Genomic DNA, 57671 nt, shown 5'->3' with positions numbered 1-57671 from the left:
AGCACCGGGGAGATGTAGCGGGTGCCCTGGAAGCGGATGCCGTCGCGCTGGACGATGCGGGTGGTCGCGGCGGTGAGCAACAACAGGTCGAGGTCCTCGCCCCGGGCCGGGGCCCGGGGAATCCACCCGGCCCCGATCCAGCGGGCGGCCGGGGCCTGGCCGGTCTCGGAGTGCACCCGACAGTGGTAGTCCTCGATGAGGTAGCGCCCCAGCACCGCGTCGAGCTGCTCCAGGCTCAGGGCGGGTGGTGAGGTGGGCCTGCCGCCGGTGCCGTGCGGGATGTACCCGGGCAGGTGCGGGAGCACCTCGGTGGTGATCGTACCGTAGAAGCGTTCGATCTTCCCCCGACCCTGCGGGACCCCGACACGGGAGTGGATCAGCCGGATGTGGGTGTCCAGGCAGACCCGCTCCAGCCGGGTGCTGGTGAAGTCGGCCCCGTGGTCGCTGTAGAGCACCTCGGGCAGCCCCTGCACCGGCCACCGCGGGTCAGGCTTGGCCCGCACCGCCTGGTGCAAGGCCAGGGCGGTCTGCTCGGCATTCGGGGCGCCGAGGAAAACGGTGTAGCCCGCGACCGCGCGGGAGTAGTCATCGAGGATCACGGTCAGCCACGGCCGCACCGGGCGTCCCCGGTGCTCGAGGATCTCGACGTCGAGCAGAGTGTGGTCGGCCTGCCACTGCTCATTGGGCCTCACCGCCGACCGCCGGTGCACCAGCTCGAACCGGTCCCGGTAGGCGGTGTCTCCTTCCAGGGCCAGGGTGCGCAGCCCGGGGTCGATGGCGGCGATCACACTGCGCACGCTCGAGTAGCTCGGGGGCGCCCAGCCGCGCTCCGGGGCCAGATCGCACACCCGGCGGTGGATGAACGTGGTCGTCGGTGCCGGCCTGCGCAGTGCCAGGGCCTCGATCACCGCGATCAGCTCCTGAGGCAGCCGGCGGTGACCGCGGTCGCTGCGGGCCTTGCGCTGCAGACCGGCTGCGGACGAGTCCGTCCGGTACTCGGCGGCCCAGCGCTGCAGGGTGCGGACCGAGACCTGGGCGTGGGCGGCGAGCCGGGTCAGCGGCACCCCCTCATCGAGGTGCTGGCACAGCAGTGCCGCCTTCTCCTGCGGACTCAGCTGCACTACCACCATCACCCCACGGGGGTCAGTCCGCCGGACCGGGCTCGAGCTCGGCGGCGGTGACCGACCCGGCCGTCACCGGCTCCGACGGACGCGGCGGGAGATGACGGTAGAGACTGGTGCGGGTGATCCCGGTCTTGGCCACGATCTCCGCCATCGTGTGCCCGCTCTCGCGCAGATGCGCCGCGTAGGCCAGCTTGTCCGGGTCCACCACCGACGGCCGCCCGATCCGCCGGCCCTTCGCCGCGGCCACCGACCGGGCATGAGCAGCGCGCTCGAGCGTGTACGTGCGTTCCATCTGCCCGAACAACGCCAGCAGCACCACCGCCAGCTGCGCCATCGGATCATTCGGGTTGGTGGAGTCCACCTTGATCGGATCCGCCAGGTTGCGCACCCCCACTCCCCGCTCGGCGAGGTCATGGATCAGGTTCAGGGTGTCGCGCACGGTGCGCCCGAGCCGGTCCAGGGTGTGCACCACGATCACGTCGCCCTCCCGGGCGTAGGCCACGGCCGCGGTCAGCCCGGGACGCTCCGTGGTGGCCCCGGACTTCTTGTCCACATAAATCCGCTCCGGCGCGATCCCGACCTGCCGGAGGGCATCGATCTGTCGATCGAGGTCCTGTTTGGCCGTCGAGACCCGCGCATAGCCCAATTCCATGCAGCCAGCGTACCGGAAGTCGACTCCGTACGGCTTAAACGAGACAACATTATGGGTCTAGCTTTTGGGACTTCAATCGCTATCCATAGTCCACAAGGAGGGATCTCGTCGCCGAGTGTCCCAGTACCTAGGAAGTGGGACGGCCAACGGGGGCCGGTCAAACCAGTGCTCACCTTGATCCGGACCCGTGGATGTCTGTCTCCTCATGGGGACGCCGAGGCGGCCATGTTGTGCGTAGCCGAGCTGATGGCGCTCAGGTGGTGGTGGGTGCCTCCGGGCTGGGTGGATCCGGCAGCACAGCACCTGGGCGCGCATTTTTTCCGGATAGAGCGTCCGGGGCTCTGGATGCCGGGAACCAGATCTGGATCAAGGCCCACCCCACGGCGGTCAACGGCACGGCCAGCACAGCGCCCACGACGCCGGAGAGAATCGCTCCGCCAGCCAGGGCGAGCAGCACTACCAGTGGGTGCAGGCTCAGTGCTCGACCCAGCACCATGGGTTGGAGCACCCTTCCGTCGAGCTGGTTGATGGCCACCACCACCGCCACGACGACCAGTGCGACCACGGGGCCGTTGGCGACCAGGGCCACCAGGACCGCGACGGCACCGATCAGAGCCGCTCCGACGATCGGGATGAATCCGCCCAAGAAGATCAGCACGGCCAAGGGCAACGCCAGCGGCACCCGCAGCACCACGAGGGTCACTCCGATGACTACCGCCTCAAGCAGGGCCACCAGGGCGGTGCCGCGCACATAGCCGCCCAGCACGTGCAGGGTCGTGGTACCCGAGGTCAGTAGCTTCTCCAGGTTCTCACCGTGGAAGCGGCACAGGAAGAACGCCCAGATCTTGGCCCCGTCCTGGAGGAAGAAGTAGAGGATGACGGCCACCAGCACCGCTCCGGTGATCACCTGGGTGGCCGCGAAGATGCCCAGCAGCGCCCCGGCGCCGAACTGGGGGCTGGACGTGAAGTCCACGACGGCGGTGATGGCCTCGTCCAGGGCCTTCTGGCCGATCGGGATCGGGCCCGCGACGATGAACTGACGCAACCGTTCCAGCCCACCCACCGCGGAGAGCACCAGTTCGTCCCATTCGCTGCGCACGGCGAAGACGATGCCGGTGACCACTCCGCCCAGCACCACGATCGCGGCCAGGAAGGTGATCCAGGTGGCCAGCGCCCCGGGCACGCCCCGCCGGCGCAGGAACCCCACAACAGGGTGCAGCGCCGCGGCGAGGATCAAGGCAATCAACAGTGGGATGACGACCAACTTGAGCTGGATCAACCCGTAGACCACCACGACGGTCGCAGTCAGCAGCACCAGTCCCTGCAGCGCACGTATGGTCGCCCGCCCCAACGCATCGGCCCACAGATCACGGGCGTGCGAGACGCTGCGGTGGCGAGGGCTCGTCATGGGAATCCGCCTCCCAGAGATCCTTCGACGACCTGGCTTCAGGATGCGCCCGAGGACAGCGATTGCCAAGCACCGGAAGTCACCGAGGCCATCCGAAGACTCTCGGGACGGCGCCGGGACGGGCCCTCGATCATTGTCCCGTGACTGTTTCGTGGAGGCTCGGTAGTGCCGAAGCCGCCATTTATTTCCGTCAGAAGGCCGCCATTAACCTCCAACAGCCACAAGGAACGACGGCACGCGTAGCGGGCTGTCCCGTAAGACCCGTCCGGTGAACCGTCCGGTGAAGGGAGGCTATGTGACACACTGGGGAGCATGTCCCCGTTGAAGGTCGGCTATGCCCGAGTCTCCACCGACGAGCAGGACCTGACCGCGCAGCGTGACGGACTCGCGGCGTTCGGCGTCGATCCCAAGCGCATCTACGTCGATCACGGGCTCACGGGCCGCAACGCCGACCGTGAGGGCCTGCGGCAGGCGCTGGCTGCCTGTCAGGACGGCGATACGTTCGTGGTCACCAAGCTCGATCGGCTGGCGCGTTCGGTCCGTGATGCCCACCAGATCGCCGACGACCTCGCGGCGCGGGAAGTGAAGCTGAGCATTGCCGGATCGGTGTATGACCCGACCGACCCGATGGGGAAGCTGTTGTTCAACGTGCTGGCGATGGTCGCCGAGTTCGAAGCCGACCTCATCCGTGCCCGCACCCGCGAGGGGATGAAGGTCGCCAAGGCCAAGGGCCGGTTGCGCGGGAAGTCACCGAAACTCACCCCCCGGCAGGAGGCTCACCTCGTCCAGCTACATGCCGCCGACGAGCACACCGTGGGCGAGCTGGCCGAGCTGTTCAGCGTGAGCCGCTCCACGGTCTACCGCGCCCTTCAGCGCGCCGAGCGCGGGCGCGAGAACGTCGTGCAGTAGGTGCATCGTGGACGCTCAAGCGCGGTGGCGAATCCTCAGGCTCCACGTCGAGGACCAGGTGCCCCTTGCGCGCTTAGCTCGCGAGACCGAAGTTGGGCTGCGGACCCTGGAGCGCTGGCACGCCCGCTACCGCGCTGACGGCTACGCCGGACTGGAGACAGCCTCACGGGCGGACGCCGGGACCCGCCGCCTTCCATCCGACCTCGTCGACTTGATCGAGGGCCTGGCACTGAGCAAGCCGCGGCCGGCCATCGCCACGATCCATCGCAAAGTCACCGGCATCTGCGCCGCCCGGAGGTGGCCGGTCCCCTCCTACTCGGTGGTGTGGGACATCGTGCGGACCCTGGATCCCGGCATGGTCACCCTCGCCCTAGAGGGCGCAGCGTCCTACCGCGACAAGCACGAGCTGGTGCTGCGCCGGCAAGCAGAGCTGCCCAACGCGATGTGGCAATCCGATCACACCATGCTCGACATCCTGGTGGTGGGCACCGACGGCAAGCCCGCACGGCCATGGCTGACAACGATCCTGGACGACTGCTCCCGGGCGGTCTGCGGCTACACAGTCTTCCTGGGCGCACCGTCAGCGATGAACACCGCCCTGGCGCTGCGCCAAGCGATCTGGCACAAGACCGACCCGGCCTGGCCGATGTGCGGCCTGCCCGACATGCTCTACGTCGACCACGGCAGCGACTTCACCAGTGACCAGCTCGCCCACACCGCCGTCGACCTCCATATCCGACTGATCCACTCCACCGTCGCCCGACCCCAGGGACGGGGCAAGATCGAGCGGTTCTTCGGCACCATCAACACCGAGCTACTCGCCACCCTGCCCGGACACATCACCGAAGGGGACCCCTGGCCGACATCGAAACTGTCCCTGGCCGACCTCGATAGAGCCCTGGAGGCGTTCTTGGCCACCTACAACGACCGCACGCACAGCGAGCTCGGAACCTCCCCGCGCAGCGCGTGGATCGCCGATGGCTGGCTGCCCCGAATGCCCGACAGCCTGGAAGACCTCGACGGATTGCTGTTGACCGTCGCCAAGACCCGCGTCGTGCGCCGCGATGGCATCCGCTTCCAGGGCCTGCGCTACGTCTCGCCGACTCTGGCCGGCTACGTCGGACGTTCGGTCGTGATCCGCTACGACCCCCGCGACATCACCGAGATCCGCGTCTTCGATCACGACGAATTCGTCTGCAAGGCCGTCAACCAAGAGCACCACGACCAGAAGGTCAGCCTCAAGGAGATCCAGGCCGCGCGCAACGCCCGCCGCCGAGCGCTGCGAGCCGGCATCAACGAACGCATCGCCCTCGTGGCCGCACCTACCGAGACACCACGGATCACCGAAGCACCGACTCCGGCGCCGAGGTCGGCGTTGAAGATCTACAAGGAGGACCTCAGGTGAGTCAGCGCTTCATCGTCACCAAGGAGCACCGCCGCTTCACCGAGTTCGCCGACGCCGTGCGCCGCGGGCACACCATCGGTTTGTGCTTCGGATCAGCCGGCGTAGGAAAGACGCTCTCCGCGCGCCGCTACGCACACTACGAGAAGGCTCATGACCTGCTGACCTACTGGGGGCCGCGCTCCGACAACGACGCCAAGATCTACGCCGCCTTGAACCGGAGCCGCACCGTGCTCTACACCCCCAGCGTGCTGACCACCCCGCGGACCCTGAAGGACGAGCTGACCCAAGCCATCACCCGCACCAACATGTGCATCGAGCAGCACCTCGTACCTCCCGGCACGGCCACTCCCGAGGCCTGGGGATGGCGAGACGGCAGGAACTACGTAGAGCTGATCATCGTCGACGAGGCCGAACGTCTGCGCCCCGCCGCGCTGGAACTGCTGCGCGATCGCTACGACCGCGACGACATCGCCCTGATCCTGATCGGCATGCCCGGCCTGGAGAAGCAGTTCAGCCACTACCCCCAGTTCTACAGCCGAGTCGGCTTCGCCCACCAGTACCGGCCCCTGGGACAAGACGAACTGCTGTTCATCCTCGAGCGACACTGGCGATCCCTCGGCAAGACCCTCGACCCCGACGACTTCACCGACGCCCAAGCCATCGCAGCCATCGCACGGATCACCCGCGGCAACTTCCGGCTCCTCGAACGCCTCTTCCCCCAGATCCAGCGGGTCCTGAAGATCAACGAACTCGACACCATCACCAACGACGTCATCGAAGCCGCACAGAGCACCCTGGTCATCGGTGTCACCTGACCCCGCCACGAAGCGACCGAAGAACTCCGCCATTCAGCAGACGAAGTCACACCCGGCGGACCGTGGCGAGAGGGCTCGAGGTCCCCGCGCCGAGGCCCCGCGGCGCCGACCACGGGAGCGTCCCACCGTCACCCAACAGTGACCCGGCGGTGCTTGCTTGTCCCCCTGCCCGGGGATACTTTCATGTGTAAAGCAAGTGCGGTGGGTTGCCACAGGGCCTTGCCGCGGTGCCAACAGGAAGACAGTGCCACCATGGAGCATCTCTGGCTCGCCCGCACGCCCGGGCACGTCGTGTGCCGCCCAGAGGAGTTTGGCTACCGCACGGACCTCCCGGCGCGCGAGGCACCCGCCAGCCGTAGCCTGCGCGTGGACAAGAACACCGAGGTGGAGCTGCGGGTTGGCCCCGGGCACCACCAGTGCGTGGTCGGCCACCACGGGGACACGTGGATCGAGACCGTGGACGTCTTCGAGGACGCCGCTGCCGGCCTGCCGGTTCTGCGCTACGAGGCCCACCCCACACCCTTCGCCTCGCGCGTGGAGACCGGCTGCATCGTCACCGAGCACTCGCCCCGTGGGCTGCGCAAGGAGCTGCGGCGGCTGTGGGAGACGCTCGAGGCCGCTCCCCTGGCCCTGGCGGTCCAGGATCCCCAGGAACCCGCAGCGGTCACCGCTGCCACGTGCCACGCGGACCTGGTCTCCCGCGCACTGATGTGGTGGACGTGGCGCGTGCTGCCAGAGAGCGGCCACATCCTGCGCACCCGCGCGGAACTGCGGCTGGCGAGGTCGACGGTGCGAGCGGCCGCCTGAGCCCGCGGCACCACTTCTTCACCGTCTTCACCGCGACGTTCCGCGGCCCTGCCCCGCTACCCTGGGCCCAGGGCCGGCGCTCCCGCTCATGCAGGCCGAGCCGGCACCGCCCGGGGCTCAGCTGTCCCGCGGGCGCGCCGGCCTCAGAACGGCGAGGGCGCCGTGTACGGCTCCAGGAGTTCCCGCTGCTCGCGGGTGATCCGCAGCACGGTGCGCGTGGCCGGGACAAACAGCGCGAGCTGGGTCTGGGCGCGGACCACCGGGGCGCCGTCGTCGGAGTCGAGGATCTCGAAACCCAGCACAAGTGTGGCCGCCCTGGCCGAGACCACCCACACGCGCACGTCCACGGGCACGTTGCGGTACTCCAGCGGGCGCAGGTACTTGACCCGGTGCTCCGCGATCAGGGCCTGGGTGCCCTCCGGGAGGACCGAGAACAGCGGGATCCGGGCCGGCAGCACCTGCTCGCCCGTGCCCACGGGAACGCCGAACGCCGCGATCCGCGCCTCCTCCAGCACCCGGATGACCTCCACGTTGTTGACGTGGCCGTAGGGGTCCATGTCTCCCCAGCGCAGGGGAACCTGGCAGGTCACGGCGCGGTCGAGGTGCTCATTCGAACGCATGGGCTGTCTCCTTGCTGGGCGTTCGCCCGGTCGTCACGCGGAACCGGTGTCCGCGCTGCCACTGGGTGAGATGATATCGGCGGCAGATTCGCCGAACAGCCCACGCGGAAGGAACACCTTGGCAGAAACGGCGCCCGGAGAGGGCCCCGCGACGAGACGACGGTGGCCCCTGGTGGTGGTGATCGCCGTGGTGCTGCTGATCGTGCTGTGGCTCGCGGTGTGCCACGCGGTGCTGGACGACCCCCGCGTGGAGCGCCCCGGCGCCTCGGACGCCGTGCTGGTGCTCGGTCCCCCGGACCCCACGCGGGTGGAGTATGCGCAGGACCTCGTCTACAACCAGCACATCGCCAAGACCCTGGTGATCTCCGTGCCGGACGCGGAGGCCTACGACTCCCCCGAGACCGTGGCCTACTACGAGGCACGCTCGTTCTGCAACGAGCACGACGGTGTGGAGGTGATCTGCTTCAAGCCGGACCCCTCCACCACCCAGGGCGAGGCCATCGAGCTGCGCTCCCTCGCGCAGGAGCGCGGCTGGGACACCGTCACCGCGGTGACGTTCACGCAGCACGTCAGCCGATCCCGGTTGATCCTCTCCCGCTGCTACACCGGCGAGCTGCGGATGGCCTCCGTGGACTTCCACCTGACCGGCACGAGCCTGCTCATGCAGTACGTGCACCAGAGCGCCGGGTTCGTGAAGGCCTGGCTCACCCCCGGGTGCGACCAGCAGCTGCCCGGAAACCCCAAGTCCTCCTCCTGAGCCGGCGGTCGCTTATGCGGGTCTGAGCCCCTTCCTAGCCTGGGGTCCTCTCCTTCCCCGAGGTCTTGAGAGGACCACTCCATGCCCAGGTCAGCCCCATGATGGGTCCCAGTCACGCCGCCTGCGGTGCCGCCGCGTGGGTGGCGCTCACCGGCACCTACACCGTGCAGCTCGCAGACGTCTCCATCCCCGTGGGCCTCGGCCTCATGCCCGTGGGCAACGCCGGGGTGATCACCGGCTCGCTGATCTGCGCCGGTGCGGCCCTGCTGCCGGACCTCGACCACCCCGGCGGCACCGTGGCCCGCTCGCTGCCACCGCTGTCCGGGTGGATCGCGAAGGCCACGAGCACGCTGTCCGGGGGTCACCGACGGGCCACCCACTCGCTCGTGGGCCTGGTGTTCGTGATTTTGCTCGCGGTGCTCTCCCAGCGCGCGTCCATCCCCGTGGGGGACGCGCTGCGCTGGCACTCCTTCTCCTGGCCCGGCACCGGCGGCGAGGCGGGTGCGGCCCCGGACGCCGCCGCGTCGCTGCCCGGGCAGGTGTGGCCACTGGCAGCGGTGCTGTCCGTGCTGCTGATCGCGTGCGCCGTGAAGGTGCTGGCGTTCGTGCCGGACCGGCTGGCCCACGCCAACTGGGTGGTGGGCATCCTGCTGGGCGCGTTCGTGGCCACGCACCCGCCCGAGGACCCGCGCTGGTTCGTGGTCGCGGTGGGGCTCGGGTGCGCCGTGCACCTGCTCGGGGACCTGCTCACCACGCAGGGCATCCACCTGCTGTGGCCCCTGCGGATCCCCCTGCCCCTGCCGATCACGTTCTACCGCCGCAGCGCGTTCGTGCGCCTGGCGGTGCTGGGAAACGCCGGTTCCGCACGCGAGATCGCGGTCATCGTGCCCGTCACGCTCTACGCCCTGGCCGGGCTGTGCTGCGCGGCGATCTCCTGGGCGGGGCTGACGGTGAGCGTGTGACGACGGCGCCAGGGTCTGTTGGCGGTTCAGCCGGCCGCGCCGCACGAGGGGACTGACGCGCGGTGGTGGCGGCGCCTCGTCGTCGTGCCCTCGTGCTCTCCCGCGCGGGGTGCCGATTCGCCAAGGTGGCGGGCATCGGGTATTGTTTTCGACGTTGCTCGCAGCCGAAGGCTGAGCGGGCAATGAGCGCGAGTGGCGGAATAGGCAGACGCGCACGGTTCAGGTCCGTGTGCCCGAAAGGGCGTGGGGGTTCAACTCCCCCCTCGCGCACCGCGGGAGGTTCACTTAAGTGTGTGCCTCCAGTTCACAGAACTCCCGATCAGATGCCTCTGATCGGGAGTTCTGTGATTCCGAGCCCGCCTGACACCCGCCCGCACGCCAGTCGCGGTTGCCGAGGCCCGCCAGATCTTCACTCGCACGTGATTTTGGCCATGAGAATGCCCCTGCCCGGGGTTTCCGGGCAGGGGCTATTGCCAGGTGGTCTCAGCACTTGTGGGCCTTGGTGGCTGGCAACCAGTCCGTCGTGTCAGTCGGCGTCCGAGGCGGTGGGTCCTTCGCCCGGTGTGGCCCGGTGCCGCGTTTGGGGGTCCGGGGTCGGCGTGGTGTTCGACCGGCACGACCAGCAGCTTGGGGCTGTGGGTCTGTTGTGTTGGGTGGAGCGGGGGCGCTGATGTCACGGCCGTAGGCCTCGGTGAGGATCCTGACGTTGGTGGCCGCCAGGACCAGTGCTGCCAGTAGCCCAGTCCGCTGAAGGGTTTGCACCCGGATTCCGCCCCGTCGCAGGCCGCCATGGTGAGTTTTGAGGCTGGCGTTGAGGGATTCGACGTGATTGCGTCGACCGTAATCCTTGGCCCATTTCGTGGTGCCATAGAGATGGTCCTGTCGTTCCCGCAGAAAATCATCGGGACCAAGAGTGATGGTGCGCGAGCAGTAGCATTCCCGACCCGCGCAGTTCGTCGTGGGTCTCGACGCGGGATCCAGTCGCATTGAGGCCGGATTGTTCGGGCATCGCACTTTCCCCGTCACGGCCGGGCCGCGGTACCGCTGAGTCCCTCGTTCCCGATCGGGACGACCCAGCCTTGAGAACGCGTAAGGAATTCGATTGTCGTATTCGGCGATGCGCTTCAGTCGATCCTCGACGGTCTGCATCTGCGGAAAGCCCCCTGGATCGCGCATGGATCGGGGAAGGGAATCGATGAAAAGGTGCCCGTCAACGAAGATCGTGCCTGGGACTGGGCCGGGATGGGTGGTCCGTTGGGTGCGATGCAAGTCGATGGTCTGGTCAATACCCCGACGCTGCAGTTCCCTTGCCCAACCCATTGCCAGGCGATATGAGTACCCACGGTCTACGCAAATCCGGTTCACGGCAGCACCTTGTCGTGTGAGGGCATCAATGACCTGGAGTCCGGCCCGGTCGCTGTCGGCACCTGCCGGGCAGATCACCAGCCCCTGGGCCAAAGCTGCCTGGGCGCGTTCCCCTTCTGGCGGGACACCGACGGCGATATGCAGGTTGTATCCGAAGAACGTTTCCTTCGGCTTCAGGTTCTTGCCCGCCCGGTAGCCTTCCCTGGCATCAGGGTCGACGGTGTGCTGCGTTCTTCCATCAGCCCCAAGGATGGGCAGGTCTCCGCCCTTACGTCGCCTCGGGGGCTTCGACGACGGATCTTTCGCGGTTGCTCTCCCTTGCGGCTTGGGGACGCCCCTTTTGGTGTTATTGCGTCCGTGGGGGCTGTAGTGCGACTCCAAATCGGTGGCGTCGATTGCGACGTTTCTGCTACCGAGGAGGTCGTCAGGGATCGGCGCTCGGACGAGGCTCGTGAGCAGATCACTCAGGGGCACACTCGAGCGCAGTTCACCTGTAACAGGGTCAGCCGTTTCGGTTGCGGCGCGGCCGAGTGATTCCACCGCGCCGGTGAGTTGCCGGTATGTCAGCCGCTGGCTGAGCCCGACCCTGGCCCGCTGACTAGGGCTGAGGCGATGGGCGACGTCGCAGGCCCGAGTGCAGTGCAGCTCCCCTGGCCGCTCGAGGGCGTCGATGAGCATCACGGTCAACAGCGTGCGCCAGGAGTGTGTACGACGGCGGCCTGTTGAGGCCGTCATCCGCTGCTGGAGCTCTTCCACGAGCGGCGCTTGCATCGTGGTCACCGCGCGGTTGACGACCTCGTTGGCCACACTGTCCGCCAGCTGCCGCTGTTTACGAGGCACGCGGGCCACCCCGTGGGGACAGGCCGGCTCCTGCCAGCAGGTACCGGTCTTGATCGTCACGGTCCGCGACGTAGGGCAACAACTTCTCGAGCACCGAACCGCTGGACAGCCCCGCGATCGTCATGAACTCCGTGATCCTCACATCCATGGACAGCAGCTGCACCATCCACGTGGTCCGCAGCTGGGCCTGCCGCAACGGAGGCAGGTAAGACGGGATCTCCAGGCTCGAACGCAGCTTGCCCACAGGGTCCCGGGCGTGCGTGTTGTGCGGACCGATCAGCGGGCCCTCCGGGTACTTCTCCGTCAGACGTGCCAGTGCCGGCACGTACTCGATCAATACCGGCACCGTCCGATCACTGAGCACGACGACCCAGAGGCGGGAGTCCTGGGGGTGGACCAGGACATCTGCAGCCGTGACGTGCAGGAGCTCCCCGGCTTTCACCCCAGCCCCGAGTCCGAGGGTCAACATCGCGGTGAAGACCCGGGTCCGCGCCTCGGTCGCCTGGACCTCGGCTGCGGCCCAGTAGCTGGCGATCTCTCGGGCTGTATACGGCGGGGCGATCGGACGCGCCCGCCCCGCCGGGGTGGGCAGCCCGTGCCAGGGCGCCTTGGTCGTGGCATGCCAGGCCAGCCGATGCAAGTAGGACGCCGCCGTAGCGCGGCCGGCCTCCGACCAGCCCGCACCCTCGGCGGTGAGGAACGACTTCACATTGTCCTGGGTGAACACGGCCTCAGGGTCCAGCGGCTGGCCGAGGCGATAGGCCCACACGAGCATGCGCGCGGCGTACCGCAGCGCCTGCCGGGCCGACGACGGCGCCTCATACCCGGCCGCCCTGGTCGCAGCGATCGCGATACCCCGTACATGAGCCCACTCGCCCGAGGAGATCAGCTCAGGATCCGGCGCATACGCCTCAAGGACTTCCTCGGCAGTGCCCGCGACGCCGCCGGCGACTCGGATCGGCCTCACCACCCCCACCACCCGCGCAGATCTGCATGGGGTTGAGGACTCATGGCGACCGGTCGCGAGGAAACTCTGCGACGGTCTATGGGAAGAATTTGGGTACGCGCAGACCACGCGCCCCCTTGCCACCACCGAGAACGAGCATTATGGCGGATTCAAGCGGTCAGTGCAACGAGTCCTGTGAGATGAGGCAGTCACTGATCACAGGAGGATCCGGATGCAGGGCAGGCACGGTCATCTCCGCCGGGAGCAGAAGCAGCTCGCGCTCAGGCTGCACGGGAAGGGCTGGCGGCTGGTCGACATCGCGAAGGAGATCAGCTGCAGCGCGCCGCTGGTCGGCATCATGGCCCGCACCGGCAGGCACCTTGACGCCAGGCCGTTTGGGTGGGAGCCACGTCAGGGCTGTCTGACGATCGACGAGCGCGAGCAGATCCTGCTCGGGATCAATCGCGGCGATACCTTCACCGCGATCGCAGAGCAGCTGGGGCGTGCGGTGTCGACCGTCAGCCGTGAGGTGAAGCGCGGTGGGGGTCGCTGCGGCTACTCGGCGTGGCGTGGTCATGAACGTGCCCGCGATCAGGCGCGTCGACCGAAGCCGTTCAAGCTTGCGTCGGGCCGGCTGCTCGAGGAGGTCGCCAGCCGGCTGGAGCAACTGTGGTCACCTGAGGAGATCGCAGCGCGCCTGCGGTTGGATCACGCCGACGACCCGGAGATGCGCGTGAGCCACGAGACGATCTACCAGTCGCTGTTCGTGCAGGGCCGAGGCGAACTGCGCCGTGAGCTGGCGCGGTGCCTGCGGTCCGGAAGAGCGGCCCGCAAGCCCCGCGGAACCACGGACGGTCGCGGCCGCATCCCCGGCATGATCATGCTCAGCGAGCGCCCCGCAGAAGCCGACGACCGCGCCGTGCCAGGCCACTGGGAAGGAGATCTCATCCTCGGCGAGGGCAGCCGCAGCGCCATCGGCACGCTCGTTGAGCGCTCGACGCGAATGACACTGCTGCTGCACCTGCCCGACGGCAAGAGCGCCGAGCAGGTCGAGGCCGCGATGCGCGCCGCAATCAGCAAGCTGCCGTCCTCGTTGATTCGAACGATCACCTGGGACCAAGGCGCGGAGATGTCCAAGCACGCCGCGTTCACCATCGCCACAGGAATCCCGATCTACTTCTGCGATCCCTACTCGCCCTGGCAGCGGGGGAGCAACGAGAACACCAACGGCCTGCTGCGCCAGTACCTGCCCAAAGGCACCGACCTGAGCGTCGTCAGCCGCGAGGAGTTGGACGCGATCCAGGACAGCCTCAACGGACGCCCCCGCAAGACGCTGGGCTATCTGACACCATCAGAGAAGCTCGCAGAGTTCCTTGCGCCCACCGCTTGAATGCGCCATCTCATTGGCGCGGCGGGCTTCGGCGAGTTCTCGACGCAGCCTGCGATTCTCTTCGCCCAGGCTCTCGTCAGTGGCGGGTGCCGGTGTCGCCTTGCTTGCTGTGATGGCTTGGTTGCACCAGGCGCGCAGGGTCTCTGGGCCGCAGCCCAGCGACTCGGCCACGACTCGGATGGAGGCCGCGCGTGGTCCGCCCTCGGTGGCTTGGCGGTCGAAGACCATCCGCACGGCGCGTTCGCGGAACTCGGGGGTGAACTTCTTGGGCATGATCCGATTCTCCTTCAGGAAGCTCGGAACCAAACCCAGGGCGCTTCACAGGCTAGCGCCCCACTGAGGGTTCCGGCAGGTGAGTCCGCCATGGGGATCTCGAGCGCGGACAAGCTCTCACAGGGTCGCTGGGGGCAGTGAATTAGTTGTTACCCCTCTGTAACCGGCCGGGTCGGCTGGGTGAAACAGCCTGCCCGTAGGTTTCTTCGTAATGGTGACGACCGAAGGAGCCACGCATGTCACTGGATACGCGGCAACAAGGTCTGCTGGATGACCTTGACACACTCGCTGTCGATGAACCGTTACGGCACCGGCCCAACCGGTGGATCGACGGATACAACCCCGAGAACGAGACACAGTGGAATCGTGAGGGCCGGGGCATTGCCCGCCGGAACCTGAACTGGTCCATTTATGTCGAGTTCTTGGGTTTCGTGGTGTGGCAGCTTTGGTCCGTGGCCGTGGTGGCCATGCCCGCGGCCGGTTTCTCGCTGAGCACCTCGCAGCAGTTCTGGCTGATCTCGGTGCCCAGCCTCGTGGGCGCCACCATGCGTTTCCCGTACACGTTCATGGTTCCGATTTTCGGTGGCCGCATGTGGACGGTCATCTCCGCCCTGCTGCTCCTGCTGCCGGTCGTAGGCATGGGGATGTGCCTGGGCAACCCGGACACCCCGTTCGGTGTGCTGCTGGCGGTGGCCGCGCTCGCCGGTTTCGGTGGCGGCAACTTTGCCTCGTCGATGACCAACATCACCTACTACTTCCCGGCCAAGGAGAAGGGCTGGGCGCTGGGTCTGAACGCGGCCGGCGGAAACCTGGGCTCGGCCGTCGCGCAGTTCACCGTGCCGATTGTCATCACCGCCGGTGGTGTGCTGTTGACCGGTGGCCCTATGGTCAGCCTGGCCGGCTGGTTCTGGGTTCCGTTCATCCTGCTGGGTGCGGTTGGCGCGTACTACTGCATGAACAGTCTCTCCCACGCCACCGCGGACGTCAGCTCGTATCTGGCCGCCCTCAAACATGGGCAGTTGTGGGTCATCGCGGTGCTCTACATCGGTACTTTCGGGTCGTTCATGGGCTTCGCCAGTGTGTTCCCCAAGCTCATCGCGGACACGTTTCCGCAGTTCTCCGCCTTCACCATCGGCGCGGCCACACTGTCCCTGGCGTTCCTCGGCGCGCTGGTCGGTTCCCTGGCTCGTCCCTACGGTGGGAAGCTGGCCGACAAATTCGGCGGTGCCCGCCCGACGATCGCAGCGTTCGCTGTCATGGCCATCATGGCGCTGGCGATCATCGGGCTGCTGCGGCTGGGTAACTTCTGGCTGTTCCTGTTGGGCTTCCTGGTCCTCTTTATCGCCTCCGGCATGGGTAACGGTTCGACCTACCGGATGATCCCCACCGCGTTCTCGCTGGCCTACGGCGACGACCAGAAAGCCACGCGCGCCGCGGCGTCGTCGTTGGGCATCATTTCCGCGATCGGTGCCTACGGCGGGTTCCTGATCCCGCAGGTACTTCGCATCGTCCACGAGAACACGGGCGGGTACGACGGCGCATTTATCGGTTTTGCCGCCGGGTACCTGGTGCTGCTGGCCATCACGTGGGGCGTCTACGCCCGCAAGGGCACCACGTTCGGAGACGGTCGTGTCTGAATCCCTCATCACCCAAGAACCGCCCGCGAGCCACGGGGTGGCCAGCCATTGCCCGTACTGCGCCCTGCAGTGCGCCATGACACTGACCCCCAACTCGGACGCGAGCGAACCCGTGACGGTGACCGGGCGCGAGTTCCCGACCAACCGCGGCGGACTGTGCCGCAAGGGCAGCTCCGCGGCCAAGGTCCTGGGCCTGGGGGATCGGATCACCCAGCCGATGATCCGCACGGCCCACGGACTGGAACCCACCACGTGGGACCACGCGCTGACAGCGATCACCGAGGCGATCCGGGGCACCCAGCGTGAGCACGGCCGCGACGCGGTGGGGATCTTCGGAGCCGGTGGGCTCACCAACGAGAAGGCCTACGCACTGGGCAAGTTCGCCCGCGCGGTGCTGCGAACCAGTCGGATCGACTACAACGGCCGGTTCTGCATGTCTTCGGCGGCGGCCGCCGGTAACCGGGCCTTCGGTTTGGACCGCGGCCTACCGTTCCCACTGACCGATCTGGACCGCGCGCACGCCGTGCTACTGATCGGCTCCAATGTGGCGGACACCATGCCCCCGTTCGTCCAGCACCTGGCCTCCGCGCGGGAGCACGGCGGGCTGTTCGTGATCGACCCGCGCGAGTCCGCCACCGCGGACCTGACCCGCTCGGAGGAACGCGAGTGCGGGATCCACCTGGCACCGACCCCCGGAACCGACCAGGAACTACTGCTGGGCCTGATCCACGTGGTCATTGCCGAGGGCCTCTACGACGCCGCCTACGTGGCCTCCCGCACCAATGGTTTCGCCCGGCTCAAGCGCACCGCCCAGCGCTACTGGCCTGAACACGTCCAGAGCCTCACCGGTGTCCCCGCCGCCAAGATCCGGGCGGTCGCCCGCGGGCTGGCCACGGCCAAGGACAGAGGCGCGTTCGTCCTGACCGGGCGCGGCGTGGAACAGCACACCAATGGCTCGGACACCACCAGCCTCGCCATCAACCTGGCCTTGCTGCTGGGGCTGCCGGGCCGCGAACCCGGCGGGTACGGCACCGTGACCGGGCAGGGCAACGGCCAGGGCGGGCGCGAACACGGTCAGAAGTGCGATCAGCTGCCCGGCTACCGTTCCATCAACGACCCGCAGGCCCGAGCGCACGTGGCCTCGGTGTGGGGCATCGATGAGCAAGACATCCCCGGTCCGGGGATTGACGCCACCCAACTGTTGCTCTCGTGCGGCACCGACCACGGGGTGCGCACACTGATGATTCACGGCTCCAACCCCGTGGTCTCCGCCCCGAATGCCACACGGGTGACCCGTGCACTGGCCGACCTGGATTTCCTGGTGGTCAGTGACTTCGTGCTGTCGGAGACCGCTCAGCTGGCGCACGTGATCCTGCCGGTGGCGCAGTGGGCGGAGGAAGAAGGCACCATGACCAACCTGGAGGGCCGGGTCATCCGCCGTCGTAGGGCGCTGCCGTTGCCCGGCGCCGCGCGCGACGAGCTGGCCGTGCTGGCCGAGCTGAGCACCCGGTTGGGTTCCACCATGTTCTTCGGAACGGCGGAGCAGATGTTCGAGGAGCTCACCCGAGCCTCGGCCGGTGGCCGCGCGGACTACTCGGGTCTCAGCTACGACCTGCTCGACCAGGAGAGGGCGTGCTATTGGCCCTACCCGGCGGGCAGCGCGGGCACACCGCGCCTGTTCCGGGACTCGTTCCCCACCGCGGACGGCCGTGCCACCCTGGCGGACGTGTCCCCCCGGGCGATTGCCGAGCGGATCTTCGACGGGGCCGAGCTGACCCTGATCACAGGCCGCCTGCTGGGCCACTACCAGTCGGGTGCCCAAACTCGACGGGTCCCGGAACTGCTCGCCTCGGATCCTGACGGGCGAGTCGAGATCAACCCGGAGACCGCCCACCTCTACGGGGTGGTCGAGGGGCAGCTGCTCACTTTGCACAACGAGCGGGGAACCGTGCAGGCCCGGGCTCGGCTGTCCCGACAGATCCGCCGCGACACCCTGTTCATGCCCTTCCACTTCGCAGGGTCCAACAGTGTGAACCGTTTGGTCTCCTCGGCCACGGACCCGCTGTCCAAGATGCCGGAATTCAAAGCCACCCGCGTGTGGGTGTCCCAGGAGGAACAGTGCGTCGCATAGTCATCATCGGTTTCGGCCCGGTGGCCGCCCGCCTGATCGAAGAACTCGAGGAACCCCTTGCCCAGAGCCGGGTGCACGTGTGCGTGATCGGGAGCGAGCCGGAAGGTGCCTACAACCGCATCCTGCTGGCCAACCTGGTCACCGGGCATAGCACCCCGCAAGACCTGGACCTCGCGTGCGATGAGACCAACTTCCCGGAGGGGGTAACGTTCCTCACGGGTACCACGCTCAGCGACATTTCCTTGGACGGGCAGTACCTTCACACCACTGATGACCGGTTGATCTCCTTTGACGATCTGATCTTCGCCACCGGAGCGCGCGCCGTTCTGCCGCGGGTCCCCGGATTGGACGTTCTGGACACGGATCCGTGCCACCTGGATTCCATCCCCCTACCCGGAGTGCACCCCTTGCGGGACATGTCCGACGCTCGGCGGTTACGCGAGGTGGTCGAGACGGGCCAGGATGTCCTGGTCCTCGGCGGTGGGATTCTGGGGATCGAGCTTGCGCTCAACCTTGTCGAGCACGGAGTGCAGGTGAGCTTGATCCACCGTGGGCAGGACCTGATGCCGCGGCAGCTGGATCCTGACGCCAGCCGAATGCTGGCCCACGTGCTGAGGCAGGCCGGTATCCAGGTGATCCCCGGGGGCATCAACGGCGTGCGCAGTGAGGGTGGTCGCTTCACGGGGGTCGTCTTGGACGATGGAACCGTGCGAGAAGCCGGCGCGTTGATTCCGGCCATCGGAGCGCAGCCCCGTACCGAGTGGGCCAAGAAGGTGCGGCTACCGACCCATCGTGGGATTTTGGTCGATCATCAGTTGCGGGTCCACGGCACCTCGAACATCTACGCGATCGGTGACTGCGCGGAGGTGCTGTGCAGCAATCCCGTGTGCCCAGAATGTATGGCTATCGACTACCAGGATTCCGCCCCGAGCGGGCTGATCGGCCCGGGGTGGCAGCAGGCGCAAGCCCTGGCGGACATTCTGGACGGCACCCACAACCGCGTTCCTTCACAGGTGTCGCAACTGATCACCATGAAGTCGCAGGCCGTGAGCCTCACCGCTGCGGGCTCGGTGCACGCTCGAGCCTTCGAGCAGCCGAGAGTCGACGTGGCCACCTGGGAGGACCCACGCACCGGGCGTTACCTCAAGGTGGTCTCGCGCGATCGGAACATCCTCGGATTCGTGGCTCTGGGGGCGCCGGAGGCCGGTGCCGAACTGGCCATGCTGTTCGAACGATCCGGTGCCGCCCCGGGTGACCCTTCCGTGTTGCTTGCCGCGGACACCCCGAGCGGCGCGGATACCGCACCGGAACTGACCCCGGAGTCCATCATCTGCCGGTGTGCGGGGGTGGCCCTGGCACCCATTCAGCAGGCCGTGTCCGCCGGAGCCACCACCGTGGCCGAAGTCTCCAAATGTTCCCGCGCCGGCACCGGTTGCGGCGGGTGCAAGGACAAACTCGAATCCGTGGTCTCCCAAGCCATGGCAGCCTGAGCCGCCACACCGACCACTTGTATGCACCACAGTCGCCAAGGAGAACCGCCATGACCGTTCTGACTCGCAAGACCCACTCCACCGCCGTCGAAACCCTCACCTGGACCCCCGTGGTCGAAGAACACCGTCTGGAACGTGACGTCGGCGCGGCCGCCCTGCTCAAGGGCCGCCACATCGCCCTGTACCGGACCTGGAACGACCGGCTGTACGCGAGCTCCAACGTGGACCCGGACACCGGTGCCTCCGTGCTCTCCCGCGGGATTGTCGGCGAATCCGGTGGCGTCCCCACCATTGCCTCGCCCCTGCTCAAGGCGGTCTTCAACCTGGAGACCGGTGAGTGCCTGACCAATGACGAGCTGTCCGTGGAGACCTACCCCGTTCGAGTGGTCGACGGAATCATCCAGGTCGGCCTGGATTTCTAGGTCCGACGCAGGCGCAATTTACACGGCCGTAAGAAAGTGACAACGGCCGGGTGACATTCGATTTCTACCGTGGAGACACGTTCCAACTCCTAGGAGAACCCCATGCCCGAACTCATCAACATCCGCGACCTCCCGACCTCCGTGTCTGAACGCAGGGTCGTGGTGGTCGGCGCGGGGCCCGCAGCACACCGCTTCGTCACGGCCCTGCGCGGGCGCGGCGACCGCAGCGACGTCGTCGTCCTGGGAGAAGAAAGCGTGGCTCCCTACGACCGCGTCAACTTGGCCAAGCACTGGGACCCGGATCACGATCTGAGCCTCACCAACGTGGGTATGTGGAACGAACGGACCCACCTGGTCACCAATGCGTGGGTCAACAGCATCGACCCGGAGCGCAAGAGCGTGCACGTCAACGGTGAGACGGAACTAGCCTACGACGAATTAGTGCTCGCGACCGGTTCGGCCGCCACCATGCCTCCGTTGCCCGGCAATGACCTGGCCGGAGTCTACGTCTACCGCACCGTGAACGATGTCGATCGGATGCGGGCCAACGTTGAGGCCCTCAGTAGCGCCCGCGGCCCCGAGAAGCCGCCCCAGGCCGTGGTGATCGGCGGCGGACTGCTGGGTCTCGAGGCCGCCGGCGGGTTGGTCAAGTACGGGTTCGAAACCCATCTGGTGCATTCGCGGGACTGGCTGATGTCCTCGCAACTGGACGAGGGCGGCGGGCGGACCCTGAACCGGGCCATCGAGCAGCGCGGGATCGAATTACACCTGGGACAGCGCCCCAGCGCGGTGCTGCCCGCCGCCGCGGACCCGTCCACCGTGGGCGGGGTGGCGGTGGGCGAGGATCTGATCGAGGCAGACCTCGTGGTGTGGGCCATTGGCATCACGCCCCGTGACGAGCTGGCCCGCGACGCCGGTTTGGAGACCGCGCCCAACGGTGGCGTGCCCATCGACACCGCGTGCCGCACCGCGACCCCCGGGATCTGGGCGATCGGTGAGGTAGCCAGCTTCGACGGAACGTGCGTGGGCCTCGTGGCACCGGCCAACGCCATGGCCGAGGTGGTGGCCGCGCAGTTGACCGGCGGTGACGACGAATTCACCGAGATCGACGACGCCACCAAGCTCAAGCTCCACGGCCTGGACGTGGCCTCCTTCGGCGACTCGCTGTCCCGGAAGAGCGGGACCCTGGACGTGGTCATGTCCGACCCGGTCGAGGGCGTCTACCAGAAACTCGTCCTTTCCGACGACGCCAGGACCCTGCTGGGCGGGGTGTTCGTGGGGGACGCGGAACCGTACGCGAGCCTGCGCGCGCTGCTGGGCCGCCAACTGCCCGGAGCGCCCAAGGCCTATCTTTCCGGCGGTGGCGACGTTCCCGACGCGGAAATGCCCGACGATCTGGTGGCGTGTTCGTGCAACAACGTGACCGTGCACGAGATCAAGCAGGCCGTGGGTCAGGGCTGCCACGACCTGGCCTCGGTCAAGAAGTGTTCCAAGGCCGGGACGCAGTGCGGATCGTGTGTGGGACTGGTCGGCAAGATCATGACCAAGGAAATGGAAGGCGCCGGTCTCGAAATTTCCAAAAGACTGTGCGAGCACTTCGAACTGTCCCGTCCCGAGCTGTTCGAGGCCATCAGGTTGTCCCGCCTGACGAGCTTCACCCAAGTCATCGAGAAAATCGGGACAGGCCGCGGTTGCGACATCTGCAAGCCGGTTGTCGCCAACATTCTGGCCACCGCCTTCCACGAGCACGTGTTGGACGGCGGCCGCGACGGACTGCAGGACACCAACGACCGTGCTCTGGCCAACATGCAGAAAGACGGCACGTATTCAGTGGTCCCGCGCATCCCCGGGGGCGAAATCACCCCCGAGAAGCTCGCGGTGATCGCCCAGGTGGCCAAGGAGTTCAACCTCTACACCAAGATCACCGGTGCTCAGCGTATCGACCTGTTGGGCGCGCGCTTGGAGCAGTTACCGCAAATCTGGCAGCGGCTGATCGACGCGGGCATGGAATCCGGTCAGGCCTACGGAAAGTCGCTGCGCGCGGTCAAGTCCTGCGTGGGTTCGGCGTGGTGCCGCTACGGCGTGCAGGATTCCGTGGGCATGGCCGTGCATTTGGAGAACCGATACCGCGGACTGCGTAGCCCGCACAAGCTCAAGATCGGCGTCTCCGGGTGCGCCCGTGAGTGCGCCGAGGCGCGCGGCAAGGACGTGGGGGTGATCGCCACGGACAAGGGCTGGAACGTCTACGTGGGCGGTAACGGCGGGTTCACCCCCCGGCATGCGGAACTGCTCGTGAGCGACGTCGATGACAGGATGCTGGTCAAGGTCATCGACCGGTTCTTCATGTATTACATCCGCTCCGCCGAGCGGCTGCAGCGCACCGCACCGTGGGTCGAGTCCTTGGAGGGCGGCATGGACCATCTCCGCGAGGTAATCCTGGAGGACTCGCTGGGGATCTGCGACGAACTGGAATCGGCCATGGGCGATCTAGTGGCCGACTACCGCGATGAGTGGGCCGAAACCCTCAACGACCCGGTGAAGCTGGCGCGTTTCACGCCGTTCATCAATGACCCGCAGGCAACGGACGAGACCATCGTGCAGGTGCCCGAGCGCGGGCAGGTGCGTCCGGCGACCGCCGGTGAGCGCGTGATGATCTCCGTGCCGACCATCGGGATCGGTGCATGAGTGATTTCGACTGGAACGGTTGTCCGGTCCTGCTCGTGGGAACCGGCCCGGCCGCGCCGCTGGAGGTCGCCCGGCTGATCCGCGCCGGTGCCAGGGTGAGCGTTGCGGGCACCGCGGAGCAACTGTGTGCCCGCGGGGATGCGCTGGCTAGGGTGGCCCGGCGGCTGGGTGTGAAAGCGGACCCGGCCCGGGAATCGGTGCGCACCGCGTTGGAAGCCTGCACCTTCGTGGGCGCGGAGGCCGCGGACTTCGACGCCGACGCTGCAGCGTCCGGTGCCGCGGCCGTGGTGTGCGCCGCCGACGACGCCGCGGAGACCAAGCGGTGGCGTGCCTTGAGCAGGAGGCACGGCAAACCGTTCTCGACCCTGCGCTCGGGCAGGCCCGGTGTGGCCCTGGTGGGTGGTGGTCCCGGTGACCCGCAGTTGATGACGGAGGCGGCCCGGCAGCACCTGATGCGGGCGGACGTGGTGCTCTACGACAAACTGGCACCCACCGCGGTGCTCGAGCAACTGTGCCCGGGAGCCCTGCTGGTGAACGTGGGTAAGGACCCCGGCCATCACAAGATGCCCCAATACTTGATTGAACGGGCCCTGGTGGAGTTCGCCCGCGCCGGGGCGTGTGTGGTGCGTTTCAAGGGCGGGGACCCGTTCGTGTTCGGACGCGGCGCCGAGGAACGGCGGACCCTGCAGGGGGAGGGCATCGAGGTCACTGTGGTCTCCGGGATCAGTTCGAGTATCGCGGTGCCCGCGGCTGCCGGTATCCCGGTCACGTGCCGCGGCATCAACCGCTCCTTCACCGTGATCTCCGGTCATGAGGTGCCCGCTCCCGACGAGCTGGAAGGCCTGGTCAAGGTGGGCGGCACCCTGGTGGTGCTCATGGGGTTGGCGCACCTGCCCGAGCTCATGGCCGGTCTGGTGAAGCACGGCCTGGATCCGGAATTGCCCGCCGCGGTGGTCGAAAAGGGTTCCACACAGCGGCAGCGGGTCTTTGCATCCGCAGCGCGCTCCATTGCGCGTGTGGTATCCGACGAGGGAGTGAGCTCCCCTGCGATCGTCGTGCTGGGGCACGTGGTCGAACTGGGCGATGACCTCGCGCGGTTGATCGAGAGAGTTTCAAACGAGCGCTCAGAAGAGTCTGAGCCACTGAAGTCTCCGCTCACACGCGGGCCCACCGCGGAACCCGCAGCCGAAATTCGGGACGGCGGGATCCCGGGCCGGGGGATTCGCGATGGTCGGATTCAGGAGGAACCTGGGACGGCGTCGTCGACGGTCAAGGCGAGCGAGAAGGTGCTCGTGGCTCCGTCGGATTCCCTGACCGGCTTCGTGATCGCTGTGACCGCCTCACGCCGGGCCGAGGACCAGGCGGAGGCTTTCGAACGGCGCGGCGCCACCGTGCTCAAGGCGCCTACCATGCGCATCGTGCCCACCGAGAACGACGAGACGCTGCACCAGGCCTCCGCCCAGGTGATCGAGGACAAACCGGGGGTGCTGCTGGTCACCACGGGGCACGGTGTGCGCGGATGGTTCGAGGCTGCGGAGGCCGGTGGAACACGATCCCAACTGTGTGCGGCGCTCGAGGGCGCTGACATCCTCGTGCGCGGAGCCAAGGCCCGTGGGGCCATCAAGAGCCTCGGGCTCGTGGAGCAGGGGGTTGCATCGCAGGATTCTACGAGCTCCCTGGTGGACCTGGCACTGAGCCGCGGCGTGGCCGACAAACACGTGGTGTTCCAACAACACGGGGCCGTGGACCACGCACACGTGGAACGCCTCGAACGCGCCGGCGCGCGCCTGACCGTAGTCCAGCCCTATCGATGGGAACAGCCCCGTGATGTGGCCGCAGTCTCCCAGCTGATGCTGGCAATCATCAAGGAACACGTCAACGCCGTGACCTTCACCTCCGCCCCCGCGGTGGAAGCACTATTCGAACGCGCCCAGAAGGAAGGGACCATGGAGCCATTGCTCGAAGCACTGCGTCACCGTGCGCTCAGCGTGGCCGTGGGGCACGTAACCGCGGAGCCGTTGCAGCGGGCGGGAATCACACCGCTGATCCCGGACCGCCCCCGCATGGGGTCCCTGGTGCGGGCACTGACCACCCACCTGGAAAGACAGACCGTGGACCTGCCGCACACGCCGTTCGGACAGGTCACCCTGCGCGGCGCGCATCTGCTGTGCGGGGAACGCCGCGTGGAACTGCCCTCCCACCTGGCCAACATCACACGCGTGGTGATGCAGGCCGCAGGGGACTTGGTGACTCGCCAGTCCATCCGCCGTGAAGTGCCCGCGGCGCCCAGCGACCACGCCATCGACATGGCCATATCCCGGATCCGAAAACTCACCGGGGAACCCAAACTGATCCTTACGGTCCCCAAGATGGGATTCCGGGCCAACGTGAGCCTGTGACACAGCGGGGGCCGTGGCCGTGGTTGCGTCCTTGGCGCCCGCTTCCACGCTTGCGGTCCTTTCGTTGGGAGGTCCCGGTGTGAGGTCTGGGCGCTCACAAGGTGGCGGCGACGGCGGCGGCCAGCCGCGCATCAGAGGTGTACAACGCGGTCGTGTCGAAGGTCGAGGCGGTGCTCATGATCTCGTCCGCGCCGGTACGCACGAGCAATTCACTGATTGCGCTCAAAACCTGGTCCTCGGTCCCCGCGATCACGGGGGCCAATGCCTTGGCCACGTTGCGTTGCTGCCGTTGCGTCAGGGAATCCGGTAGCGACGTCGTCGGCTCGAGCGGCGGAAAAGCTCCCGTGAGGCGCGATTCGGACATGGCCCACGCTTCGGGCAGAGAGAGTTTGAAGCGCCCTGGGTTTGGTTCCGAGCTTCCTGAAGGAGAATCGGATCATGCCCAAGAAGTTCACCCCCGAGTTCCGCGAACGCGCCGTGCGGATGGTCTTCGACCGCCAAGCCACCGAGGGCGGACCACGCGCGGCCTCCATCCGAGTCGTGGCCGAGTCGCTGGGCTGTGGCCCCGAGACCCTGCGCGCCTGGTGCAACCAAGCCATCACAGCAAGCAAGGCGACACCGGCACCCGCCACTGACGAGAGCCTGGGCGAAGAGAATCGCAGGCTGCGTCGAGAACTCGCCGAAGCCCGCCGCGCCAATGAGATCCTGAAAAAGGCCTCGGCTTTTTTCGCAGCGGAACTCGACCGCCCCACGACGAGATGATCCGGTTCATCGACATGAACCGCGACGATTTCGGGGTCGAGGCCATCTGCCGCGTGATGCGCGAAACAGAATGTGGGTTCATCACCTCTCGTGCCTACCGGGCTGCGAAGACTCGACCGTCCTCAGCTCGTGCTCTGCGTGATCAATCATTGATCCCGGAAATACAGCGCGTCCATGCGCAGAACTATGGTGTCTACGGGGCGCGGAAGATGTGGCATGCGATGCGCCGAGCAGGCTGGGACCTGGGCCGCGATCAGGTCGCTCGTTTGATGCGTAGCGCCGGGCTGCACGGGGTCCGCCGGGGCCGCAAGCCCAACACCACCCCTCCAGCCCAGGCAGATGATCATCGCCCGGACCTGGTCCAGCGCGACTTCACGGCCGCGGCTCCGCATGAGCTCTGGGTCGCCGACATCACCTATGTGCGTCTCGTGTCGGGGTTCTGCTATGTCGCATTCATCACGGATGTCTGCACCCGCAAGATCGTCGGCTGGTCGGTCGCTTCAACGCTGCACACAGATCGCCTGCCGCTTCTGGCTCTGGAACAGGCATTATTGACGACTGGTGCCCGTCGGGATTCTTCTGGCTTGACGCATCACTCGGATCGAGGGTCTCAATATGTGTCGCTGGCCTACTCGGATGCGCTGATTGCTGCAGGTGTGACTGCTTCGGTCGGTACGGTCGGGGATTCTTACGACAATGCCCTGGCAGAAACGGTCAATGGTCTCTATAAGACCGAGATCATCTACTCCAAGCGCGTCTGGCCCTCGGCTACTGCGGTGGAGATCGCGACGTTGGACTGGGTCCACTGGTGGAACACGGCTCGGCTCCACGAACGACTGGGGTACCGGACCCCGGTCGAGGTCGAGGCTGCTTACACTGACCTCGAGGTGACCTCGCCCGCGGTGCCCTGACCTCGGAACGAAACCCAGGGCGCTTCACTTGGCCAAGAACGTGGTGTCGATCCGAGGTGCCAGCCCAGCGACAAGGGGAAAAACCTCGCCTCGCGTTTCATTCGAGTCATCCACCGCATGGAACCCACGCGCAAGACGTATCCCCTTGGACGACACGTGTGTTCGGAGCCTCATGCCCCTCATCAGTGCGACTCCATGATCCCCGATGAACACGGCTGTCCCGAACCCAAAGTAGGGCGAGGCCCCTTGCTTCGTTGCCCCGCCATAATCCAAATTGCCGGTCTCGTCGGCGTATAGATACACGTCCATGAAAGAGACTCTATGGCACGCACTGAACAGCTCAGGTTTGCTTCAGCCGCCGACGAGACCCATGACCCAGTTTTAAGCTGACGTCACCAAAGGCGCCATCCGGAGGCCTGGTCACTCGCGAGGGGGCTGCCTCTCCCGACTGAAGGTGTACAAAATCGGGCACGATGCCTGTACAACAGCCGCCAAGCAGGCGCCTGGATCCGCTTGCCTACGGGTTTCGTGAACCTCCCACCGCAGAGAGATCCCGTTCGACCGGAAGGTCGGGCGGGATCTTCTCATGTCCGGAGCCGGTCCCGCCGCCGCGGTTCACTCCCCCATGACGTCGCCCGCTCCGCCCACCCGCGCGAACAGCGGCAGCAGCCGGTTCTGGAAGTGGGTCTGCAGCACGACGACACTGCGGGTCCTGTTCACCGCGCCGGTCACGGCCACGGCGTCGAGCACGCGCTGAAGGTCGTCGTTGGACTTCGCGACCACGCGCACCATGACGTCGTGGTCCCCCGAGACGGTGTACATCTCCACGATCTCCGGGATCTCCTTCAGCGCCGTGCCCACGGCGATGTGCCCCACGCCCTGGGCGATCTCGATCGAGACGATCGCCATCACCGGGTAGCCGAACTCCGCCGGGTTCAGCAGCGGGCCGCTCGACTCGATCACCCCCGCCGCCCTGAGCTTGTCCAGGCGGGACTGCACCGTGGGCCGCGCGACCCCCAGTTCACGGGACGCGGCCAGCACTCCGATTCCGTCCTCGCGACTGAAGAGCTCGACGATACGCACGTCCAGGTCATCGATCTTCATTCGGGCTCCTCGTGGTCCGACCTGAAAAGCATGACAATCTGTACAGCGACTCACCGGTAGACCGGCGAAGAGTGAGCAGTGTGCTCGAGTTTCGGATGACTGGTTGTCAGCCCAGGAGTCCTGTGCCACTGTGACTCCGACCACAATGCCGTGAAGGAGCCATCCGTGACAACTCAGCACCCCGAGGATTCGGCCCAGTCCGCCGTCACCCTGCGGGCGGCGCTGCGTTCACTTCCCCCCTACAAGCCGGGGAAGTCCGCCGCCGCGTCCGACGTCGTCCAGTACAAGCTCTCGTCCAACGAGAACCCGTACCCGCCGCTGCCGTCCGTGCTGGACGCCGTGAACCAGGTGTCCCCGGAGATGAACCTCTACCCGGACATGACCTGCCAGGCGGTCACCCAGGCCGTGGCGAACCGCTGGGGCGTGGAACCGTCGTCCGTCAGCTTCGGCAGCGGGTCCGTGGAGGTGGCCTCCCAGATCATCCGCGCCGTGTGCGAGGAGGGCGACGAGGTCGTCTTCGCGTGGCGCTCCTTCGAGGCGTACCCCATCCTGGCGGGCCTCGCCGGTGCCACGGCCGTGAAGGTCCCCCTGGACGAGAACGAGCGGCACGACCTCCCCGCGATGGCCGCCGCCATCACGGAGCGCACCAAGGTGGTGCTCGTGTGCACGCCCAACAACCCCACGGGCACCTCCGTGGGCACGGACGAGCTGCGCGAGTTCATGGCGCAGGTTCCCAGCAACGTCCTCGTGGTGGTGGACGAGGCCTACGTGCACTTCAACGTGGACCCGGACGCCGCCCGCGGCATCGACTTCTTCCGCGAGTACCCGAACGTGGTGGTGCTGCACACCTTCTCCAAGGCCTACGGTCTCGCGGGGCTGCGGATCGGCTACGCAATCGCCCCGGCTCACCTGAGCGCGGCACTGCGCGCCGTCGCCATTCCGTTCGGCGTGACCAACCTCGCCCAGCAGGCCGCCCTGGCGAGCCTCGCGGCGGAGAGCGAGATCGAGGAGCGCATCACCGCGCTCGTCGAGCAGCGCGACCACGTCCACAGCAGGCTCACCGAGCAGGGCTGGGACGTCCCCGAGTCGCAGGCGAACTTCGTGTGGCTGCGCACCGGCGCGAAGACGCAGGACGCAGAGGAGGTCTTCTCCCGCCACGGCGTGATCGTGCGCGCATTCGGGGACGAGGGCATCCGTGTGAGCATCGGCTCACCCGCCGGCAACCAGGCCTTCCTCGTGGCGGCGCAAGAGGTCCTCGGCCTGGTCTGCGGCACGTCGAGCACCGCGGACTCTGCGGGCACCCCGGGCACCTCGAACACACGGAACGGGGGCTGATCCGCGATGAACGCGCAGCGCGCACCCCGGAAGACCTCCGCCCAGATCCCCCTGGAGTCCACCTCGACGGTCCGCGGGCTCAAGCCCCGCCAGCTCACCATGATGGGCCTGGGCGGCGCGATCGGCGCGGGCCTGTTCCTCGGCAGCGGCAAGGGTGTGGCCGTGGCCGGCCCGGCCATCCTGGTCTCCTACATCGTGGCTGGTGCGCTGGTCATCCTCGTGATGTGGATGATCGGCGAGCTCTCCGCCGCGAACCCCACCACCGGTGCGTTCTCCGCGCACGCGCAGAACGCGTTCGGCCCCGTGGCGGGCTACACCGTGGGCTGGCTGTACTGGGTGCAGCTCGCCGTGGTGACCGCCGCCGAGGCCAACGGTGCCGCCACGATCCTCACGGGCATCCTCAAGAACACCATGGGGGACGTCACCGTTCCACCCACGTGGCTGCTGAGCCTCGTGTTCATGACCCTGTTCACCACCATCAACATGTTCGCGGTGAGCAAGTACGGCGAGTTCGAGTTCTGGTTCGCGTTCATCAAGGTGGGTGTGATCCTCGCGTTCCTGGTGGTCGGTGTGCTCATGCTGATCGGCGTGGTCCCGGGCCACGAGGGTGGCCTCTCCAACTTCGCGGACTTCGCGCCCACCGGTGTGGCCGGTGTGGGTGCCGGTCTGCTGATCGTGATCTTCGCGTTCGGCGGCACCGAGATCGTGGCAATCGCGGCCGGCGAGACGGCCGATCCGCAGCGCAGCGTGGCCACCGCCATCCGTACCGTGGCGTGGCGGATCTGCCTGTTCTACATCGGCTCGGTGTTCATCATCGTGGCGGTGCTCAAGCCCTCCCAGGCGGATCCGCCCGAAGGTCCGTTCGCTGCGGTCCTCAACGTGGCGGGCCTGCCCGCCGCGGGCGACATCATGGCGCTGATCGCCGTGTTCGCCCTGCTCAGCGCGCTGAATGCCAACATCTATGCTGCGTCGCGCATGATGCACTCACTCGCCCAGCGTGACTACGCCCCCGCCGCGATCAAGCGCACCGCCCGCAACAGCGTGCCGCGCCGGGCCGTGCTGCTCACGGTCTCGTTCGGGTTCGTGGCGAGCATCCTGGAAGCGGTCTTCCCCGGCAAGGTCCTGGACACGCTGCTGTCCATCGTGGGCTCCACGATCATCATCATCTGGATCTCCGTGGCGGCCTCCCAGATCACGCTGCGGCACCGGCGCGAGCGGGAGAACCCCGGTGAGCGGGCGAGCACCTACCGCATGCCGCTGTTCCCGTTCCTGTCCTACCTGACGGTCGCGCTGCTGGCGGTGATCGTGGTAGTTGCGCTGTTCGACCCCGCGGCCCGCACGCAGCTGCTGCTCACGGTGGCCGCCACGACCCTGATCGCCGTGACCGGCGTGTTCGTGACTCGGCGCACCACCCAGCCCGCCGCGGTCCACGCGAACCTCGACGAGTAGGGGAGAACCCGCATGAGCACCACCTCCGCCCCTTCAGCACCCGCTTCCACGTACGCCGACGCCGCGCAGCCCCCGGTCCTCACGGCCGGGCAGGCCGCGGTGGCCGGGCTGCGCGCGCGCGGTGTGGACACCGTCTTCGGCATCCCCGGGGTCCAGACCTACGAGCTGTTCGAGTCCCTGCGCAGGGAACCGGGCATCGAGGTGATCGGTGCCCGCCACGAGCAGGCCTGCGCGTACATGGCGCTGGGGTACGCCCAGTCCACGGGACGGCCCGGAGTGTTCAGCGTGGTTCCGGGGCCGGGCGTCCTCAACGCGAGCGCGGGGATGCTGACCTCGCTGGCCACGAGCACGCCTACCGTGTGCGTGACGAGCGAGATCCCCACCGACTACATGGGCCGCGGGATGGGCCACCTGCACGAGATGCCGGACCAGCAGGCCACGGTGTCCTCGTTCACCAAGTGGGCGACCACGGTGACGGACCCCGCGGAGGTTCCCGGCGCCGTCGCCGAGGCCTTCGCCCAGGCGACGGGCGGGCGGCCCGGACCGTCCGTCGTCGCCATCCCGTGGGACGTGCTCACCCGGAAGGCGTCCATGCCGCCGGTGGAGCTCGAGCCCACGCGGCCGCACGGAGCGGACGACGACGCCGTGGCACGCGCCGCGCAGGCGCTGGCCGGTGCGCGCAATCCCATGATCATGGTGGGCAGCGGCGCCCGGCACGCGCGGGAGGGCATCCTGGCGCTGGCGGAGACGCTGCAGGCGCCGGTGGTGTCCCTGCGCGGGGGCCGCGGGATCGTTCCGGACGACCACCCGCTGGGGTTCTCCAGCGCGGCGGGGTTCGAGCGCTGGGCGGACACGGACGTGCTGCTCGCGGTGGGCACGCGGCAGGAGCTCGTGTGGTTCCGGTGGCCGGACACGCCCGAGGGCCTGGTGACCGTGAACGTGGACATCGACCCGGCCCAGCAGGAACGGCTCGAACCGACCGTGGGGCTCACCGGCGACTCGCGCCTGGTGGTGGACCAGCTGCTCGCCGCCCTGCAGGACGCTCCGCAGCGGCCCTCGCGGCACGAGGAGCTGGCGGGGATCAAGGAGAAGGCGCGGCGTGAGATTGCCGAGCTGAAGCCCCACGCCGACTACCTCGCGGCCATCCGGGAGGTCCTTCCCCGGGACGGGTACTTCGTGGAGGAGGTCTCGCAGATCGGCTTCGCCTCTTACTTCGCGCTGGACGTCTACGACCCGCGGCACTTCATCACGTGCGGCTACCAGGGCAATCTGGGCTACGGCTTCCCCACCGCGCTGGGCGTGCAGGCCGCGCACCGGGACAGCGTGGTGGTCTCCGTGACCGGTGACGGCGGGTTCATGTACGGCGTGCAGGAGCTCGCCACCGCGGTGCAGTACGGGCTCAACGTGATCACCGTGGTCTTCGACAACGGCGCGTTCGGCAACGTGCAGGCGGACCAGGTGCGCATCTACGGCCACGGCTCCGGCACCGAGCTGCGCAACCCGGACTTCGTGGCGATGGCCGAGTCCTTCGGGGCACTCGGACTGCGTGCCACCACCCCGGAGGAGCTGCGCTCCGCGATGGCCGAGGCGGTCGCCGCGAAGCGCCCCACGGTCATCACGGTCCCCATGCCGCTCTCGCTCGAGCAGAGTCCATGGTGCTTCATCATGCCGGCGAGCCGGGCGAGGACGGCGGAGCCGGAGCGGGACTGAGGGTGGCGTCGTCCCCCCTCGCACATCTGAGGCGCGACATGCCCGTTGGGAGACGGTCCCGGTGGGCATGTCGCGCCTGAGATTCTGCCGCGGGTCGCGGAGCGGTCCCGGCGGGCGACGACGGAGCTCGCTCAGCCCTTCGCCACCGTCACCTTCCCGGTGGCTCGGTGCCAGGTGGCCACCCACCCGTTCGAGAACTTCTGCGCCACGCCCCCGTTCACGGCGTACTCCTCCGTGGTGGGGAAGCCCCAGCCGTGCTCGTGACCGGCCTTCTGCCACGCGGTCCCGATGCCGCCACTGAGTTTCACCGCGTGGGTGCCCGTGCGCGGGGAGTAGATTGCCCGGAAACGCGCGGTGCCCCGGTGGAAGTCCTGGTACGCGCCGTTGGCGAGGGCCCGTTCGGCGATCACCGGGTACCCCCACCCGCGCTCCAGGTCTGCGGCGCGGTAGGCGTTGCCGATGCCCGTGCCCCACCGCACCGGATGCGCTCCCGTCTGCGGGCTCCAGTAGTAGGTGCAGTTCTTCGTGAAACCCTGGTACACGCCGCCGTGCACCCCCGTGGGCTTCTCCGCCGAGGTGGGCTGGCCGTACGTCGCGGCCCCGCCGGTGGCAAGGTAGTCCGCCCGGATGGCGCCGCGCAGCAGGGAGGAGGGGGACGACGTCGCCGGGGCGGGCGGCAGCGTCGCCAGACCCTTCGAGATCAGGCCCACGATGTCGTAGTCGTCGTGGCTGAGCCCCGGCAGCGTGGTCAGGCGGGTACGGGTGAAACCGTCCCGGGCGTAGCGCTGCCTGCCCTGGGCCGCGGTGGCGGACGCGGACCACGTGGCCGGGGTGGTGCTGCCCGCCACGTCCTTCGACCCGACGAACCAGGTCAGCGACAGCGAACGGACGGCGGCGCTCGGCGCGGTCTGCATGCCGTCGGACCCGCCCCCGCCGATGATCGTGGCACCGCCACCCTGGAGCCAGCCCTGTCGGTCCGCGAGCAGCTCGTAGGTGAGGAACTCCGCCCCGCCCGAGTAGCCGGCCAACCAGGTGCGGGAGGCGTCCAGACCGTAGTTCGACGTGAGACCGGCCTGGAGGGCGCGGAACCAGTCGCCGTTGCCGTCGGCCTCCTCCCACCAGGTCACGCCGTTGCCGGACGTGTCCGTGTCCGGGGAGATCGGAACCACCAGGACCATGTTCTTCTTCCGGGCCTCCGCCGCCATGGCCGTGAGGTGCGTGCCCCCGGGGTTGTGGACCCAGGTCTCCTTGACGCTGGTGTAGTCGCCACCCAGGTAGTACAGCACTCCCACGGCCTTGGAACGGTCGAGGCCGTCCGCATAGACGTGATACGTGGAGGTCTTCCCCGCGCCGGTGAAGGAGCGGTGGTAGCCGGTGGTGGGCAGCGCCGCTGCTCTGGGGGCCGTTGCCTGCAGCATGCTGGCCGACGACGCCGAGGCACCCGTCTGCACGGCCCTCGCCTGGGCGGTGCTGGTCTGGGCGGCGCCCTTCTGGAGGGTGCCCAGGTGGGCGGTAGTGCTCGGGGCGGTGCCCGCCGTTGCAGGGCTCATCAGTGCGGGGCCGATCAGAACGGGGACGAGAGCCGTCGCGGCACTCAGGACGAGGGCCGCCGCGGGCACGGCGAGATGACGTGAGAAATGCATGGGGGGTGCTTTCTGAGGGGGGATGTGCAGTTGTCCCGCGCCCGGTCAGCTCGGTTCCGGGCACGGCAGTGGCCGCGCATGCGGGGGAGGAATGCCTGGCCAGAGCCCGATCATTCCAGTCGAGGGCACCGCGCGCACGGAGACCCTCCGGGCAGCACCCTGAATCTGAGGAGTGGAACTGCCCTCCAGAGCGGCCTCCCGGCGGGCTTGCCTACTCCTCGGACTGTGCAGCTGAATGGGCACGACGGCGCGGGCCGGGGTGCCGACGATGCAGTGTCACCGCGCCCGGTCGGCTTCGCAGGCCCGCCACGATCCGGGCGAGCTCCTCCGCCTCCGCGTCCGAGACCCTCACGTCCAGCTCCCGTACGAGGCCGACCACCCGGTCCACCCCGAGTTCCTCGTGCGACCTCCGCTGCCCCGGCCACCGCACGGTCACCCCGCCCTCGGTGACGGTCACGTGCCCCTGCGGGGTGTGGCGCATGACCATGAGGTGCTGGCGGAAGACGGAGTCCTCGCCGGTGGAGGTCATCAGGTGGCCCATCCGGACGTCTGCCGGGTGCACCGTGGACTCGTCCAGCACGTGCTCCATCTCCCCGTCACGGTTGAGGGAAAACAGCGGCCAGCCCTCGTCCGGGACCCGGCCCACGGAGAAGGTACGGTCCCCCTCCACGCGGCGAGCGCCGTCGTCGAGGGCAATGGGGCCGGTGATGCTGAAGCAGAACCCGGGATCGCACAGGTACCGGGCGTCGTCGAGGTCCACGAGGACCGTCATGTGGGTGCGCGCACTCTGCAGCGAACGGACCCGGCCCAGCGCGCGGCGCACCGTGAAGCCGAGCGTCTGCAGTGCTGCGGAGAAGAGCTGCGAGTGCTCGAAGCAGTACCCGCCGCGGCGGCGCACCACGACCTGGTCGAACACGGTGGCCGGCTCCACGCCCGGGTGCTCACCCAGCAGCACCTCCACGTTGCTGAACGGAAAGGTGGACACGTGGGCGCGGTGCAGATGTTCAAGCAGGTCCAGGCTCGGCGACGCGGGCTCGACCCCCAGCGCGGCCAGGTAGGCCGGCACGTCCACGGCGTCGATCTGCCACTCCTGGGCGGTCGCGTGAGTCATGCGGTCCCTCCGTGTCGACGGGCGTGGCGACGCGTCAAAGGCGGACGGTGCTCAGTCGGTACGGTCCGCCGCGGTCGAGCCGCCCTCGGCGCTCCCGGCCCCCGGGGCCCGTGACTCCGGGGTGCCGCGGTCCGAAACGTCACCGCCCGGGGCACCGTCGTCCGGCGTGCTGCGATCCGAGGTGTCGGCAACCGTGCCTGCCGGCGACGCCGCGCGCTCAGCTGCGGCCGCGTCACCGTCCTGGGCCGCGGCGTCGTCGTCCGCGCCTTCCCCGTGCTTCTTCCCGAACGACAGCACATGGACGATACCCACGATCACGCAGCCCCAGATGACCCCGAGCACCAGCGCGAAGAACGTCTCCACGATCCACGCGAGCGCCGGACCCACGCCCGCCACGTGGTGGACGGACTCTCCGAGGTGGTGCACCCAGTCGTAGACGGGCGTGAAGCCGAGATCGTTCATGCCCGTGAGGATGATGTGCCCGCCTACCCACAGCATGGCGAAGACGCCCACCACGGAGATGACCTGCAGCACCGCAGGCATGGCCTTGACCAGTCCGCGGCCGAACTTCTGAGCCCCCTCGGAGTCCTTCTTCGCGAGCGCCAGCCCGATGTCGTCCATCTTCACGATCACCGCCACCACCCCGTAGACGAGGATCGTGATGAAGATGGCCACCGCAACGAGGATCAGGGTGCGGGAGAGCAGCGGCTCGTGGGAGACCTCGTTCAGGGAGATGACCATGATCTCCGAGCTGAGGATGAGGTCCGTGCGGACGGCGCCGGAGACGATCTTCTTCTCGGCGTCCGGGCCGCGGTTCGCCGCCGGCTCTTCCTCTGCGTGCTTGTTGGGGGAGAAGCGCTCGATGACCTTCTCTGCACCCTCAAAGCAGAGATATGTCCCGCCGAGCATGAGCAGCGGCGTGAGCAACCACGGCGCGAACTGGCTCAGCAGCAGGGCCACGGGCAGGATGACGAGCAGCTTGTTGCGCAGCGAGCCGATCGTGATCTTCTTGATGATCGGCAGCTCGCGTTTGGGGCTCACGCCCTCCACGAACCGGGGTGCCACGGCGGTGTCGTCGACGACGACGCCCGCGGCCTTCGCGCTCGCCCGCCCGGTGGCCCCGGCGACGTCGTCCAGGCTCGCCGCCGTCAGCTTCGCCAGTGCCGCGATGTCGTCCAGCAGTGCGGCCAGTCCAGCGGCCATCCGCTTCCCTCTTCCAGGTCGTCCACCAAGGATGTGTTCGGGACAAGACTAGAGGGTGCAGAGGACGATCAGTGGCTCGCGGTCGTGGTTCCCAGGGCGCGCGGCCGAGGACTGCCCCGTTCGTCCGGCTCCCCGCTCACCCCCTGGCCACCTCCAGCACCGCCACCAGGAAGTCCCCGCCCTCGCGCCACGGGCGCGTCCGCGCGAATTTGCTTTGGCGATCAGTATGGTGGGTTTAATTTTGCAGAGACCCCGCCCCGGTGCTCCAAGCCCGCGGTCCCGGTGAAACAAACTCACCCAACAGCCCCACGGAGGTCCCCATGGATTTCACCGAACGTCTGTCGGCTCTGGCCAACAAGGTCGCGCAGCAAAAGGCGTCCCTGGAAACGGAGGAAGCGACCAAGAACGCCTTCGTCATGCCCTTCATCTCCACGATCCTCGGCTACGACGTCTTCGATCCGTCCGAGGTGGTTCCTGAGTTCACCGCTGACGTGGGGGTGAAGAAGGGCGAGAAGATTGACTATGCGATCGTCCAGGACGGGCAGATCCAGATGCTCATCGAGTGCAAGCACGTAGGTGCCCCCCTCTCCCTGGAGCACGCCTCCCAGCTGTACCGGTACTTCGCGGTGACAAACGCCCGCATCGCGATCCTCACCAACGGAGCGAAGTACCACTTCTACACGGATCTCGACGCTCCCAACCGCATGGACGCGAAGCCCTTCCTGGTCCTGGACCTGCTCGACATCGACACCACAGTGATCCCGGAGCTGCAGAAACTCAGCAAGACCGAGTTCGACCTCGACTCCATCATCAATGCGGCTGGCGAATTGAAGTACGTGGGGGAGATCAAGCGGGCAATCGCCGCGGAGTTCCGGGACCCCTCCGTCGACTGGATCAGGTTCTTCACGAACCGGGTCTACGAAGGCTCGTTCACCCAGAAGACCCGCGACCAGTTCACCCCGTTGGTCGTCAAGGCCTCGCAGCAGTTCCTCAACGAGCAGGTCAACAACCGCCTGACGACCGCGCTCGGGGCCAGCTCCGTTGCGCCGGTCTTCCCCCAGGACGACGACGCAGCGGTGGAACTCACCAGTCAGCCCGAGGCGGAGAAGGACCTGCAGGAGAGCGAAGACGGGATCATCACCACCGCCGAAGAACTCACGGCCTTCAACATTGTGCGAGCGATCGTGTGCAACCAGGTGGACATCTCTCGCGTCTCGTACCGGGATGCCAAGAGCTACTGCGCCATCCTCCTGGACGACAACAACCGCAAGACGATCGCTCGGCTGCACTTCAACCGCAATCAGAAATACGTGGGCATCCTCGACGAGAACAAAGCCGAGACCCGCCACGCGGTGGATGCTCCTGAGCAGATCTACGGCCTCAGCGACACACTCCGCGCCACTGTGGATCGCCTCCTGTCCTGACTCTCGGCCGGAAAGCGTTCCCTCTCCGCAGAGCGCGGGGAGGGAACGCTCTCTTTCATGCTGTTCTGGACACTCCCAGCACCGCCACCAGGAAGTCCCCGCCTTCGCGCCACGGGCGCAGGTCCCAGCTGCCCAGGGTGACCTCAGGGGTGAGACCGGCCGCGGCGGCGTCGTCGAAGAACACGGACACCGGGTAGCCGCGGCCCGTCCCGAAGCCCACGACCGCTCGACCCTCCGGAGCCAGGTGCGCGCGGAAACCGCGCACCACGTCCCGGCGGGTGCTCTCGGCGAGGAACGTGACCACGTTGCCCGCGCACACGATCGCGTCGAAGGGCGCACCGAGGTCGAGGTCCGGGAGGGTTGCCAGGTCGGCCACCTCGTAGCGCGGACCGGGGTGGTCCCGCTTCGCTGCGGCGATCAGGGCGGGGTCCACGTCCACGCCGGTGACGTGGTGCCCCACCCCATGCAGGTACCCGGCGAGCCTGCCCGGGCCGCAGCCGGCGTCCAGGACGCGGGCGCCGCGCGGCAGCATCGCGTCCACCAGCCGAGCCTCCCCCACGATGTCCTGCCCCTCAGCGGCCATCGTCCGGAACCGCTCCACGTACCACTGCGAGTGCCCGGGGTTGCGCTCCACCTGTGCCATCCACTTGCTCTGTTCCACCATGGGGCCAGGGTAGGCCGGGAACCCACATGAGGGCAGTCGCAGGCCACGACGCGTAGATCCCAAAGAAATTACATATGCATATTTATTGTTGGATCTGTGCACGGTCTGTGCCACCCCTCGTCACCCCGAAAGGCCCCCCGTGAAGCGTCTGTCCTACCTCGTCATTGCCCCCGTGATGATGCTCTGCCTCGCTGGATGCAATGCAGCAAACAGCTCCAATGCCTCACCCACCACCGCTGAGGTTTCGCCCGGCGCCTCCACCGCCGAGGCCGACGCGACCTCGCCGACGTCCGAGCGCGGGAACCTCCAGAAGAAGTTTGGGGAGTCCGCAGGCATCACAGTCGAAGGGCAGAACGGTGAATCCGAACCCGTCATTGAGTTCACCGTGAAGTCAGTCGACATGGACACCCAGTGCACCAGCCCCGTGGCCATGCCTGCCGAGAACGGGCATCTTGTGACCGTGAACGTCGAGGCGGAGACAGGACCCGCCGAATCTTTCAAGGAGGCGCTCTACGGCCAGGACTTCATGTTCAATCCCGCAGATTGGAAGTTCGTGGATGACAAGGGGAAAACGGCAAATTCTGTCATGACCAATCCGGTCTTCAATTGCCTGGACTCGAAGGAGCTGATCAGAGAGATGGGCCCAGCAGAACGCGCCAACGGGAAAATTGTTCTGGACCTTCCGAGCACCAAGGGAACCCTGATCTACGGGCCTTCCTTGCTAGATGGGGCATGGGAGTGGAACATCTAATCCCGAAGCCGCGGGGCCAGGTAGGCATCACCCTCAGAGCGCCGGGGCAGCTTGCCTGAGATCATGAGTGGATTCGCTCCATCTCGCACAACCGTGGCTCGCTGCATCAGCGGCATGGAACCCGCTTCACGAAGGAGCCCCCATGACCGTCCTGCTCGCCGCGCTGGCCGCGGTCCTCGTGGGCACGGTGCTGCAGCGCGTCTCCGGCACCGGGGTGGGGCTAGTGGTGGCCCCGGTGCTGTCCCTGCTCATGGGTCCGGGCGCCGGCGTGCTCGCCACCAACGCCGCGACCACATGCTCCGGGTTCCTCATCACGCTCTCGGTGCGCCGGCTCGTGGAGTGGCGCCATGCGGCGGTGCTGGTGACCTCCGCACTGCCAGGCATCATGGCGGGCGCACTCGTGGTGCGCTGGGTGCCGAGTGCCTGGCTGCAGGTCGCGGTGGGCGCCGTGGTGCTCGCGGCGCTGACCATCACCCGCTTCTCCCCCGCCACCCCGCGTGCCTCCCGCCGGGCCGCGGTGGCCCCGGCCGGTCTGATCGGCGGGTTCTTCAACGCCACCGCGGGTGTCGCCGCACCCGCCATGGTCGTCTACTCGCGCGTGACGCGCTGGGACCAGGTGCGCTTTGCGGCCACCATGCAGCCCGTGTTCATGAGCATGGGCATCCTCTCCACCGTGTCCAAGCTCGCCGCCGGGGTGCACTTCACGCTGCCTGTCCCAGCCCTCGCCGCCCTCGCGGCGCTGGTGGCCACCGTCCTCGCGGGCATCGTCGCCGGGACCTGGCTCGCCCAGCACCTTTCGAAGGCGACGGCTCAGAAACTGGCGATGGCGCTCGCCGCCGCCGGCGGCGTCGTCGTCCTGGTCCGTGGGGCGGCCACCCTGCTCCTCGGCTGAAGCACCCGTCGCGCCGCGGATGCGCGTCATGACGCGCACGTCTCCCACGCGCGATCCCGCCCACAGGCAAGGCATTTCTGTGAAAAACCTGGGTACGATGGCCGTTCTTCCCACCGGGCCCCGGAACGGCCCACGACCACCCGAGAGTTGGACCGGATGCCCCCTGACGCCTCCAGCCCGCAGACCACTGTCGCGGACACCGCCACTGCCAGGACCATGTCGCCGCTCACGCGGTGGATGGCCGCTCCGTCGCCCGCCCCGCGCCTTCCCGAGGACGAGGTCCAGCGGCGCTATCCCCGGCTGCGACTGCAGGTGTTCATCGGGATCTTCCTGGGCTACGCGGGCTTCTACCTGATCCGCAACAACATTTCGCTCATCGCACCGCTGCTGCTGGAGCAGGGCACCATCAACACGGTGGGCATCGGCATCATCGGCAACGCCGTGCTGCTGGCCTATGGGTTCTCCAAGTTCTTCTCCGCAACCATCTCGGACCGTTCCAACGCCCGGTACTTCCTGCCGATTGGCCTGGCGCTGTCCGCGGTGGCCAACCTGGTGGTGGCGTTCGTCCCCGCCGTCTCCGCCTCAGTGGCCCTGTTCGCCACGGTGATGTTCCTCAACGGCTGGGTGCAGGGCATGGGGTGGCCCCCATGCGGGCGCGTGCTCGTGCACTGGTTCTCCACGAAAGAGCGCGGGTGGAAGACGGCCATCTGGAACACTGCGCACAACGTGGGCGGCATGGGCGTGGGCGCGCTGGCGGCCCTGGGCCTCGCCATTACCGGCGGCTCCTGGCAGTCCGCCTTCTGGGTCCCCGCGGTCGGCGCCCTGGTAGTGGCCGTGCTCGCGTTCGTCATGGTCCGGGACCGCCCCGAGGCCGTGGGCCTTCCCCCCCATCGAGGAGTACCGCGACGACCCCGCCAAGGTGGAGGCGGACGCGAGCGAGCTGGAGGGCTCCTCCTACTGGGGCATCGTCGTCAAGCACGTGCTGCTCAACCCCACCATGGTGTTCCTGGCACTGGCAAATGTGTTCATCTACTCGCTGCGCTACGGCGTGCTGAGCTGGGCGCCCACCTACCTGGCCGAGCACCACGGCATGTCCCTGGCGCAGGGCATCGCGGGCTTCTCCCTGTTCGAGCTCGCCGGCATCTTCGGCACGCTGGCCTGCGGCTGGGTCTCGGACAAGGTCTTCCGCGGCAACCGCAGCTGGACGGGCATCACCTTCATGGTGGGCGTGGGCGTGTTCCTGGTGGCCTACTGGCTCGCCCCGGTGGGCACCCCGTACTGGCTGCTCATGGTGTTCCTGTTCTTCATCGGCGCCTTCATCTACGGTCCGGTCATGATCATCGGTCTGCAGGCCCTGGACATGTCCGCGCGCAACGTGGCAGGCACCGCCGCCGGCTTCACGGGCCTCTTCGGCTACGTCTTCGGCGCCACCCTGGCCTCCACGGGCATCGGCTGGGTGGTCCACGAGTTCGGTTGGAGCACGACCTACGGTCTGCTCACGATCTCCGTGGTACTGACCATCGTGCTGCTGCTGTTCGTGCTGCCGCGGGAGAAGAAGCTGATGGCCCACCACAGCGGTCTCAGCACCACGAAGTAGGGCGACGGGATCCGCTCCTGGATCCCACCGCCCATCCCGCGCCGCCGTGGGAGCCGGGCGAGGGGTGCCGGGGCCACCGTCCGAGGGCCGGGGCACATGCCCCGGCCCTCGGCATGTTTGCGACCGGGCGGCGTCGTTGCCGAGGAGCCCGCCCGGGGCTGGAGCTGGCACGTCGGGGACACCGTGGCCGTGCTCGGAACCCGCCATCTTCCTGGCGGGCTGGCTGAGCATGGCACTGAGCGCCTCGCTGACCGCCGGCGCTGTACCGGCTACCGCGTGACCACGGCGGCCTCGAGGGCGTCCAGGTCCCGGACCTCGTGGCGCCGCCCGTAGGCCATGATCCCCAGGCACAGGGTGGCGATCACGGCACCGGAGACGAAGAGCCACGGGTAGCTCGTGAACCGGGAGACCAGGGCGAGGACCATGGGGACGAAGAACCCCACATAGGTCAGGGAGTAGAACACGGCTGTGAGCCCGGCGAGGTCGTCCGGGCGCGCGATCCGCTGGACCTCCTGCAGCCCGGAGACCAGCACGAGTCCGTACCCGCAGCCCAGCACCGCCGAGGCCACCAGCACCACGGCCAGGTTGAGGGTCGCGGCGGCGATCCCGGCCGCGAGCATCCCGAGGATCACCGCGCCCATGCCCACGGCGAGCGAACGGATGGAGCCGTCCCGGTCCAGGCGCTTGCCCAGGGGCTGGATGAAGAACCCGAATCCAAGCCCCACCAGGCACATGAGACCCGAGAACGCGATGCGGTAGCCCGGACCCACCACGTCCGCCATGAGCGCGGGCAGGATCGCGTACGCGGAGGCCGCGCAGCCGAAGACCCACGGCGCGGAGGGCGCCACCACGAACCAGAAGCGGTGCTGGCGGGTGGCCGGGATCCTGAGGTCGGAGAGCAGGGACCCCTGCGGGGCGGTGGCGCGGCGCGTCTCCGGCGCACCGGCCACCAGGATGACCGATGGCACGCAGATCACAAGGTTGATGACGTACGGCAGCACGGTCTGCAGCGGTGCGAACTGCGCGAGGGCCGCGGCCGCGGCCGCGCCGAGGGCGAAGCCGGCCGTGAGGGACAGCGAGGCTCTCCGGGCACCGGAGACCTTTTCGGGGTGCGCCTCGTGCGGACGCTCCGAGAGCTCTTTGATCCACGAGGTGCCCACGGCCATGCCGAGGCCCAGGGCGAGTCCCGAGAAGATCCGGCCCACGAACAGCAGCACCAGGCTCTCGGCGCCCACGGCCAGCAGCACGCTGCCCACCATGGCGAGCACGGGCGCCGGAATCATCAGCGTGCGCCTGCCGTGGCGGTCCGAGAGCGGACCTCCGATCAGCAGCGCGGGCACGATGCCCAGGACGTATGCCGCCAGCAGCATGTCCACGGCCACCTGCTGGTAGCCCTCCACTGTGCGGTACATGACCAGCAGGGGGGTGAACTCGTTGCCGCCCCACGCCACGGCCAGCAGTGCGGAACTGACCCGCATCCAGGGTTTCAACCTCATGACACCATCCCCTCGTCGACGCGCTCATGCTAGAGGACGAGAGAGACAGGTCCCAAACCGGTGAGTAACTTGGTGCGGGTGCTCAGCGCCCCATCTGCTCCTGGTAGATCCGCCGCGCGCGCACCCGCGCCTCGTGGTGCACCGCCGCCGCGGGCCACACCAGGCGGAACGCCGCGAAGCCGATCAACGTGGCCACGGCGTGCCCGATCGAGGACCAGTCCAGGTCGAGAACGAGTCCCACGGTGAGCAGCGCCACCAGCCCCGCGGCCCAGAGCACACGCCGTCGCCGGCTTCCCCGGTACGTGGCCAGTGCGGCGAGCGCGCAGAACCCGTAGCTCGCGCCCACGTCGATCAGCACGGGTGACGGGACGGAGAGCTCGGCGGCCCGGAGGAGCGTCACCTGCAGCCAGGCCACCGCCACGGTGGCCCCCACGTGCCCGATGACGAACCCGGTGAGCACGCGCTGCCACCCGAAGCGGTGCTCCAGGGGTGCCACTACCAGGCTGAAACCCACCCACCAGATGAGCAGCTCGAGGGGCGAGACGTACATGGCGCTGCGCACCAGGACGGTCACGGGGTCGGTGCTCAGCTCGTGCAGGTTGGTGGACTGCTCGGCGAGGAACATCGTGCGCACCCGGGGATCCGCGTTGGCGAGAAGCCACGTGGTGAACGTGAGCAGCACCAGGTAGAGGTAGGTCAGCGGGGCGCGCCGGATCCAGTCCTTGACGGGCTCACCCCACCGCAGCCACCAGGCCCCGATCCGGCGGAAGCACGGCCACGAGTGCTCCACGGCGTAGCTGAACGCCACGAGCAGCAGGAGCAGCAGCAGAGTGATCACTGGGAAAGTATGCGCCCGCCGGACCCTGGCACCGCATCCGAGCGCGCGTCGGGCGAAAGTGGCATGGTGATCCCCGGACCGTTCGTCCACCGCAGGAAGGAAACCCATGAAGACCACCCGCACCGCGACCGTCGCCGACGCGTCGCTCCGCAGGGCCCGCACCCCGGTCACGACGTCGTGCCCCGAGTTCTCCCCGGAGGCTGCCGCATGAGCGCCGCGGCTCCGGCACCCGCCCCGCTCGTGGTGGTCATGGGGGTCTCCGGTTCGGGCAAGACCACCATCGGCACGCTCGTGGCCCACGAGCTCCAGGTGGAGTTCATCGACGGGGACAGCCTGCACCCCATCGCAAACGTGGAGAAGATGGCCTCCGGCACGCCGCTGGACGACGACGACCGCGCGCCCTGGCTCGAGATCGTGGGTCGCACCCTGCATGACCACGGTGAGCGCGGGGACGGTCTCGTGGTGGCGTGCTCCGCGCTGAAGGGCATGTACCGGGACCAGATCCGCTCCCAGGCTCCCGCCGCGCTGTTCCTGCACCTGAGCGGTTCGCTGGAGGTGCTGACCCGGCGCATCGAGGGCCGCAGCGGCCACTTCATGCCCGCCGCGCTGCTGCAGTCGCAGATCGACACGCTGGAACCGCTCGCCGGGGACGAGGACGGCTACGTGCTTGACATCAACCAGCCGGTGGCGGAGATGGTGCGCGAGGCCGTGGTGCACCTGCGCGAGCTCGTGACCGCGCGCAGCTGAGCGCCCGGCAGCCAGTGTGACGCCCGGGCTTCACCCGCGCCGCAGCAGCACTGCGGCCTCGTAGTGGCCGGTGTGGGGGAACATGTCCAGCAGCCTGGCCTCCACGGGCCGCAGGGACGGCATCCGCCGCAGGTCCCTCGCCAGGGTCTTCGCGTTGCAGGACGAGTAGACGGCGTGGCCCACGGCGGACCCTTCCAACCACGCGCACAGGGAGGCGTCCAGACCGCGGCGCGGCGGGTTCACGATCGCGAGCTCCGGGGTGCCGGGCAGGTCCGCGGGTGTCGCGGCGGCGTCGTCGGCAAGGAAGCGAACGGAGCCGGGGCCGGCCTCCGGCAGTCCCATGGCGCGGGCTGTGTCCCGGGCGGAGGCCACGGCCTCCGGGGAGATCTCGGTGCCCACCACCTCGCGGGCGGGGTCCGCCACGTGCAGGGCGAATCCGCCCACCCCGCAGTAGAGGTCCCACACGCTCACGGGATCCGCAGCGCTGACCCACTCGGCCACCTGGGCGTAGAGCCGCTCCGTGACCGCGGTGTTGGTCTGGAAGAAGGAGCGCGGGCGCACCCGCAGGCCGATCCCGTTGACCGTCATGACCAGTTCGGACCGCTCGGTCAGCAGGATCTCCTCGGGTCCCTCGATCACGGCCTTGTGCTCCGGCTGCAGGTTCACGGAGACGACGTCCGCCGCGGGCACGAGCTCGTGCAGCAGGTCCATGTTCTCGCGGATCTTGGGCAGCTGGCGGGTGCTGCGCAGCATGAAGCGCACCATGAGCCGCCCCTCGGGGCTGCCGGTGACCACCACGTGCTTGAGCTCGCCGCGCCGCTTGGCGACGTCGTAGGGCAGCAGCCGCACCCGCGAGATGAACTCCCCGAGCGCGTGCAGGGCGCGGGTGACCGGTGCGGGGTACAGCGGGCAGTCCCGAAGGTCCGTGCCGCGGGTGCCGTCCAGGATTCCGAGGGTGGGCGCGCCCACCTCCCCCGCGACGACCATCTTGGCCTTGTTGCGGAACCCCGCCTCCGCGGACGCCACCGGCGCCAGCCAGCGTGGGCTCCCGAGCGGGTCCACCAGCCCCCGGACCAGCTCCTGCTTGCGCTCCAGCTGCCGCCCGTAGGCCACCTCGATCGCGGTGCACGAGTGGCACAGGTCCCGGTTGTAGTATCCGCACTCCATCCGCCCGAGTGTACGGCGCAGTGCCGGTGGGACCGGGACGCCGCCCGCGCCTGGCATTCGCCCCGGGATCGTGGCACGGTGACATGGACCTCCAGCCCCCTCTCCCAGCACAGGACAATCACCATGAGCACCCCGCGCCCCACCCCCGCCGTGATGCGCGGCCGCACGGACCCCGCCCGCAGCGTGCGCCCGGTGGACTACACGTCGTGGCGCCCGTCCCCCGCCGCTGCCGGTGAGCAAGGCGCGGGCGGTGCGGAGCCGACGTCGTCGTCCAGCGGTGGGCAGGTCCCCGGTGGCGCGCGCAGACCATCCCCGCCCGCGGGTGGGCCCCGGCCGAAGGGTGCGCGCACGACGCCGCCCGCATCCTCCGGTGGGCAGCCCCCGGCTGACCGCAGGGCGCCGGGTGGAACCCCGAAACCGGGGCCGGGCCCACGGTCCGTGCCTTCTGCGGGCGCCGACCGGACGGAGACCGCAGGAAACGCGGACGGGACGACGACCCCGCAGCTCACCGTGGACCCGCAGCTTGCCCGGTTCGTGGAACGGCTGCGGGCGGGGATGGCCCCGGAGACCGGCACACCCGAGAACGCGTTCTACACCGTGGACTCGGCCACCACGGAACCGTCCGCACTGGACGTCCCCGCCGAGGGGGTCCACGCGCAGGGAGTCTGGGACGTCAGCGAGCAGGCGCTGCGGGCTGTGGTGGCCCAGCCCGAGGACACGTGGACCGCGGACCTGGGACGCACCGACTACTACGTGCGCGGGCAGCTGTGCGTGCAGGTGATGCGCGCGGAGCACCGCGTGGTGGGGATCTACCGCAGCGGCTGGGCGATCGCCCGGCGCCCGGACGAGACCTGGGCGGATACCGCCGACTCCCTCGAACGCACCGGCGCGAAGCCGGGCGGCGGGGGCACCCGCTACCCCACGAACCGTCGGGAGCTGCTCGAGCGGCTGCGCGGCGCGGGCTTCGAGGTCACCACTTCCGGGCCCACCCACGGGAAGATCACCCACCCGGACGCCCCCGGCCGGTTCCTGCCGTTCTCCTCCACGCCCTCGTCCCAGCGCTACGGCCGCCACGTGGTCACCGCGGTCAAGCGCGTCTTCGGGATCGACGTGCGGTGAGACGGGAAGGGCCCGGAGGAACGTCGTGCTCCTCCGGGCCCTTCGAGGTCGCCGCTCTCCGCCCGGGGTGGGGCAGCGCGGCCGTGTCGTGGATCAGATGGTGGATGCCGACTCCTCCTATCGACGGCCCCGGCGATCGTCACGGAACGGATGCCCTCGCCGCCCCGTGTTCGACGCCAGCAACGGGCCGATCAGCGCCCACTGCGCATCTGCCAGACGACGAGTTGGAGAAGCAACAGCAGCAGCCACACGCCCACAATCGCGCGTCAATCAGCAAACTCATGGGAGACACCCCAGGTGACTGCCGCACACACGAGGGGCGGTCACTCGGCGATGCCACCCGCCGGCTCGGGCACGAGAACGGGACCCGTGGAAGGGCTCCCCGAGAGGTACCCGCAGGCGGGGTCCGAGGGCACCCTGTGCGGGTGCACACCAAAGTGGGGGCGAGGACAGGGCGGCCCCGGCTCGCCCCCGGCCGCTAGGATGAGGACAGAAATGTGCTGTCGGGAGCGAGTTTTCACGGCCCCGGGGGAGATCGGTGAGGGGTCACCGACGGCGGGGTCTCGACGCACCACGATCACGGGGGAGAAACCATTGTTGACGCTTTCAGGTCTCGGCCGCGCCCTGCGGCCCGTGCACGGCTCGGGGACGGACGGGGCAGCCGTCGTCGAGACATCCGTGAGCCACGGCTGGATCCCCGCGGGGGACCGTCTGCTCGCGGTCGACGTCCACGAGCCCGCCGCGCCGGCGCGTGGCGCGAGCATCGTGCTAGCCGCCCCTCCCGGGCGTGAGCGCGTCACGCTGACCCGCACGGTCCTGCACACCGCGCGCGCCCTGGCCGCGGACGGCTGGTGCGTGGTGCGCTTCGACTGGTCCGGCACCGGGCAGAGCCCCGCCTCCAAGGACGTGACGGACGCACAGCACTGGTCCGAGGACCTGACCGCGGTGCGCGACTGGGCGGGCCAGGGCCAACCGGTCCACGGTGTGGGCATCGGCGTGGCCGGCGCCTACCTGGCGGCGGACGATGACGAGGGCTGGGCGCAGCGCGTGGTGATGGCGCCGGTGTCCGGCAAGCAGTGGCTGCGCCACCAGAGCGCGCTGCGCCGCATGGCCGGGCAGAGCCTGCCCCCGCGCGTTGCGGGGGGCACCGAGCTACTCGACCTGCACCTCACGGCGGAGGGAGCCGCGGCCGTCAAGACCGTCCCCGCTCCCGCGGCGGACCCGGCGCGGGGCATCAGCATCCTGGGCGAGGAGGAGACCGGCCCCCTCCCGCTCAACGTCCACCCGCGGGTGGCCACCGTGCCGCCCGGCGTGACGGGCGCCGTCGTCGCTGCCCTGTCCGAGCACGCACCCGCCCACAACGAGGGCACCACTGCGCCGGAGCCCGCGCAGCAGGCCACTGTGGAGATGGACGGCACCACCGTGCGGCTGCGCCGGACCACGGTCGGCGCGGACCGGCGTCCGGGGATCGTCACCGAGCCGCTGGAGCGCGCCGCGGACGCGCCCGGGCTCGGCCTGGTCTCCCCCGGCTCGGACGTCATGGAGGCGGCGGGTGGACTGTGGCTGAACACCGCGCTGCTGGCGTCCTCCCGCGGGGCCGTGTGCCTGCTCGCCGAGCGAACGGACACCGGGGAGCTGGTCCGCTCGGATCGTTCCCGCAACCCAAATCCCTACGACCGCCGCACGGTGGCCGAGTGTCGGGAGCTCATCCTGCACGTGGCCTCCCTCACGGACGGCCCCGTGACCGCCGCCGGGATCTGCCTGGGCGCGTGGGGCCTGATGGCCGCCGCGCGTGAGCTCCCCGCGCAGATCAGCGCCCGCACCACCCTGGACGTGATCAACAACGTGGCGTGGCAGCGTCAGCCGTGGCGCTACTGGCGCCAGGGCCTCACGGAGGGCCCGCTCGCCCCGCGTGTGCCGGGTGAGGACCCCACCGCGGACGCCGTCCCTGCCGCGTCCTCCGCCGACGCCGCCGCACCGGACGCCTCTGCCCTCGGCTCCCTGCGCCGGACCCTGACCACCCAGGTCGGCAACGTGGCGCGCACGGTGGTCCGCGGCACCCGCGCGAAGGCGCACGCGGCGTCCCCCCGAGTGAACTCCCTCGCGGCGACCCTCGGGATCATCGACGTCCCGCAGCCTGAGCTGCGCCGCCTGGAGCGCGTCCCGGGTCTCACGGTGAACGCGGTCTTCGGCACGCTGGACGCCGAGTTCTGCGGTGCCGAGACCGGGCGGATCGGCCCGCGCTCGGCCGTGGTGGTGGTGGACTCTCTGGACCACTCCATGTTCTCCACCGCCGCCCGCCGCGCCATGGCGCAGTTCACGGTGGAGCAGCTGGCGGCCACCTCCGGCGTCTCGCACTGAAAACGGCACTCACGGGCACGGTCCCGGTTCCCGCGGCAGAGTTGTTCAACCGCCACAGGAGCCGGGACCGGCTCAGTTCTCGCTGACGGCCACCGGGTCAGTGCCGAGGGCTCGCACGCGCGTCGCCGCGCGAACTGACCCGGTGACCTCGCCGCCCACGGGCAGCACCACGATCTCGCCGGGCAGCACGTGCACGTAGCCGTCCTCGGCCACCGGGTCCCGCTCTTGCCACGCGTCCGCCGTCACCGCTGTCGTCCCCGTGTCGACTCTGTCCACGGCTGGCTGGTCCGTCACTGCACCCGTCCCTGGGGCCGTTCTCGCGGCACCCGCCCCTCCCGCCCGAACGGGCAGGTCCAGTGCGAGGAAGCGGGCGAGCCCCTCGGCCGTGACAGCCACACCCCATCCGTCAGACCCCGTGCGCACCCACCGTGCGCTCAGTCCGGGGTCCGCGGCGTCGTTGCGGCGGGGTCCACCGCTGAGGTGCGCGTCCCGTGCCAGCACGCGACCGTGGGAGTCAAGAAGAACGGCGGACACGGCGTCGTACTCCCGGTCCCCGAAGCCGTAGGCGTTGTCGAGGTCCCGGAACGTGCCGTCCGCGAGGTCCGCGCGCACCACCGTCTCCCCGTGGGCCGGGACCGTCACGGGAACGTCGACGGCGGGCTGGCTGCCCCCGCGCACGGTCGCCACGGTCAGCCGCAGGGTTGCCTCCAGCGTCCGCGCCCGGTCGTTCCACACGTGCACGGGCAGCCCGTCCCCGCCCGCGGGCACGAACGAGACCGCCACCGGCGCGCAGGCCCGGCGCATGCCGTACCACGCGGCCGTCGGGCGGCCGGTGACGTCCAGGACGCCCCATCCGGCGCCCGGTGCGGTGGACGCCGCCGAGAGCACGAGCGCTCCGCGGCACGGCGAGTCCGAGGAGCGCCACTGAGCGAATGTGCGCTGGAAGACGTGGGCCAGGGTGGCCCGCTCGAGCTCCAGGCGCCGCGCGTGGCCGCGGATCGAGTCCTCGGGGACCGGGCGCGCGGGTACGGCGAGGCTGGCGTCCGGATCACTGTCCCGGTCCAGGAAGAGCCGGTGCACGTACGTGCTGGTGGTGTCCGCGAAGGTCCAGTCGGCGCCGGGATCGTGCGCGAGGCCCGCGCGCCACGCGGCCTCGGTTTCCTCGCCGTCCAGCGGGGCGTCCGTGCCGAACTGCGCCCGCACCACGGCAGGCTCCGGCGGCACCGCGAACGCGAGCGACTCCGCGGCGAAGCGCACACCGCGCGTCACGGTGTCCTCGAGCGAACGCCCGTAGGCGCCCACCCCGAAGTAGTGGCACACGCCGTCCGCGGCATCCACGGGAGAGCCCTGCGGCACGGCCGGGGCGGCAGGGGTGGCAGGGGTGGGCGGGACGAACGAGTCGTGCGCGTCCCCGCTCGGGCCCCCGTTCTCGTCGCAAACCCCGCGGGGCAGCGCCAGAACGGCCCGCACCCGCTCGACCACGGCCTGCGCGACGTCGAGGTGGGCGTCGGAGCACGGGGACGAGGGGACGACCACCGCGTCCGATCCCGCCTCCGCGACGGTGGCCGGGATGTCCCGCAGGAGCACGTCCGGAGTCCACTGCTCGGCGGGTCGCCCGGCCAGCACCGGGGCCTGGATGACCTCCGTGCCTCCGGAGATCACCACGGTGGAGGGGTGCCCGGCGAGGCGCGCGGCGAGCGCCCGTACCTCGTGGCGCAGTCCGGCCCGCCAGGCGGGGTCGTCGGGCGGATCCAGAGGCCCGAGATCAACGTCCTGCCACACCATGAGCCCCAGCTCGTCGCACGCGCGGTGGAAGTCCTCGGTCTCGTAGCAGCTCGTGCCGGGGATGCGCACCATGGTGGCGCCAGCGTCCCGCAGCCTGCGGAGCATCCGGCGGATGCGGCAGGGGTCGGCGGCGACCTCGTACGGGTCCGCCCCCGTCCACACGGTCCCGCGCGCGAACACGGGCACGCCGTTCACGCGCAGCGCCAGCCCGCGGTGGGTCGCGTCCCTGGGCTCTGCAATCACGGTGCGGAACCCCACGCGGGCGTGCAGTTCCTCGTCCCCGGCCCGCACGCGCACGCAGTACAGCTGCTGGGCACCCATCCCGTGGGGCCACCACAGGAGGGGGTCGGCCACGGGGACCTCGACGGTTGTGGTTCCGGCGGCCGCGAGCTCCGCGGCGCTCACGACACGCTCGACGGCGCCGCCTTCCGACGCGGTCACGCGCTGAGCGGGGGGATCGTCCTCTGCGGGCCGGAGCGGTTCGACAAGCACCCGGCAGCCCTCGGCTCCGACGGCGATCTCGGCGAGGTCCACGGCCACCACCCCGTGGACGTCCTGGGTGACCCGGGCGCGCACCGCGGACGGTGGGAGAGGGCGGGAACGGGCGGGGGCCGCGGCGGCGTCGTCGTCGTCCGGGGAAACGGGCGGGAGGGCAGCGGGAGAAGAGGGCACAAGAAGGGGCGAGGAATCTCTCCGAGAGGCGGACGGGGAATGCGTGGCGCCGTCAGGAGACGAGGTGACCGGCGTGGCGGCGAGCCCGCCCCAGGGCCCCACGACGGGGCGAGCGCCGGGCCAGTCGATGGCCCCGACGAGCGGCGTGCGGCGCCAGCGCAGGGATCGGTCGGAGACCAGCGGGGAGAGCCAGCGGGCGCGCGGCTTGCGCGGCACGGCCACGCTGGACAGGGGCAGGACGCGCAGGGCGATCTCGCACTCCCCCGGCGGCAGGGTGACGGTGACGTCCCACGGCGCGAAGGCGCTGTCGCACGCGTGCACGGTCTCCCCGTCAACCATCAGCTCGGAGACGGTGGCCACGCCCGTGGAGACGAACAGGTGGGGCCCACCCACGGTGGTGACCCGCGTGCGGTACTCCCAGAAGGTCTCGGGGCCGTCCGCCGCGAGGACGGCGTCCACGGCCTCCTCACCCAGGGCGTCGCGCAGTGCCCCGGAGACTGTTCCGGGAACGCGCGCGGGGATGCCGAGGGCCAGGGTGTCGCCCGGACCCTGCGTGGGATCGGAACGGCACAGGATCCAGGTGGCGCGCTCCAGCACGTCGGCACCGCTCAAGCCCGTCACTCCCCGAGGCCCAGCGCGTCCCGCACCGCGACCATACCGGCGGTGTGCCCCGCCACGAACGCGTCCGCGGACGTGTCTACGCGCGCAGTCCGACCCCGCGCGGCGCGCGCGAGCTGGAACTGCAGGGTCTTGGCCGCCCCGGCCGCGGCGTCGAACGCCTCGGCCGCCTCGATCAGGAGCTCGGCGTCCAGGTCGCTGGGCCACCGGGCGGCGCCCGCGGCGAGGTACCGGCACGCGTGCGCGGCCAGCCCTGCGGTGAGCCCCGCCTGGCGCGTGGTCGCGAACGAGTACAGGTGGAAGTAGTCCATGCCGCGCTCGGCCAGCACCGGCAGGTGCTCCCGGATGGCGGTGACGAGCCGCTCCGCGGGGCCCTGCGACCCGGCGGAGGATCCCGGCGCGCGGCGCAGGTGGTCCCGCACCAGCTCCACCGTGTGCTGCCACAGCTGCTGGGCCTCCAGCCGCCGCACCCCCGCCACGCGCACGAGCTCCACGTAGGGGTACGGCACCCGGCCGCTGCGCGCGCCCGGACCCAGGGTGTTCTCCAGGTCCTCCCCGCGCAGCACGTGCACGCCGTCGTTGTGCAGGTAGAGCAGCTCCCCCGCCGCCGGGTCCAGCCGCAGCGGGACGATCGACGTCTTGGTGTGCTCCAGCCCATAGGAGACGCCCTCGGTGTCCGGGAGGTGGAATGCGTCCACCTCCACGATCAGGGCGTCCCCGCGGGACATGGCCAGCTGCAGGTGCTCGCCCAGGGGCCGCCACGTGTCGTACTCCCCCACCGCCAGGCCGTAGAGCACCTCGAGGTCCTCCTGGCGTGGTTTCAGGAACTCCCACTGGTCCCCCAGGAAGTCCGCACTGAACGCGGCGCCCAGCATGGGCACCGGGTCCAGACCGAGGGCGGCGGTGAGCCCGATCCACACGTCCATGTAGCAGTTCGTGGGAGACCACGGCTCTGCGGGATCGTGCAGCACGGACCGGGGCGCGGTCGCCGCGGAGAGCGACTCGCACCCCCGCACCGCGAGGACCTCGGTCCCGAACGGGGCCTCGACGGCCGCGGCGGCACCGGTGCTCTCGGCGACGGCGGTCATGACAGACCCAGCTCCTGGCGCACGGAGGCGGGCCACGCGGCGACGTCGAAGCCGTGCTTGGCGGCGAGCGCCAGGGCCACGCGCTCCAGGCCGAAGCCGAAGCACGCGGAGTGGGCCACGGCATCGTCGGCGGTGCGCAGGTCGAAGGCCTCGCCGAAGTGGTCCTCGTGCAGGTTCGCGGAGGCGATGGCCGTGGGGTGGCCCGGGTAGACCTCCGTGAGGATCTCGAACTTCAGCTGCGCCTCGCGCTGGCCCGCGCTGAGCAGCTTGCCCGCGCGGCCGAAGAACGGGTCGTTGGCGGTGTCCGCCTGGACCTCCAGGCCCAGGTTGGTGAGCAGCTCGGTGCCCGCGGCGAGCCACTTCTCACGGTGCTCGGCGGCCTCCGCGGGGGTGCCGATGCGCACGGCCTCGAACATCCGGAAGGTCACGAAGCGCATGGGGTCCGGGCTGGGCTCGTGGCGGTAGCACTCGCCCACGAGCTCGAAGACCGTGCCGTCCACCTGCGAGCCCTCGAGGTAGGCGTAGAGCGGGTGGCAGACCGCCGGGACCAGCGCGTGGCCGGCCGGGGTGAGCTGCGCGGACCAGTCGCCCTGCTCCTCGTAGGTGGCCAGCAGCTGGCGGTGGGCCTTGTTGTCGCCCTCGAACGCGGCGATCGTGCCCAGCAGCTGCGGGAACGAGGCCACGTAGTCGGTGCGCTCCAGCAGCCGGGTGCCGTTGACGGGTGGGAAGCGCAGCCGGCGCGTGCCCGCCTCGGGCGAGAGCCGCGCGGCGATCCCGCGGGCGGCCGACGCGATGCCCTGCACCACGTCCTCGGCCTGCGGGCCCAGCCCGGTCACACCGTCGCCCAGCGTGGGCAGCAGCCAGTCGTTGGCCTCGAGCCCCTCGCGGAACGTGTCCTGCTGACGGGTGAGGTCCTGCTCGATGTCGGTGGTGGTCATCGCTGTCCCCTCGAGACGAGTTGCATGGTGGCGGTGTGGAGCAGAATGCGGTCGTTGTTGACCATGACGGACGGGCCGATGCTGTCCCGGTAGAGCCGTGCCAGGCTCACGGGAGAGCGGTTGGCGAACCCGGAGATCCCCACGATCACCAGGGCATCGCCCACGATCTGGCGCACGGCCTCGGCCCCGTTGACCTTCAGCGTGTTCATGGCGATCGCGAACTGCATGGACTCGCAGGTCTCGGGGTCCTCGTAGGCGGCCTCGTAGCGGGCCACGGAGGAGCGCACCACGTCCGTCATGGACTGCAGCTGCACCTCCAGCTCCGCCAGCCGCAGCGCGGACGGCGGAGGCGTGCCCGGGGTCTTGCGGGCGGCCTTCTGCACCACGGAGCGGGCGGTGAGCCCGGCCTGGGTGGCCATCCCGAGCCACGCGGAGGCCCACAGGCAGTGGGCGCCCGGGAGCATGGTCCGCGCGGAGATGGTCTCGAACGGGACCCGGAACATGGCGTCCTCGCTCGTGGTGGCGTCCAGCTCGAAGGACTCCGAGCAGGTGCCGCGCATGCCCAGGGCGTCCCAGCCGCGCTGGCGCTCCAGCTGCAGGTCCGCCGCCTCGACCACGAGCACCACCTGGTCGCTCGACGCCGCGTCCTCGTTGCGGCGCGCGGTCACGAGGATCGCGTCCGCGTACGCGCCGTAGGAGATCACGGGGCAGGTCTTGTGCAGCGCCACCCGGCCGTCACCGGCGGGGCGCACGGCGCACGTGGAGGTGCGGGTGTCGCCGCCGATGTTGACCTCGGTGGTCGCGGAGGCCAGCAGCAGCCCCTCGGACGCCACCTTGCGGGTGAACTCCCGCAGCCACTCGGTGTCCGCGTGGCGGGTGAGGCACAGTGCCTGCGAGTAGTGCATGGCCAGGATCATCGCGGAGGAGGTGCACTCGCGCCCCACCCGCTCCAGCAGCCGGCACAGTTCCGTGATGCTGTAGTCCAGCCCGCCGTCCGCCTCCGTCATGGGGGCGGCCAGCAGGCCCTGGGCGCGGGCCTCGTCGATCGTCTCCCGGGGGAAGCGGGACTCGCCGTCCACGGTGTCCGCGTACTCGCGGGCCACCCTGGCCACGGCCTCCGCGCGGGCGGCGGTGCTCGCCGCCCGGTCCGGGTGCTCCGCACGGGTGCGCGGCTGCTCTGTCAGGACGCTGTTCTCAGTCATGGTGGATCGCTTCCACGGCCTCGGTGATGGACGCGACGGACGTGAAGGTCGCCTTGGTCAGGCGCTCCTCCGGGAACTCGATGTCGAACTCGTCCTCCAGGCCCAGCATCACGTTCACGGAAGCGTGGGACGTCATGCCGGCGCGGTAGAGGTCCGCGTCCACGGCAATGCTCTGCGCGTCCTCGGAGAGCTTGCCCTGCTCGCTGAGCACGGATCGGACGGTCGCTTCGATGGTGGAGTCCATGGGACACCTTTCTGGGTTGTACTGTCGATTCCTCTGAACCGCGGGTCAGCCGATGTGCGGTGCCCCGCGGTGGTCTTGTTCCCGACGTCGTGCGCCGGGTGGTCTCACGGGTGCGGCGGGTGCCGGGTCACGACGCCGTGGCGAGCGCCACGGCCAGGGCGAACCCGCCGTCGTGGGAGGTGCTGACGCTCCAGCCGCCCAGCCCCGCCTCACCGGCGAGGCGCGCCGCGGTGCCCCGCAGCTGCACGCTCGGTGCGCCGTGGGCGTCCGTGCGCAGCACGATCTGCGGCCACGGCACGGCGTCCTGTGGGCTCGGGCGCAGCACCTTGAGCACGGCCTCCTTGGCCGCGAACCGGCCCGCGACGGATTCCGCCGAGGGCTCAGCCGCTCCCGAACGGGTGAGCTCCGCGATCTCCTCCGGAGCGAGCACGACCCGCAGGTAGCGCTCCCCCTGCCGGGCCATCGACTCGGCCACCGGTGCCACGCCCTGCAGGTCGCAGCCCACGCGGGGTGCCACGGCGGCGGCGCTCACGACGTTCCCTCCGAGGTCACGGCCTCGAACGCCGGGTCCACGGCTGGCGCGGAAGTGGTGCGCTTCAGACCCAGCCGGTCCGCCCAGCGCCCAAGAGCCACCACGGCGGCGGGTTTCCAGCACTCGAAGGTGTGCCCGCCGTCGCACGTGCCTTCCTTGCCGTACTCCGTGTACTGGTAGTCCACGCCCTTGGTCCCGAGCTCCGAGGCGAAGGACGCCGTGGAGTCCCGCAGGGCGGGCTCGATGTCCCCGTTCTGGCCATTGCCGCTGCCCGCGAAGAGCTGCACGGTCACGTCCTCGAGGTCCCCGCTCTGCGTGAGTGGGTCGTTGGCCAACCACTGTGCGTCCGTGGTGGTGGTGCCGTTGCCGAAGATCGCATCCGGCTCTCCGGTGGACTCGTTCGAGGCCTGCTCGAAGTTCTGCTTGGCCTCCGGGGAGGAGACGTCCAGCAGGCCCGAGAAGCTCACGGCCTCCCCGAAGAGGTCTGGCCGCTCCTCGGCGTAGCGCACCGCACCGTAGCCACCCATCGAGTTGCCCATGATCGCGCGGTGCCCCCGGTCCTTCTGCGTGGCCAGGTGCGAGTCCACCCACGGGACCACCTGGTCCAGGTGGAACGTCTTCCAGTTCTGCTCGAGGGTGTCCTGCTCGGCCCAGTCCGTGTACCAGCCCACCTTGCCGCCGCTCATGATCACGGTGATCACGGGCATGCCCGCGGTGAGCTGCTCGGCCTGCCCGCCCTCGTACCACTGCAGGGCGGGGGCATCCGTGGAGCTGCTGCCCGGGAGCATGTAGACCACTGGGTAGGTCTTGGCGGGGTCGTAGCCCTCCGGGGTGATCACCACGAGCGAGTTGCGCCCGCCCGGTGCCTCCGGGGAGACAGCGTCCGTGCTGACCGTGAGGTCCACGGCCCGCTGGGACAGGGCGCGGGCGCCCGTGACGGTGATCCCGTTCGACTCCTTGCGCAGCTCCTGCGGATCCTGGAACCCCACCTGCTTCGCGGCGTCGGCGTCGAAACTGATCGTGGAGCCCGTGCCGGAGGTCGCGGCGGGGTCCGTGCCCCCGGAGCCGCAGCCCGTGAGCAGCAGCGCCCCCAGGGTGCACCCGGTGAGCACCCGCAGTCCGAGCGATCGCGTGCCGCCCGCCCGGGCGGTGTCCTGGTTCATGCGGCGCACGTGGCCACCTCTTCCGCGGGGTAGTGACTCAGCCCGAGGGCCGCGTCGACGATCTGCATGGCTGTCAGCCGCGAGGCGCGGGCCTGCAGGGAGTGGTCC

At 69.1% G+C, this 57671-nt stretch carries 48 protein-coding genes, 1 tRNA gene, 1 pseudogene and 1 other annotated feature (2 of these 51 cut by a window edge); of the genes and pseudogenes, 26 read left to right on the top strand and 24 right to left on the bottom strand.

What is annotated here, in order from left to right; translation table 11 throughout:
• The 3 genes from FS770_RS08410 to FS770_RS08400 all read right to left on the bottom strand — a co-directional run.
• Nucleotides 1-1130, bottom strand: partial view of a Mu transposase C-terminal domain-containing protein gene (locus tag FS770_RS08410; RefSeq protein WP_058857605.1) — the 5' portion only. Its footprint begins 328 nt before the window's first position; the window shows 1130 of its 1458 coding nt (coding positions 1-1130); it begins with the start codon at nt 1128-1130; the stop codon falls past the left edge of the window.
• 13 nt (nt 1131-1143) lie between these two features.
• Entirely contained in the window at nt 1144-1776 is a 633-nt protein-coding gene (locus FS770_RS08405) for a recombinase family protein (protein WP_058857604.1), read from the bottom strand.
• A 253-nt stretch (nt 1777-2029) separates the two neighbouring features.
• The gene (locus FS770_RS08400) at nt 2030-3184 is read right to left on the bottom strand and encodes an AI-2E family transporter (protein ID WP_144943289.1); all 1155 of its coding nucleotides are present in this window, start codon (nt 3182-3184) and stop codon (nt 2030-2032) included.
• A 312-nt stretch (nt 3185-3496) separates the two neighbouring features.
• Between FS770_RS08400 and FS770_RS08395 the strand changes: the two genes are divergently transcribed.
• From FS770_RS08395 to FS770_RS08380, 4 genes are all read left to right on the top strand, one after another.
• Nucleotides 3497-4093 carry a recombinase family protein gene (locus tag FS770_RS08395; protein WP_145011131.1) on the top strand — a complete coding sequence of 199 codons (597 nt, stop codon included), beginning with the start codon at nt 3497-3499 and terminating at the stop codon, nt 4091-4093.
• 7 nt (nt 4094-4100) lie between these two features.
• Complete coding sequence (locus FS770_RS08390) at nt 4101-5498, top strand: Mu transposase C-terminal domain-containing protein (protein WP_145011128.1); 1398 nt, start codon at nt 4101-4103, stop codon at nt 5496-5498.
• Nucleotides 5495-6313: an AAA family ATPase gene (locus FS770_RS08385; protein WP_145011125.1), complete on the top strand. Its 819-nt coding sequence runs from the start codon at nt 5495-5497 to the stop codon at nt 6311-6313. The genes FS770_RS08390 and FS770_RS08385 overlap by 4 nt, the downstream gene beginning before the upstream one ends.
• A 252-nt stretch (nt 6314-6565) precedes the next feature.
• Nucleotides 6566-7120: a DUF2617 family protein gene (locus tag FS770_RS08380; RefSeq protein ID WP_144943293.1), complete on the top strand. Its 555-nt coding sequence runs from the start codon at nt 6566-6568 to the stop codon at nt 7118-7120.
• A 143-nt stretch (nt 7121-7263) separates the two neighbouring features.
• Here FS770_RS08380 and FS770_RS08375 read toward each other — a convergent pair whose 3' ends face one another.
• Entirely contained in the window at nt 7264-7740 is a 477-nt protein-coding gene (locus FS770_RS08375) for an acyl-CoA thioesterase (protein WP_145011122.1), read from the bottom strand.
• Nucleotides 7741-7858: 118 nt separating this feature from the next.
• Here FS770_RS08375 and FS770_RS08370 point away from each other — a divergent pair, with 118 nt between their 5' ends.
• The 3 genes from FS770_RS08370 to FS770_RS08360 all read left to right on the top strand — a co-directional run bounded on the left by FS770_RS08370 (nt 7859) and on the right by FS770_RS08360 (nt 9729).
• Nucleotides 7859-8497, top strand: coding sequence for a YdcF family protein (locus FS770_RS08370; protein ID WP_232300204.1), 639 nt, complete (start codon nt 7859-7861; stop codon nt 8495-8497).
• Between the two features lie 98 nt (nt 8498-8595).
• Nucleotides 8596-9459 carry a metal-dependent hydrolase gene (locus tag FS770_RS08365; protein ID WP_145011119.1) on the top strand — a complete coding sequence of 288 codons (864 nt, stop codon included), beginning with the start codon at nt 8596-8598 and terminating at the stop codon, nt 9457-9459.
• 186 nt (nt 9460-9645) lie between these two features.
• A tRNA-Leu gene (locus FS770_RS08360) sits at nt 9646-9729 on the top strand.
• Between the two features lie 213 nt (nt 9730-9942).
• Here the strand turns inward: FS770_RS08360 and FS770_RS08355 are convergent.
• Together FS770_RS08355 and FS770_RS08350 are read right to left on the bottom strand one after the other, a co-directional pair.
• Nucleotides 9943-11724 carry a hypothetical protein gene (locus tag FS770_RS08355; RefSeq protein WP_144943296.1) on the bottom strand — a complete coding sequence of 594 codons (1782 nt, stop codon included), beginning with the start codon at nt 11722-11724 and terminating at the stop codon, nt 9943-9945.
• A complete protein-coding gene (locus FS770_RS08350; RefSeq protein ID WP_144943297.1) occupies nt 11654-12631 on the bottom strand; it encodes a hypothetical protein in 978 nt (325 codons plus the stop codon). The genes FS770_RS08355 and FS770_RS08350 overlap by 71 nt, the downstream gene beginning before the upstream one ends.
• 211 nt (nt 12632-12842) lie before the next feature.
• Between FS770_RS08350 and FS770_RS08345 the strand changes: the two genes are divergently transcribed.
• Nucleotides 12843-14000 (top strand): IS30 family transposase, encoded by a 1158-nt coding sequence (locus tag FS770_RS08345; RefSeq protein WP_144943298.1) that lies wholly within the window; start codon nt 12843-12845, stop codon nt 13998-14000.
• On the opposite strand, the gene FS770_RS08340 is transcribed toward FS770_RS08345, so the two are convergent.
• The gene (locus tag FS770_RS08340) at nt 13962-14273 is read right to left on the bottom strand and encodes a transposase (protein WP_145011116.1); all 312 of its coding nucleotides are present in this window, start codon (nt 14271-14273) and stop codon (nt 13962-13964) included. The two genes, FS770_RS08345 and FS770_RS08340, sit on opposite strands and share 39 nt — an antisense overlap.
• Before the next feature lie 236 nt (nt 14274-14509).
• Between FS770_RS08340 and FS770_RS08335 the strand changes: the two genes are divergently transcribed.
• From FS770_RS08335 to FS770_RS08310, 6 genes are all read left to right on the top strand, one after another.
• Nucleotides 14510-15910: an MFS transporter gene (locus tag FS770_RS08335; RefSeq protein WP_085108723.1), complete on the top strand. Its 1401-nt coding sequence runs from the start codon at nt 14510-14512 to the stop codon at nt 15908-15910.
• Complete coding sequence (locus FS770_RS08330; RefSeq protein WP_280525937.1) at nt 15903-18041, top strand: molybdopterin oxidoreductase family protein; 2139 nt, start codon at nt 15903-15905, stop codon at nt 18039-18041. The genes FS770_RS08335 and FS770_RS08330 overlap by 8 nt, the downstream gene beginning before the upstream one ends.
• Nucleotides 18029-19531 (top strand): FAD-dependent oxidoreductase, encoded by a 1503-nt coding sequence (locus tag FS770_RS08325; RefSeq protein WP_144943451.1) that lies wholly within the window; start codon nt 18029-18031, stop codon nt 19529-19531. The genes FS770_RS08330 and FS770_RS08325 overlap by 13 nt, the downstream gene beginning before the upstream one ends.
• A gap of 50 nt (nt 19532-19581) precedes the next feature.
• Nucleotides 19582-19953 carry a nitrite reductase small subunit NirD gene (gene nirD / locus FS770_RS08320; protein ID WP_085108719.1) on the top strand — a complete coding sequence of 124 codons (372 nt, stop codon included), beginning with the start codon at nt 19582-19584 and terminating at the stop codon, nt 19951-19953.
• Nucleotides 19954-20055: 102 nt separating this feature from the next.
• Nucleotides 20056-22638 carry a nitrite reductase large subunit NirB gene (gene nirB / locus FS770_RS08315; RefSeq protein WP_144943450.1) on the top strand — a complete coding sequence of 861 codons (2583 nt, stop codon included), beginning with the start codon at nt 20056-20058 and terminating at the stop codon, nt 22636-22638.
• Complete coding sequence (locus FS770_RS08310; protein ID WP_145011113.1) at nt 22635-25037, top strand: uroporphyrinogen-III synthase; 2403 nt, start codon at nt 22635-22637, stop codon at nt 25035-25037. The genes nirB and FS770_RS08310 overlap by 4 nt, the downstream gene beginning before the upstream one ends.
• A 94-nt stretch (nt 25038-25131) precedes the next feature.
• Here the strand turns inward: FS770_RS08310 and FS770_RS08305 are convergent, their stop codons facing one another.
• Nucleotides 25132-25401 carry an LLM class oxidoreductase gene (locus FS770_RS08305; protein WP_186366733.1) on the bottom strand — a complete coding sequence of 90 codons (270 nt, stop codon included), beginning with the start codon at nt 25399-25401 and terminating at the stop codon, nt 25132-25134.
• Nucleotides 25402-25475: 74 nt separating this feature from the next.
• On the opposite strand from FS770_RS08305, the gene FS770_RS08300 reads away from it, so the two are divergent.
• A protein-coding gene (locus FS770_RS08300) for an IS3 family transposase (protein ID WP_145011110.1) occupies nt 25476-26710 on the top strand; the annotation gives its coding sequence in 2 pieces (ribosomal slippage) (nt 25476-25758 and nt 25758-26710; 1236 coding nt in all).
• Nucleotides 25757-25853: a sequence feature (AL1L pseudoknot), on the top strand. (Overlaps the previous gene by 97 nt.)
• 615 nt (nt 26711-27325) lie before the next feature.
• On the opposite strand, the gene FS770_RS08295 is transcribed toward FS770_RS08300, so the two are convergent.
• Nucleotides 27326-27814, bottom strand: a complete 489-nt coding sequence (locus FS770_RS08295; RefSeq protein WP_145011107.1) for an Lrp/AsnC family transcriptional regulator — start codon at nt 27812-27814, stop codon at nt 27326-27328.
• 165 nt (nt 27815-27979) lie between these two features.
• Between FS770_RS08295 and hisC the strand changes: the two genes are divergently transcribed.
• Genes hisC through FS770_RS08280 form a run of 3 tightly spaced genes read left to right on the top strand, consistent with a single transcriptional unit; the run spans nt 27980 to nt 32308 of the window.
• Nucleotides 27980-29149, top strand: coding sequence for a histidinol-phosphate transaminase (hisC, locus tag FS770_RS08290; protein ID WP_145011104.1), 1170 nt, complete (start codon nt 27980-27982; stop codon nt 29147-29149).
• Nucleotides 29150-29155: 6 nt separating this feature from the next.
• On the top strand, nt 29156-30598 hold the full coding sequence (locus FS770_RS08285; RefSeq protein ID WP_145011101.1) for an amino acid permease: 1443 nt from the start codon (nt 29156-29158) through the stop codon (nt 30596-30598).
• Between the two features lie 12 nt (nt 30599-30610).
• Nucleotides 30611-32308 (top strand): thiamine pyrophosphate-dependent enzyme, encoded by a 1698-nt coding sequence (locus FS770_RS08280; protein WP_145011098.1) that lies wholly within the window; start codon nt 30611-30613, stop codon nt 32306-32308.
• 131 nt (nt 32309-32439) lie between these two features.
• Here the strand turns inward: FS770_RS08280 and FS770_RS08275 are convergent, their stop codons facing one another.
• From FS770_RS08275 to FS770_RS08265, 3 genes are all read right to left on the bottom strand, one after another.
• Nucleotides 32440-33951 (bottom strand): LGFP repeat-containing protein, encoded by a 1512-nt coding sequence (locus tag FS770_RS08275; protein WP_244944832.1) that lies wholly within the window; start codon nt 33949-33951, stop codon nt 32440-32442.
• Between the two features lie 211 nt (nt 33952-34162).
• Nucleotides 34163-35062 (bottom strand): arylamine N-acetyltransferase family protein, encoded by a 900-nt coding sequence (locus tag FS770_RS08270; protein WP_145011096.1) that lies wholly within the window; start codon nt 35060-35062, stop codon nt 34163-34165.
• Nucleotides 35063-35113: 51 nt separating this feature from the next.
• Nucleotides 35114-36265, bottom strand: coding sequence for a DUF808 domain-containing protein (locus FS770_RS08265; RefSeq protein ID WP_145011093.1), 1152 nt, complete (start codon nt 36263-36265; stop codon nt 35114-35116).
• Nucleotides 36266-36585: 320 nt separating this feature from the next.
• Between FS770_RS08265 and FS770_RS08260 the strand changes: the two genes are divergently transcribed.
• Complete coding sequence (locus FS770_RS08260) at nt 36586-37689, top strand: type I restriction endonuclease (protein ID WP_145011090.1); 1104 nt, start codon at nt 36586-36588, stop codon at nt 37687-37689.
• Between the two features lie 55 nt (nt 37690-37744).
• Here the strand turns inward: FS770_RS08260 and FS770_RS08255 are convergent, their stop codons facing one another.
• A complete protein-coding gene (locus tag FS770_RS08255; RefSeq protein WP_145011087.1) occupies nt 37745-38353 on the bottom strand; it encodes a class I SAM-dependent methyltransferase in 609 nt (202 codons plus the stop codon).
• 139 nt (nt 38354-38492) lie between these two features.
• On the opposite strand from FS770_RS08255, the gene FS770_RS08250 reads away from it, so the two are divergent.
• From FS770_RS08250 to FS770_RS14300, 4 genes and pseudogenes are all read left to right on the top strand, one after another.
• Nucleotides 38493-39104: a hypothetical protein gene (locus FS770_RS08250; protein WP_145011084.1), complete on the top strand. Its 612-nt coding sequence runs from the start codon at nt 38493-38495 to the stop codon at nt 39102-39104.
• A gap of 142 nt (nt 39105-39246) precedes the next feature.
• On the top strand, nt 39247-39996 hold the full coding sequence (locus FS770_RS08245; RefSeq protein WP_145011081.1) for a sulfite exporter TauE/SafE family protein: 750 nt from the start codon (nt 39247-39249) through the stop codon (nt 39994-39996).
• A gap of 156 nt (nt 39997-40152) precedes the next feature.
• Nucleotides 40153-40842, top strand: a pseudogene (locus FS770_RS14305) (MFS transporter); the annotation flags it as partial.
• Nucleotides 40843-40915: 73 nt separating this feature from the next.
• Nucleotides 40916-41593 (top strand): MFS transporter, encoded by a 678-nt coding sequence (locus tag FS770_RS14300; protein ID WP_425323831.1) that lies wholly within the window; start codon nt 40916-40918, stop codon nt 41591-41593.
• Nucleotides 41594-41862: 269 nt separating this feature from the next.
• On the opposite strand, the gene FS770_RS08235 is transcribed toward FS770_RS14300, so the two are convergent.
• The gene (locus FS770_RS08235) at nt 41863-43089 is read right to left on the bottom strand and encodes an MFS transporter (RefSeq protein ID WP_145011078.1); all 1227 of its coding nucleotides are present in this window, start codon (nt 43087-43089) and stop codon (nt 41863-41865) included.
• 82 nt (nt 43090-43171) lie between these two features.
• Nucleotides 43172-43927: a rhomboid-like protein gene (locus FS770_RS08230; RefSeq protein WP_145011075.1), complete on the bottom strand. Its 756-nt coding sequence runs from the start codon at nt 43925-43927 to the stop codon at nt 43172-43174.
• A gap of 207 nt (nt 43928-44134) precedes the next feature.
• Between FS770_RS08230 and FS770_RS08225 the strand changes: the two genes are divergently transcribed.
• A complete protein-coding gene (locus FS770_RS08225) occupies nt 44135-44674 on the top strand; it encodes a gluconokinase (protein WP_145011072.1) in 540 nt (179 codons plus the stop codon).
• A 30-nt stretch (nt 44675-44704) separates the two neighbouring features.
• Here FS770_RS08225 and rlmC read toward each other — a convergent pair whose 3' ends face one another.
• On the bottom strand, nt 44705-45841 hold the full coding sequence (gene rlmC / locus FS770_RS08220; protein WP_144943175.1) for a 23S rRNA (uracil(747)-C(5))-methyltransferase RlmC: 1137 nt from the start codon (nt 45839-45841) through the stop codon (nt 44705-44707).
• A 123-nt stretch (nt 45842-45964) separates the two neighbouring features.
• On the opposite strand from rlmC, the gene FS770_RS14080 reads away from it, so the two are divergent.
• Nucleotides 45965-46960, top strand: coding sequence for a hypothetical protein (locus tag FS770_RS14080; protein WP_244944831.1), 996 nt, complete (start codon nt 45965-45967; stop codon nt 46958-46960).
• Between the two features lie 597 nt (nt 46961-47557).
• Nucleotides 47558-49321: an alpha/beta hydrolase gene (locus FS770_RS08210; protein ID WP_244944830.1), complete on the top strand. Its 1764-nt coding sequence runs from the start codon at nt 47558-47560 to the stop codon at nt 49319-49321.
• A 72-nt stretch (nt 49322-49393) separates the two neighbouring features.
• Here FS770_RS08210 and FS770_RS08205 read toward each other — a convergent pair whose 3' ends face one another.
• From FS770_RS08205 to FS770_RS08170, 8 genes are all read right to left on the bottom strand, one after another.
• Complete coding sequence (locus FS770_RS08205) at nt 49394-52399, bottom strand: glycoside hydrolase family 2 protein (RefSeq protein ID WP_425323830.1); 3006 nt, start codon at nt 52397-52399, stop codon at nt 49394-49396.
• A complete protein-coding gene (locus FS770_RS08200; protein WP_145011066.1) occupies nt 52396-53484 on the bottom strand; it encodes a DUF1839 family protein in 1089 nt (362 codons plus the stop codon). The genes FS770_RS08205 and FS770_RS08200 overlap by 4 nt, the downstream gene beginning before the upstream one ends.
• Nucleotides 53481-54422 carry a class-II aminoacyl-tRNA synthetase family protein gene (locus FS770_RS08195; protein ID WP_145011063.1) on the bottom strand — a complete coding sequence of 314 codons (942 nt, stop codon included), beginning with the start codon at nt 54420-54422 and terminating at the stop codon, nt 53481-53483. Before FS770_RS08195 ends, FS770_RS08200 begins: the two co-directional genes overlap by 4 nt.
• Nucleotides 54419-55624 (bottom strand): acyl-CoA dehydrogenase family protein, encoded by a 1206-nt coding sequence (locus FS770_RS08190; RefSeq protein WP_145011060.1) that lies wholly within the window; start codon nt 55622-55624, stop codon nt 54419-54421. Before FS770_RS08190 ends, FS770_RS08195 begins: the two co-directional genes overlap by 4 nt.
• The gene (locus FS770_RS08185) at nt 55617-55868 is read right to left on the bottom strand and encodes an acyl carrier protein (protein ID WP_094393431.1); all 252 of its coding nucleotides are present in this window, start codon (nt 55866-55868) and stop codon (nt 55617-55619) included. Before FS770_RS08185 ends, FS770_RS08190 begins: the two co-directional genes overlap by 8 nt.
• Nucleotides 55869-55995: 127 nt before the next feature.
• Nucleotides 55996-56400 (bottom strand): holo-ACP synthase, encoded by a 405-nt coding sequence (locus FS770_RS08180; RefSeq protein ID WP_244944829.1) that lies wholly within the window; start codon nt 56398-56400, stop codon nt 55996-55998.
• Nucleotides 56397-57563, bottom strand: a complete 1167-nt coding sequence (locus tag FS770_RS08175; RefSeq protein ID WP_244944828.1) for an alpha/beta hydrolase — start codon at nt 57561-57563, stop codon at nt 56397-56399. Before FS770_RS08175 ends, FS770_RS08180 begins: the two co-directional genes overlap by 4 nt.
• Nucleotides 57560-57671, bottom strand: the 3' end of a protein-coding gene (locus FS770_RS08170; RefSeq protein WP_244944827.1) for an alpha/beta hydrolase family protein. The gene runs 1532 nt beyond the window's last position; 112 of the gene's 1644 nt are visible here — the last part of the coding sequence; the start codon falls outside the window, past its right edge; it ends in the stop codon at nt 57560-57562. The genes FS770_RS08175 and FS770_RS08170 overlap by 4 nt, the downstream gene beginning before the upstream one ends.

The organism is Kocuria salsicia (assembly GCF_007681555.1).
Taxonomy (GTDB): domain Bacteria; phylum Actinomycetota; class Actinomycetes; order Actinomycetales; family Micrococcaceae; genus Kocuria; species Kocuria salsicia.
This window is presented reverse-complemented; position numbering and strand designations above follow the sequence as displayed.

Bases quoted from the DNA above. Each gene is read 5' to 3' on its own strand.
- FS770_RS08185 (WP_094393431.1), bottom strand. From the start codon at position 55,868: ATGGACTCCACCATCGAAGCGACCGTCCGATCCGTGCTCAGCGAGCAG.
- FS770_RS08175 (WP_244944828.1), bottom strand. From the start codon at position 57,563: ATGAACCAGGACACCGCCCGGGCGGGCGGCACGCGATCGCTCGGACTG.
- FS770_RS08245 (WP_145011081.1), top strand. From the start codon at position 39,247: ATGACCGTCCTGCTCGCCGCGCTGGCCGCGGTCCTCGTGGGCACGGTG.
- FS770_RS08200 (WP_145011066.1), bottom strand. From the start codon at position 53,484: ATGACCGCCGTCGCCGAGAGCACCGGTGCCGCCGCGGCCGTCGAGGCC.
- FS770_RS08335 (WP_085108723.1), top strand. From the start codon at position 14,510: ATGTCACTGGATACGCGGCAACAAGGTCTGCTGGATGACCTTGACACA.
- FS770_RS08195 (WP_145011063.1), bottom strand. From the start codon at position 54,422: ATGACCACCACCGACATCGAGCAGGACCTCACCCGTCAGCAGGACACG.
- FS770_RS08345 (WP_144943298.1), top strand. From the start codon at position 12,843: ATGCAGGGCAGGCACGGTCATCTCCGCCGGGAGCAGAAGCAGCTCGCG.
- FS770_RS08190 (WP_145011060.1), bottom strand. From the start codon at position 55,624: ATGACTGAGAACAGCGTCCTGACAGAGCAGCCGCGCACCCGTGCGGAG.
- FS770_RS08400 (WP_144943289.1), bottom strand. From the start codon at position 3,184: ATGACGAGCCCTCGCCACCGCAGCGTCTCGCACGCCCGTGATCTGTGG.
- FS770_RS08310 (WP_145011113.1), top strand. From the start codon at position 22,635: ATGAGTGATTTCGACTGGAACGGTTGTCCGGTCCTGCTCGTGGGAACC.
- FS770_RS08270 (WP_145011096.1), bottom strand. From the start codon at position 35,062: ATGACTCACGCGACCGCCCAGGAGTGGCAGATCGACGCCGTGGACGTG.
- rlmC (WP_144943175.1), bottom strand. From the start codon at position 45,841: ATGGAGTGCGGATACTACAACCGGGACCTGTGCCACTCGTGCACCGCG.
- FS770_RS08265 (WP_145011093.1), bottom strand. From the start codon at position 36,265: ATGGCCGCTGGACTGGCCGCACTGCTGGACGACATCGCGGCACTGGCG.
- FS770_RS14080 (WP_244944831.1), top strand. From the start codon at position 45,965: ATGAGCACCCCGCGCCCCACCCCCGCCGTGATGCGCGGCCGCACGGAC.
- FS770_RS08365 (WP_145011119.1), top strand. From the start codon at position 8,596: ATGATGGGTCCCAGTCACGCCGCCTGCGGTGCCGCCGCGTGGGTGGCG.
- FS770_RS08340 (WP_145011116.1), bottom strand. From the start codon at position 14,273: ATGCCCAAGAAGTTCACCCCCGAGTTCCGCGAACGCGCCGTGCGGATG.
- FS770_RS08375 (WP_145011122.1), bottom strand. From the start codon at position 7,740: ATGCGTTCGAATGAGCACCTCGACCGCGCCGTGACCTGCCAGGTTCCC.
- FS770_RS08395 (WP_145011131.1), top strand. From the start codon at position 3,497: ATGTCCCCGTTGAAGGTCGGCTATGCCCGAGTCTCCACCGACGAGCAG.
- FS770_RS08285 (WP_145011101.1), top strand. From the start codon at position 29,156: ATGAACGCGCAGCGCGCACCCCGGAAGACCTCCGCCCAGATCCCCCTG.
- FS770_RS08275 (WP_244944832.1), bottom strand. From the start codon at position 33,951: ATGCATTTCTCACGTCATCTCGCCGTGCCCGCGGCGGCCCTCGTCCTG.
- FS770_RS08295 (WP_145011107.1), bottom strand. From the start codon at position 27,814: ATGAAGATCGATGACCTGGACGTGCGTATCGTCGAGCTCTTCAGTCGC.
- nirD (WP_085108719.1), top strand. From the start codon at position 19,582: ATGACCGTTCTGACTCGCAAGACCCACTCCACCGCCGTCGAAACCCTC.
- FS770_RS08405 (WP_058857604.1), bottom strand. From the start codon at position 1,776: ATGGAATTGGGCTATGCGCGGGTCTCGACGGCCAAACAGGACCTCGAT.
- FS770_RS08280 (WP_145011098.1), top strand. From the start codon at position 30,611: ATGAGCACCACCTCCGCCCCTTCAGCACCCGCTTCCACGTACGCCGAC.
- FS770_RS08260 (WP_145011090.1), top strand. From the start codon at position 36,586: ATGGATTTCACCGAACGTCTGTCGGCTCTGGCCAACAAGGTCGCGCAG.
- FS770_RS08380 (WP_144943293.1), top strand. From the start codon at position 6,566: ATGGAGCATCTCTGGCTCGCCCGCACGCCCGGGCACGTCGTGTGCCGC.
- FS770_RS08305 (WP_186366733.1), bottom strand. From the start codon at position 25,401: ATGTCCGAATCGCGCCTCACGGGAGCTTTTCCGCCGCTCGAGCCGACG.
- nirB (WP_144943450.1), top strand. From the start codon at position 20,056: ATGCCCGAACTCATCAACATCCGCGACCTCCCGACCTCCGTGTCTGAA.
- FS770_RS08225 (WP_145011072.1), top strand. From the start codon at position 44,135: ATGAGCGCCGCGGCTCCGGCACCCGCCCCGCTCGTGGTGGTCATGGGG.
- FS770_RS08235 (WP_145011078.1), bottom strand. From the start codon at position 43,089: ATGAGGTTGAAACCCTGGATGCGGGTCAGTTCCGCACTGCTGGCCGTG.
- FS770_RS08255 (WP_145011087.1), bottom strand. From the start codon at position 38,353: ATGGTGGAACAGAGCAAGTGGATGGCACAGGTGGAGCGCAACCCCGGG.